Below are 55,457 nucleotides of genomic sequence, written 5' to 3'. Positions count from 1 at the left end.
GTTCCTGCTGGCAATCCTTTTGCCAGCGTGCGTAGACCTTTGCCGGTTTTTACCAACACTGGCTGACAGTCGACGGCCTTTGCCCCTTCCAGGTCACCACTGCTATCGCCTACAAACCAGATGCCTTCGAGGCGGGTGTCGTAGTGTTTTGCAATCTGCTGGAGCATGCCCGGCTTGGGTTTGCGGCAATCGCAACCGTCGTTCGGGCCATGCGGGCAGTAAACAATAAGCCCAACTTCGCCGCCCTGCTCTGCCACCAGTTCATTCAGCCGGCCATGCATGGCTTCGAGCGCATCGAGGCCATAATAGCCACGGGCAATACCTGACTGGTTGGTAGCGACAGCCACGGTCCAGCCAGCTTTGGACAGACGAGCAATGGCCTCAATCGAGCTTTCGATTGGGATCCACTCTTCAAGGCATTTTATATAGTCGTCGGAGTCATGGTTGATGACGCCGTCACGATCGAGAATCAGTAGTTTCATGCGCGTGCTCACACTGCATTGTGTCCGCCATCGCCGGGAACAGCGATGACGGACGCAATTAAGGCTTAGCCCAGGACGGAGATATCCGCGACACCAAGGAACAAGCCGCGCAACTTGGCCAGCAATGCATAGCGGTTAGCACGTACGCTTGGATCTTCGGCGTTGACCAGAACAGTCTCGAAGAAGTTATCCACAGGCCCGCGCAGGCTTGCCAGCTTGGCCAGTGCTTCGCTGTACTGACGGTTTTTCGCCAGTGGCAGCACCGCCTGTTCGGCTTGCTGGATAGCCGCGTTGAGGGTGAACTCGCTCGGGGTGTCGAAGTAATGAGCGGCAATGCTTGGGGCAATCTGGCCGTCGGCTTTGCTCAAAATGTTCGATACACGCTTGTTGGCGGCAGCCAGTGCTTCGGCCTCCGGCAACTTGCGGAACGACTGCACCGCTTGTACGCGTTGGTCGAAGTCCAGCGGAGACACCGGATTGACCGCACGTACCGCTTGATACACCGCCACTTCCACGCCTTCGTCTTCGTAGCGCGCACGCAGGCGGTCGAAGATGAAGTCCTGAACCTGAGCAGCCAGACCGTCTGCCTTGATCTTGCCGCCGAACTGCTTGATGGAGAACGCAATCGCCTCGACCAGATTCAGCTCCAGGTCCTTTTCGATCAGGATACGCAGCACGCCAAGCGCCGCACGACGCAGTGCATACGGATCTTTGCTGCCGGTTGGCAGCATGCCGATACCGAAGATGCCGACCAGTGTGTCGAGCTTGTCTGCCAGCGCAACGGCTGCACCGGTGAGGGTGGCCGGCAGCTCTGCGCCCGCACCGCGAGGCATGTATTGCTCGTTCAGCGCGACGGCCACATCACCCGGCTCGCCGTCGTGCTTGGCGTAGTAGTAACCGGCGATGCCCTGCATTTCCGGGAATTCGCCGACCATCTCGCTGGCCAAATCGCACTTCGAGAGCAGGCCGGCACGTGCCGCCCACGCTGCGTTACTGCCGATACGCTCGGCAATGTAGCCAGCCAGAACCGAGACGCGCTGAGCTTTGTCGTAGACCGAGCCGAGCTGGGCCTGGAATACCACGTTCGCGAGGCGCTGGTTGAAGGTTTCGAGCTTCTGCTTTTTGTCTTGCTTGAAGAAGAACTCGGCGTCGGTGAGGCGCGGACGCACAACTTTCTCGTTACCCGAGATGATTTGCGCAGGGTCTGTGCTTTCGACGTTGGCCACGGTGATAAAGCGCGGCAGCAACTTGCCTTCAGCATCCAGCAGGCAGAAATACTTCTGGTTGTCCTGCATGGTGGTAATCAGGGCTTCTTGCGGCACTTCCAGGAAGCGTTCTTCGAACGAGCACACCAGCGGCACGGGCCACTCGACCAGCGCGCTGACTTCGTCGAGCAAGGCCTGCGGCACGATGGCGGTGCCGTTTTGCTCGCTGGCGAGTTGTTCGATGCGCTTGCTGATTTGCTCGCGACGCTCGTCAAAGTCGGCGATAACCCGTGCATTGCGCAGGTCTTCGGCGTAGCTGGCCGGCGCGTTGATGGTCACGTCCTGATTGTGGTGAAAGCGATGGCCGCGCGAAACGCGTCCGGCTGTCTGCGTGAGGATTTCGCAGTCGAGCACCTCATCACCAAACAGCATTACCAGCCACTGAGTCGGGCGGACGAACTCTGTGCGGCGTGCACCCCAGCGCATGCGCTTGGGGATCGGCAATTCATTGAGCGAAGTCTCAACGATTTCCGGCAGCAAACTGGCGGCGGTTTTACCGGCAATCGACTGGCTATAACGCAGCTTGGGGCCGCTGGTGTCGATTTCAGACAGGTCCACGCAGCACTTCTTGGCGAAGCCCAGCGCAGCGGCAGTCGGGTTGCCATCGGCATCGAATGCAGCCTGCATTGGCGGGCCGTCGAGGTTCATCACGCGGTCTGGCTGATGTGTGTCGAGTTGGCTTACCAGAACGGCCAGGCGGCGTGGTGCGGCGTAGTAGCGAGAGGCGGTGTAGTTCAGGCCGGCAGCCTTGAGGCCTTTTTCAACGCCGGCCAGAAACGCCTGACCCAGGGTTTTCAGGGCTTTGGGTGGCAACTCTTCGGTGCCCAGTTCAACCAGAAAATCTTGTGCACTCATTCTGCAGCCTCCGCGGTGTTGCTCTGTGCTTCATCTTGCAGGAGACCTGCTTCCATCATCTTGGCCAGTACTTCGTCACGCAGCTCATCGGTTGCCAGCGGGAAGCCAAGTTTGGCGCGGGCTTGCAGATAACTCTGGGCGACGGCGCGAGCCAGTGCCCGGACGCGCAGAATGTACTGCTGACGCGCGGTAACCGAAATCGCCCGGCGTGCATCCAGCAGGTTGAACGTGTGCGAGGCCTTGAGCACCATTTCATAGGTTGGCAGCGGCAGCTCAAGTTCGATCAGGCGGTTGGCTTCGGACTCATAGAAGTCGAACAGCTCGAAAAGCTTTTCGACGTTGGCGTGCTCGAAGTTATAGGTCGACTGCTCCACCTCGTTCTGGTGGAACACATCGCCGTAAGTCACTTTGCCGAACGGGCCGTCAGCCCACACCAGGTCATATACCGAGTCGACGCCCTGAATGTACATGGCCAGACGCTCAAGACCGTAAGTGATCTCGCCGGTCACCGGATAGCACTCGATGCCACCCACTTGCTGGAAGTAGGTGAACTGGGTGACTTCCATGCCGTTCAGCCAGATTTCCCAGCCCAGACCCCAGGCGCCGAGTGTTGGCGACTCCCAGTTGTCTTCAACGAAGCGAATGTCGTGCACCAGCGGATCAATACCAATGGCCTGCAATGAGCCCAGATATAGTTCCTGGAAGTTTTCCGGATTAGGCTTCAATACCACCTGAAACTGGTAGTAGTGCTGCAAACGGTTCGGGTTTTCGCCATAACGACCATCGCCAGGGCGACGGCTAGGCTGAACATAGGCGGCGTTCCAGGTCTCAGGACCAATAGCGCGCAAGAATGTAGCGGTGTGGAAAGTGCCAGCACCGACTTCCATATCGTAGGGCTGCAAGACAACACAGCCCTGCTCTGCCCAATATTTTTGCAGGGCGAGAATCAAATCTTGGAAGGTGCGCACGGCAGGCGTAGTCTGGCTCACGAAAAATTCACCTGTTTTGGCTGCGACAGAAAGGGCGGCAGTATAGCGCAATCTACGTAGCCAGGACTTGCCCGGGAAGGCCTTATGACTCGTTGTTTTTGGTGTTCGGATGATCCGCTGTACATGGCTTACCACGATGAAGAATGGGGGGTGCCCTTAACAGACCCCGATAAGCTCTTCGAGTTGCTTCTACTTGAGGGGTTTCAGGCGGGGCTTTCGTGGATAACCGTTTTGAAAAAGCGTGAGCGCTACCGCGAAGTCCTGCACGGCTTTGATGTTAAGCGTCTGGCGCAACTCACCGACGATGAAATCGAGGTGCTCATGCAAGACCCGGGCATTGTGCGAAATCGTCTCAAGCTCAAGGCCGTTCGGCAAAACGCTCAGGCTTGGCTCAGGCTGGAAGACCCGGTGAGTTACCTGTGGTCGTTTGTCGGCGGCAAGCCGGTGATCAATCACTTTGCCGGGCGCGGCGATGTTCCGGCGATCACGCCGCCCGCCGAGGCCATGAGCAAAGCGTTGAAGAAGGCCGGGTTCAACTTTGTCGGGCCAACCATCTGCTACGCCTTCATGCAGGCCAGCGGCATGGTGATGGATCACACCACCGACTGCTTTCGTTATCCACAGTTGGCCAAAGCGTGAGTCGCACCTGAGCGGCTTGCGGCGCGGGGCGTTACAATAGACCTTTTGACCCTGTTGGAGTGATCTGTGGAGAAGTTCAAAGGTGCGCTCGTGGTGGGCTTTCTGCGCCTGTTTGCATTGCTGCCCTGGCGCGCAGTGCAAGCGACCGGCGCTGCAATCGGCTGGCTGATGCTGAAAATACCTAACGGCTCGCGCGAGGTTGCCCGCGTCAACCTGCAAAAGTGCTTCCCCGAACTGGACGCCGCTGCGCAGGAAAAGCTGCTCGGCGAGACACTTGTTGGCATCAGCAAAACCCTGACCGAGAGCGCTTGCGCATGGATCTGGCCGGCGAAGAAATCGCTTGGCCTGATCCGCGAAGTCGAAGGCCTCGAGGTGCTGGAGCAAGCGCTGGCATCCGGCAAAGGCGTGGTCGGCATCACCAGCCATCTGGGCAACTGGGAAGTGCTCAATCACTTCTACTGTGCGCAGTGCAAACCGATCATTTTTTACCGTCCGCCAAAGCTCAAAGCGGTGGACGAGTTGCTGCAAAAGCAGCGCGTGCAGATGGGCAACCGTGTAGCCGCCTCAACCAAGGAAGGCATCCTCAGTGTGATTAAAGAGGTGCGCAAAGGTGGCTCGGTGGGTATTCCTGCCGATCCCGAGCCGAGCTTGTCCAGCGGTGTGTTCGTGCCGTTTCTGGGCACCGTTGCACTTACCAGCAAATTTGTACCGAGCATGCTGACCGGCGGCAAAGCCGTTGGCGTGTTCCTGCATGCACTGCGCCTTGAAGATGGCAGCGGCTATAAAGTGATTCTCGAAGCCGCGCCAGAAGGCATGTACAGCGACGACATCGCCGTTAGCGTGGCGGCCATGAGCGAGGTGATTGGTCGCTATGTTCGGGCTTATCCAAGCCAGTACATGTGGACCATGAAGCGCTTCAAGAAACGCCCCGAAGGTGAGGCGCGCTGGTATTGAGCGGAAAAATTTGAGCTGTTAGTCAAAAGGCGCCGAATCAGGCGCCTTTTTTATAGCTAATACTGTGCATAAATGACGCTTTCGGTTATTAAATAGGTTCACCTTGAGCACGGACCCGCTATGTCTAACCAACGCCAGCACCCTCGCACGGCGATGAACTGCCGTATCAAAATCTGCCATCCGAGTTTTGGCGAGCTGATCGCCCAGACGCGTGACCTTTCAGATGCCGGTGTTTACATCAAGCATCCGGAGATGGCGGGGCTCAACAAAGGTGACCGGGTCACTGGGCAGGTGCAGGATATGCCTGTCGAAGCGCCGATCCTGGAGATGGAAGTCATCCGCATCGATGCAGAAGGCGCCGGGTTACGTTTCATCCTGACGTGACCAATTATCCGTTTATTGTACGAAAGCTATCCTCAAGGTCAGGAATTGGCTAGAATGCCGCGCTCGTTTGGCTAACCAGCCCGAGCGCAATGGGTTCCCTCACCCCATAACATCCAAAAAGGCCTGACATGCAGACTTCGTTGAGTACGATCCGACGCCCCGCGTTGGTCGCGTTAATCGCGTTTCATATTCTTATCATCATCGCCAGTAACTACCTGGTGCAGTTGCCGATTACCATTTTCGGCTGGCACACCACGTGGGGCGCGTTCAGCTTCCCGTTTATCTTTCTGGCAACCGACCTCACTGTTCGCCTGCTTGGCAAAGGCCCGGCGCGCAAGGTGATTGCCCGCGTTATGCTGCCGGCATTGGTGGCCTCATACGTGGTTTCCGTGCTGTTCCAGAACGCTGCGTTCGCAGGCTTTGCAGCGCTGCAGGAGTTCAACGTATTTGTCGGTCGCATCGCGTTGGCCAGTTTCTGCGCCTATGTGTTCGGCCAGTTGCTCGATATTCAGGTGTTCGACCGCATGCGTCGTCTGCGTCAGTGGTGGGTTGCGCCAACCGCCTCGACCATTCTGGGTAACCTGCTCGACACCTTCATATTCTTCTCTATCGCCTTCTGGCAGAGCAGCGATCCGTTTATGGCCGAGCATTGGGTGGAGATCGCCAGTGTCGATTACGCCATCAAGCTCACCGTGAGCCTGGTGCTGTTCGTGCCGCTGTACGGCATTTTGCTCGGCGCGATTGTCAAGTTGCTGGCCGGAAGAGCCGTCCCGGCGACCTGAGTCGATCAGCCAATAAAAAGCCCGGCCTGAGTAACCTCGGCCGGGCTTTTTGCTTTATGGGCGATGTGCGCTGGTAGTTGTGGGCTTCAAGACGGTTTGTTGGCTTTATCCAGCTTGCGCATAAACACGCTCATTTCCTTCTCAGCCTGCTTGTCGCCATGCGCCTGAGCGGCCGCCACGCCCTGCTCCCACGCCTTTCGTGCCGCGTCGGTCTGGCCATCGGCTTGCAGCGCCTTGCCCAGCAGCTTCCAGGCGGCGGAATAGTTGGGATCAAATGCTACGCAGCGTTGCAGGTGTTCAATTGCCCGCGGGTAATCGCCGGCATCCAGATAACCCTTGCCCAGCCCAAAGCGCAGCAACGCATTATCGACGCCTTTATCGAGCATCTTTTCAAGAGATTCGAGCATGCAAACTCCAACAGTCGTGAGCGTTGTCCACAGCATGACGGATTAACCTGCGGTTTATCCATCCTCCGGACCGACACGACCCCAAAATTGGAGGATGGATAGCTGCCGAAGGCGGCAATCCGTCATGACGATTAATCCAACGATTCAAAAATGCACATGCCATCGTCGTAGAAAGTTATCCACAACACGACGGAGCAACCCGCGATTTATCCATCCCCCGAACAGGCGCAACCCACAAACCGGAGGATGGATAGCCCCGAAGGCGGCAATCCGTCATGGCGATTATCCCAACGATACGAAAATACCGATGCCATCGCCGATGAAATTATCCACAACATGCCGAATTAACCCGCGGTTTATCCACCCCCCCCCCCCGAACAGGCGCAACCCACAAACTGGAGGATGGATAGCCCCGAAGGCGGCAATCCGTCATGGCGATCGAGGCGTCACACCTCACACACCACAACCGGCACCGCCTTAGAAGAACGTCAAACCCACCTGGAACAGGCTTTCAACATCACGGATGTACTTCTTGTCGACGAGGAACAGGATGATGTGGTCGCCGCTTTCGATCACGGTAATGTCGTGGGCGATCAACACTTCATCCTCACGGATAATCGCGCCGATGGTAGTGCCGGGCGGCAGGGTAATGTCGCGAATGGCCCGGCCAATAACCTTGCTCGATTTGGCGTCGCCGTGAGCAATCGCTTCGATGGCCTCGGCCGCACCGCGGCGCAGCGAGTGCACACTTTCGATGTCGCCACGGCGCACGTGAGTCAGCAAGGTGCCGATGGTCGCCAGCTGCGGGCTGATGGCGATGTCGATATCGCCGCCTTGCACCAGATCCACATAGGCCGGGTTGTTGATAAGTGTCATCACCTTGCGCGCGCCCATGCGCTTGGCCAGCAAGGACGACATGATGTTGGCTTCGTCGTCGTTGGTCAGCGCCAGGAAGATATCCGCGTCGTTGATGTTTTCTTCAACCAGCAAGTCGCGGTCGGAGGCACTGCCCTGCAGGACAATGGTGTTATCCAGCGTCTCTGACAGATAACGGCAGCGCGCCGGATTCATCTCGATGATTTTGACCTGATAGCGGCTTTCGATGGCCTCAGCCAGACGTTCGCCAATGTGGCCACCGCCGGCGATCACAATCTTCTTGTAGCTGTCTTCAAGACGCCGCATTTCGCTCATGACCGCGCGAATGTGCGCGCGGGCGGCGATGAAGAACACCTCGTCATCAGCCTCGATAACCGTGTCGCCCTTCGGGATGATCGGCCGGTTGCGGCGGAAAATAGCGGCAACGCGGGTGTCGACATTGGGCATGTGCTCGCGCAGCTGACGCAGTTGCTGACCCACCAGCGGGCCACCGTAATACGCTTTGACTGCCACCAACTGAGCCTTGCCTTCGGCGAAGTCGATCACCTGCAGCGCGCCCGGATGTTCAATCAGGCGCTTGATGTAGTTGGTTACCACTTGCTCGGGGCTGATCAGTACATCGACCGGAATCGCCTCGTTATCGAACAGCCCACTACGGCTTAGATAAGCCGCTTCGCGGACACGGGCAATCTTGGTCGGGGTGTGGAAAAGGGTGTAGGCCACCTGACAGGCGATCATGTTGATCTCGTCACTGTTGGTCACAGCCACCAGCATGTCGGCATCATCCGCGCCAGCCTGACGCAGCACGGTCGGGAATGAGCCACGGCCTTGTACGGTACGAATATCCAGACGATCACCGAGGTCGCGCAAGCGGTCGCCATCGGTGTCCACAACGGTAATGTCATTGGCTTCACTGGCCAGATGCTCTGCCAGTGTGCCGCCAACCTGACCGGCGCCGAGAATGATGATTTTCATCCGTTTCCTTTCCTCAGCCGCGAGGAGTCGCGGCGATTTTGATCAGCTTGGCATAGTAGAAGCCGTCGTGGCCGTCCATTTGCGCCAACAATTGTCGACCGTGTGGCTGCTGCAGGCCAAATGGCCCGGCAATGTCCAATTCGCGTGCACCCGGCGTGCGCTCAAGGAAGGCCGCGATGGTTTCGCTGTTCTCGGTCGGCAGGGTCGAGCATGTGGCGTAGAGCATGATGCCGCCAACCGCCAGCGTTGGCCACAGTGCGTCAAGCAACTCGCCCTGAAGGTGCGCCAGCGGGGCAATGTCTTCGGCTTTGCGCGCCAGTTTGATGTCCGGATGGCGACGAATCACGCCGGTGGCCGAACAGGGCGCGTCGAGCAGAATTCGCTGGAACGGTTTGCCGTCCCACCATTTGCTGACATCACGGCCGTCGGCGGCGATCAATTCGGCGTCGAGCTTGAGGCGCGCGAGGTTTTCGCGAACGCGCACCAGTCGCTTGGCTTCTAGGTCTATCGCTACCACGCCAGCCAGCTCGGGCTCGGCTTCGAGGATATGGCAGGTTTTGCCGCCCGGAGCGCAGCAGGCGTCGAGTACGCGTTGCCCCGGCGCCAGATCGAGCAAGTCTGCCGCCAGTTGCGCGGCTTCGTCCTGCACGCTGACGTGGCCTTCGGCAAATCCGGGCAGGGTGGTGACATCGCAGGCTTGAATCAGGCGAATGCCATCGCGGCTGAAAGTGCAGGCGGCTGCTTCGATACCGGCTGCTTGCAGTTGTTGCAGATAGTCATCGCGGCTGCCGTGACGGCGATTAACCCGCAGCATCAGCGGAGGATGCGCATTGTTGGCCGCGCAAATCGCTTCCCAGTGCTCGGGCCAATGGGCTTTGAGGGCCTTTTGCAGCCAGCGCGGATGCGCGGTGCGCACCATCGGGTCGCGCTCCATTTCCGCCAGCAATGGTTCGGCTTCACGTTGGGCACGGCGCAACACGGCGTTGAGCAAACCTTTGGCCCAGGGCTTTTTCAGTTTGTCGGCGCAACCCACGGTTTCGCCCAAGGCGGCGTGCGCGGGAATGCGCGTGTAGAGCAACTGATACAGGCCGACCAGCAACAGGGCCTCGACGTCTTTGTCGGCGGCCTTGAACGGTTTCTGCAAAAGCTTCTCGGCCAGCGCCGAAAGCCTTGGCTCCCAGCGCGCGGTGCCGAATGCCAGCTCTTGAGTCAGGCCGCGATCGCGTGGTTCAACCTTGTCGAGTTGTGGCGGCAGGCTGCTGCCCAGCGAGGCTTTGCCGGATAGAACCGCACTCAGGGCGCGGGCTGCAGCCAGACGCGGATTCATGCGAGCACCGTGCCGATGGCGAATTGGTCACGACGGCTGTTGTACAGGTCGGCGAAGTTCAGCGCCTTGCCGCCGGGCAATTGCAGGCGAGTCAGCAACAGCGCGCCGCTGCCGCAAGCGACCGTCAGGCCTTCTTTACTGGCGGCGAGAATTTCACCTGGCTTGCCACTGCCCTCGCCCAGTTTGGCGGCATGCACTTTAAGCGCTGCGCCATTGAGGCTGCTCTGGCAGATCGGCCAAGGATTGAATGCACGGATCAACAGTTCCAGCTCACCCGCCGGACGCGACCAGTCGAGCTGTGCCTGTTCCTTATTGAGCTTGTGCGCATAGGTGGCCAGCGCATCATTTTGCACTTCGCCTTTCAGCGTGCCTGCCGCTAGGCCCGCAATCGCTTCGATCACGGCAGCCGGGCCAAGGCTGGCAAGCCGGTCATGCAAGCTGCCGCCGGTGTCTTCGGCGCTGATCGGGGTATGTGTCTTGAGCAGCATCGGGCCAGTATCGAGACCCGCTTCCATCTGCATCACGGTGACTCCGGACTCGCGGTCACCGGCCTCAATCGCGCGCTGGATCGGCGCAGCCCCACGCCAGCGTGGCAGCAACGAGGCATGACTGTTGATACAGCCCAAACGCGGCGTATCGAGCACCACTTGCGGCAGGATCAGCCCGTAAGCGACCACCACCATCAAGTCGGCCTGCAAGCTGGCCAGCTCGGCCTGAGCATCCGCATCGCGCAGGGTTTGTGGCTGATAGACCGGAATGTCGTGTTCAAGCGCCAGCTGTTTGACCGGGCTCGGCATAAGCTTCTGCCCGCGGCCAGCCGGGCGATCTGGCTGGGTGTAAACCGCAACAATCTGATGAGATGTGCCAAGCAGGGCTTTCAGATGCTCGGCGGCGAATTCCGGAGTACCGGCAAAGACAATACGCAGTGCTTCAGTCATGTGGGCTCGCTAGATGGACAAGGCTTGCACGCACTGGCCGGGCTTGCGCGCGGAGTTGAGAGGCGCCAAGCCTGTGGATAAGTCAGCGCTTAATCGCGCAGGCGGTGCTGTTTTTCCAGCTTTTTCTTGATCCGGTCACGCTTCAGCGTAGACAGGTAATCAACGAACAGCTTGCCATTGAGGTGATCGCACTCGTGCTGAACGCACACGGCCAGCAGGCCTTCGGCGATTAGCTCGTAAGGTTTGCCGTCACGGTCCAAAGCCTTGACCTTGACCTTCTGCGGGCGGTCGACGTTTTCATAGAAGCCCGGCACAGAAAGGCAGCCTTCCTGATACTGATCAACCTCGTCAGTCAGCGACTCGAACTCCGGGTTAATGAAAACCAGTGGTTCGGAGCGGTCTTCGGAGATGTCCATGACCACAATGCGCTTATGCACATTGACCTGTGTTGCAGCCAGACCAATGCCAGGGGCTTCGTACATGGTTTCAAACATGTCGTCTATCAACTGGCGTAATTCGTCATCAACGACGTCCACAGGCTTAGCAATGGTACGTAGTCGAGGATCTGGAAATTCTAGGATGTTTAAGATAGCCATATATGTTTGTGATGCACTTATGGAATAAAGTCAAAAAGCGCTGCTAAGATGATGAACAGCATGAAAAAGGCTTCACATCGTGGCGCGATTGATGTCACGACGCGGCGCTAGGGCGCTTCACAGAAGACACATAATAAAGGGATTCACCGAATGAGGAAATCACTACTCGCCCTGCTACTGCTCGCCGCGGGTGGCTTGGCCCAGGCTGCAGTTCAGCTTAAAGAGGGGCACCCGGACACTTATACAGTGGTCCGCGGCGATACGCTCTGGGATATTTCCGGGCGTTTCCTGAGCGAGCCCTGGAAATGGCCAGAAATTTGGCATGCAAATCCTCAGGTGAAAAACCCGCACTTGATCTATCCGGGCGACCAATTGTCGCTGGTCTATATCGACGGCCAGCCTCGGCTGATGCTCAACCGCGGTGCTTCACGCGGCACCATCAAGCTGTCGCCTAAAGTTCGCACCACGCCAATGGCAGAAGCCATCCCGACAATTCCGCTCGAAGCCATCAACAGCTTTTTGCTGAGAAACCGCATCGTTGAGTCAGACAAAGACTTCAACGCTGCGCCGTATATTGTTGCTGGTAACGCCGAGCGTGTTGTCAGTGGCGCGGGTGATCGTGTCTACGCACGCGGCAGCTTCGATCCGTCTGCACCGGTTTACGGCATCTTCCGTCAGGGTAAAACCTACAACGACCCGATCACCAAAGAGTTTCTCGGCATTAACGCCGACTCGATCGGCGGCGGCGAGATTGTTGCCGAAGAAGGCGATATCGGCACCATGATGCTCAGCCACGCCAATCAGGAAGTGCGCAACGGCGACCGCCTGTTCCCGACCGAGGAGCGTGCGATCAACTCGACATTCATGCCGAGCGAGCCAGCCGGTCCAATTGATGGTTTGATCCTCGATGTGCCGCGTGGTGTTTCGCAGATCGGCCAGTTCGATGTTGTGACCCTGAACAAGGGCTTGCGCGATGGCTTGGCTGAAGGCAACGTGCTGGCGGTCTACAAGACCGGCGAAACCGTGCGTGATCGTGTGACCGGCGAACAGGTAAAAATCCCTGACGAACGTGCAGGTTTGCTGATGGTGTTCCGCACCTACGACAAACTCAGCTATGGTTTGATTTTGGGTGCCACGCGCCAACTCGCAGTCATGGACAAAGTGCGTAACCCGTAATACCCGAAAACCCCGCCGCCCGGATTCGGGCGCGGGGTTTGCTGCTTTAGCCGCCTGCGCGGCGCGACAGATCAAGGATGATCAATATGTCGCAACGCCTGCCCAGCCTTTCTCCGGCTGAAATCGAAGCCCGCCTCCGCCTGCATTGTTTACCGCAACTCGGCCCGCGCCGCTTGCATACCCTGTTCCGTGCCTTCGCCGATGCCTCGTCCGCCATCAGTGCGCCCGCCAGTGCTTGGCGTTCTCTGGGTTTGCCCGCGACTTGTGCAGCGTCACGTCGCTGCAGCGAGGTGCGCGAGCGAGCCCGAGCCGCACTGCAATGGCTTGAGGCAGAGCAGCATCACCTGTTGATGTGGGATGACGCGGACTACCCTGCACTGCTCGCCGAACTCAACGATGCGCCGCCGTTGCTGTTTGTGGCGGGTGACCGGGCTTTGTTCGAACAACCGCAACTGGCGATTGTCGGTAGTCGTCGCGCCTCCAAGCCGGGGCTCGATACCGCCCATGCTTTCGCCCGGAGTCTGGCGGCGGCAGGGTTCGTTATTACCAGTGGGCTGGCGCTGGGTATTGATGGCGCCGCGCACCGTGGCGCGCTGGCTGCAACCGGCAAAACCATCGCCGTGCTGGGCACTGGCTTGCAATGTGTATATCCGCCAAGGCATCGCCAGTTAGCTGTGGATATTGTCGCGCAAGGCGGGGCGCTGGTCAGTGAGTTGCCTCTGGATTGCGCCCCTCTGGCCGGTAATTTTCCACGACGTAACCGGCTTATCAGTGGTCTGTCGGTCGGCGTATTAGTGGTCGAAGCCAGTCCGTCCAGTGGTTCGCTGATCACCGCCAAACTGGCAGCCGAACAAGGCCGCGAGGTGTATGCGATTCCCGGATCGATCCATCATCCGGGTGCGCGTGGCTGTCATCAGCTGATTCGCGATGGCGCCGCGCTGGTTGAATGCATTGATGATGTTTTGCAAGCGCTGCGCGGCTGGCAGAATCAACCCGCGCCGCCTGCGGAACCTGCGCGCAAAGAATCGCACCCGTTGCTCGCGCTGCTATTCGCCGCCCCACAAACAAGTGAAGCGTTGGCGTTCGCCAGCGGCTGGCCATTACCCAAGGTGTTATCGACAATGACCGAACTTGAAATAGACGGTCGCGTCGCCAGCGAAAACGGCCTGTGGCACGCCCGGGCATTCCAGAATTCGTAGCCTGGGAAAGGTCTCGCGATATTTGAAACGCAGGCATCGACTCAACGATTGGCTCCTGCGCATTGCCGCGCACTGGGTTTCCCCTCGTCCACGTCGTTTGGATACACTTGCCCGGCATGCATTCATGGAGCGCAGTTAATGGTCAGCAGTTGGCAAGTTCGGCAGGCAGCAAGTGTTGTACTTCAGGGCGGCGTGATCGCCTATCCGACCGAAGCTGTATGGGGGCTGGGCTGTGATCCGTTTGATGAGCTGGCCGTTGAGCGCTTGCTCGCGCTGAAAAGCCGGCCGATGCACAAAGGCCTGATTCTGGTTGCCGACAGCATTCACCAGTTCGACTTCCTGCTCGAAGACCTGCCCGAGATTTGGCAAGACCGCGTCGCCAGCACATGGCCGGGCCCAACCACGTGGCTGGTGCCGCATCAGGACCGTTTGCCCAAGTGGATTACGGGCGAGCACAACAGCGTGGCGATCCGCGTCAGCGATCATCCGCTGGTGCGCGAACTGTGCGCCCTCACCGGCCCGATCGTCTCAACCTCGGCAAACCCGGCAGGCCGCCCGTCCGCACGCACGCGTTTGCGCGTCGAACAATACTTCCCTCGCCAGCTGGACAAGGTTCTCAACGGTAAATTGGGCGGACGCAAAAACCCCAGCCTGATCCGCGACCTGATCAGCGGGGATGTTGTTCGACCTTCATGAGGCGGAGCAAAATCGAGCCGCGCGATTGGCCCCACAACAACATTTCCCCATGGAGGATGGATAAACCGCAGGTTAATCCGTCATAGCCATCTGTGGCGTGTACGCGGTACCGCGTTTGATTTTGGCGGTGTCGCGGGCATGTCTTACGTAATGCCGCGCCGCATCAATCGCCATGACGGATTGCCGCCTTCGGGGCTATCCATCCTCCGGATCTGGTACGGCGTGCAATCGAGCCGCACGATTGGCCCACAACATTCACCAATGGAGGATGGATAAACCGCAGGTTAATCCGTCATGGCCATCTGTGGCTTGTACGCGGTTTCGCCTTTGATTTTGGCGGTATGGCGGGCATGTCATGCGTAATGCCGCGCCGCACCAATCGCCATGACGGATTGCCGCCTTCGGGGCTATCCATCCTCCGGTCTGTGGTACAGCGTGAAACCGAGCCGCACGATTGGCCTAACAACATTCACCAACGGAGGATGGATAAACCGCAGGTTAATCCGTCATGGCCATCTGTGGTGTGTACGCGGTTTGGCGTTTGATTTTGGCGGTATGGCGGGCATGTCTTGCGTAATGCCGCGCCGCATAAATCGTCTTGACGGATTGCCGCCTTCGGGGCTATCCATCCTCCGGTCTGTGGTACGGCGTTAAACTGAGCCGCGCGATTGGCGCCACAACAACATTCACAATGGAGGATGGATAAACCGCAGGTTAATCCGTCATTGCCATCGATGGCGTGTACGCGGTTCCGCGTTTGATTTTGGCGGTATGGCGGGCATGTCGTGCGTAATGCCGCGCCGCATGAATCGTCATGACGGATTGCCGCCTTCGGGGCTATCCATCCTCCGGTCTGTGGTACGGCGTGCAGCCGAGCCGCACGATTGCCTCACAACAACATTTCCCAATGGAGGATGGATAAACCGCAGGTTAATCCGTCATAGCCATCTGTGGTGTGTACGCGGTTGCGCCTTTGATTTTGTCGGTGTGGCGGGCCGTGATCGGGTTGAAGCCGGGTTGGCGCAATGACGGGTGTTCCGTCATTGCGCTGCGCAACCTTTTACGGCAGCAGGATTGTTGAGCCGGTGGTCTGGCGGCCGCTCAGTGCGATCTGTGCTTTGGCGGCATCGGCCAAAGCGTAACGCTGGCTGATTTCGACGTTGAGCTTGCCGCTGCTGATCATGGCGAACAGCTCATCGGCCATGCTTTGCAGGCGCTGCGGCGTATCGGCGTAGCCCATCAGGGTTGGCCGGGTCACGAACAACGCGCCTTTCTGCGCCAGAATGCCGAGGTTGACCCCGCTTACTGCGCCAGATGCATTACCAAAGCTGACGACAAGGCCGCGCGGCGCGGTGCAGTCGAGCGAGGTTTCCCACGTGTCTTTACCCACGCCGTCGTAAACCACCGGGCACTTCTTGCCGTCGGTGAGCTCAAGCACACGCTTGGCAACGTCTTCGTGGCTGTAGTCGATAGTTGCCCATGCGCCCTGCTGCATCGCGCGCTCGGCTTTGGCGGCGGAGCTAACGGTGCCGATCAGATTGACCCCGAGCGCTTTGGCCCACTGGCACGCAAACGAGCCAACACCACCCGCTGCTGCGTGGAACAAAATCGTCTCGCCGCCCTGCAATTGGTAAGTCTGGCGGAACAGATACTGCACGGTTAAACCCTTGAGCATTACCGCAGCGGCCTGCTCAAAGCTGATTTCATCGGGCAGTTTCACCAGTCGCTCGGCCGGCAGCACATGCAGTTCGCTATACGCACCCAGCGGGCCGGTGGCGTAGGCGACGCGATCACCCACCTTGAACGATGAAACTTCGCTGCCGACCGCTTCTACCACGCCAGCGCCTTCTGTGCCCAGGCTCGAAGGCAATGCTGGCGGCTGATACAGGCCGCTGCGGAAATAGGTGTCGATGAAGTTCAGGCCGATGGCGTGGTTCTGCACGCGGACTTCTTTAGGGCCGGGAGCCGCGGGCTGATAGTCGGTGAATTCGAGTACTTCCGGGCCGCCGTGACTGCTGAATTGAATGCGCTTGGCCATGCCAGACTCCTTGCTGATGGTGAAAGGGACGCTGCGATTAAACGCCAGTAGACGCCCATAATGCCGCTAATTTGCGCGGCGGGCATTACTCCTATCGTCTGCCTTGCCGCTTAATGGCAGAAAGTTGCGCAGGCGCATTACTGACCCTAGGTTTGATACCAGTCAACTGCGGGCGCACTGGCGGGAATGTTATGCTTGCGCCAGATTTCGCCTGTCAGCTTGTATGCTGTCAGGCACGACCCGTTTTAAGGTGCCGCTATGAGTGATCGTTCCCAAGCCGTGAAGGCTTACCTGCTCGACCTGCAAGACCGAATTTGCGCTGCTCTGGAAGCCGAAGATGGCGCCGCGCAGTTCTTCGAAGACGCCTGGGAGCGCCCGGCAGGTGGCGGCGGTCGTACGCGTGTCATGGAAAACGGCGGCCTGATTGAAAAAGGCGGGGTCAACTTCTCTCACGTATTCGGTACCGGCTTGCCGCCGTCTGCCAGCGCCCATCGCCCAGAGCTGGCCGGTCGCGGATTCGAGGCAATGGGTGTGTCGTTGGTGATTCACCCGACCAACCCGCACATTCCGACTTCGCACGCCAACGTGCGCTTTTTCATTGCCGAAAAAGAAGGCGAAGAAGCTGTGTGGTGGTTCGGCGGTGGTTTCGACCTGACTCCCTACTATGCCAACGAAGAAGACTGCGCCCACTGGCATCGCGTAGCAAAAGCGGCGTGCGATCCCTTCGGCGCCGATGTGTATCCGCGCTACAAAGAGTGGTGCGACCGTTACTTCCACATCAAGCATCGCAACGAGCCGCGTGGCATTGGCGGTTTGTTCTTCGACGACCTCAACGAGTGGGACTTCGACACCAGTTTCGCCTTCCTGCGCGCCATAGGCGATGCCTATCTAGAAGCCTACTTGCCGATTGTGCAGCGCCGCAAAGCGTTGCCGTATACCGAGCAGCAGCGCGAATTTCAGGCTTACCGGCGCGGGCGTTACGTCGAGTTCAACCTGGTTTACGACCGCGGCACCCTGTTTGGCTTGCAGTCTGGCGGGCGCACCGAATCCATCCTCATGTCCCTGCCGCCGCACGTGCGTTGGGGCTATGACTGGAAGGCAGAGCCCGGCAGTGAAGAGGCTCGTCTCACCGAGTACTTCCTGACCGACCGCGACTGGCTGGCAGCAGATTGAGTTTGCAGCCAATGGCTCGTTTGCTGATCCTGCTCAGCGCGTTGGCAGTCCTTGCGGGCTGCTCAACGGCGCCGCCCCGCGATCAAACCAACCTGTGCAATATCTACCGCCAATATCCGGACTGGTATGAAGATTCGCTCGACATGGAAAAAGCCTACGGCACGCCGATGAATGTGGCGATGGCGATCATGAAGCAGGAGAGCAGCTACGTCAGTGACGCGTTGCCGCCACGTGATTACCTGCTGTGGATAATTCCGTGGGGCCGGGTCAGCTCGGCCTACGGTTATGCACAGGCGCAAGATCCGGTGTGGGGCGAATACAAAGACCAGACCGGTAATGGCGGCTCGCGTGACAACTTCGACGACGCGATCATGTTTATCGGCTGGTACACCGACGGCACTCAGCGCCAGCTCGGGGTTTCCAAGTGGGATGCCTACAAGCAATACCTCGCGTATCACGAGGGGCGTGGTGGTTTCAGTCGTGGCTCACACAACGCCAAGCCCTGGCTGTTGCAGGTCGCACGCAAGGTTGAAACGCAGGCCAAAAACTATGGCTGGCAACTCAAGCAATGCCGCGAAGAGCTGGAAGACAACCGCAGTTGGTGGCCGTTCTAGCCGCGTTTGGTCGATCGTAGAGGTCATTTTTCGCAGGCCATGCGGTGGTACTTTGGCTATGATGGCGCCATCGTTTTCAGCTTGATCAAGGATTTCGCTCATGGACCGCTACGGCGTCTTCGGCAACCCCATTGGCCACAGCAAGTCGCCATTGATCCATAAAATGTTCGCCGAACAGACCGGCCAACAGCTCACTTATGAGGCGCTATTGGCGCCGCTGGATGGCTTTGCCGAGTTTGCCAAAACCTTCTTTGCAGAAGGCAAAGGCGCCAACATCACGGTGCCATTCAAGGAGCAGGCGTATCAATTGGCCGACAGCCTCACTGCACGCGCCGAACGTGCGGGTGCGGTGAATACCTTGATGCGCACAGACGACGGCAGCCTGCTCGGTGACAACACCGACGGCGCCGGGCTGGTGCGTGATCTGCAGGAAAACGCCGGTTTCTCCTTGCGCGATAAACGCATCCTGTTGCTGGGTGCAGGCGGCGCGGTGCGCGGTGTGCTCGAGCCGATTTTGCAGCAGCAACCCGCTTCGCTGGTTATCGCCAATCGCACTGTGGCCAAAGCCGAGTTGCTGGCGCAGTTGTTCGCCGACATGGGCCCGGTGGTGGCAAGCGGCTTTGACTGGATCGACGCCCCGGTCGATCTGATCATCAACGGTACGTCGGCAAGCCTTGCCGGCGAGCTGCCGCCAATTGCGCCCGGTCTGATCAAACCGGGCCACACCCTGTGCTACGACATGATGTACAGCAAGGAGCCCACCGCGTTCAATCGCTGGGCTGGTGAGCACGGTGCAGCGCGTACGCTGGATGGCTTGGGCATGTTGGCCGAGCAGGCGGCAGAGGCTTTTTATCTGTGGCGCGGCGTGCGCCCGGATACTGCGCCGGTGTTAGCCGAATTGCGCCGGTTGTTGGGCTGAGTGTTGGCCTTGCAAACTGCCGCCGTTAATTAGTGGCCTTAGAGTGGGTGGCGGCACGGTCGCTGCCCAGAGATCAATCCTCAAACACAATCGGGCACGCTTCGGCGCCTTCAAGCTTCTGGATCTCGTCGATCACCTGTTGCCGTGCGCGGCGCATCACCAACTGGCGTTTCAGGCTGCCAAGGCGGCGGGCCTCCTGATGGAGCATTTCGACGCCAGCGTAATCAATAAAGTTAACGTGATGGGCATCGATGATGACCCGCTCACCCTGGCTGCGCTGGAGAATCTGCTGCACGTAATGGCAGGCGCCAAAGAAGATCGAGCCCTCAATGCGCAGCAGCGCTTCTTCATCTTCCTGCCAGAAGCGCACGCGTGGCTGCGAGGTGCGCTTGAGGTAGAAGAACAGCGATGCCAGAACCCCGGCATAAATTGCCGTTTGCAGTTCCATCAGCAAGGTTGCGCCGAGCGTTAGCAGCATCACCAGAAACTCTGAGCGACTCACCCGGTAGAGCGACTTGACGCCGGCAAAGTCGAGCAAGCCCCAGCAGATAATCAGGATGCCAGCGGCCATGCTGGGCAACGGAATATGCTCGATCAGCTGGGTGCCGAACAGTGCAAACAGCGCGACCAGAATTGCTGAAAACACTCCGGCCAATGGAGTTTTCGCACCGGCTTGCAGGTTCAGCGCCGAGCGGGTGAACGAGCCGGCAGAGGCGTAGGCCGAAAACCAAGGCCCGACCATGTTGGAAAAACCCTGAGCGCGAACCTCTTGGTTGGCATCGAGAAACTGCCGCGACTTGGTTGCCAGCGAACGGGCAATCGACAAACTTGTCACCAGCCCCAACATGCCGCAGGCAATTGCTGCGGGCAGCAGGCGGGTGATGTCATTCAGGTTGAAGTCGAGAATATGCAGCGGCGGGAGGCTGCCCTCAAACGCTGCTACCAGCCCGACATGAGCAAATTGCTTGGGCATAAACAGCACCAGCAGGCTGCCGGCCAAAAGGCCGATAAGAAGCGCTGGCCAGCGCGGCAACAGCAGCTTTATCAACACGCTGATCACCAGCGTAAAGCCTGCCACGGCAAAGGTTGGCCAGTCGATTTCGCTCAGGTGTTGGCCCAGGTTGAGTACCGTCGCCAGCGCCGTTGGCTGGCTGGCTATTTCAATTCCGAGCAGGTTGGGCAGTTGGCCCAAGGCAATCACCAGCGCTGCACCCAGGGTAAAGCCCAGCACCACCGAGTGCGAAACGAAGTTGACCAGTGCGCCGAAGCGCAGCAAACCGAGCAGCCATTGAAAGATTCCGGCCATGAAACTCAGCAGCAAAATCAGTCCGATATAGGTATCGCTACCCGGCGTGGCCATGGGGCTTACGCTGGTAAACAAGACGATGGAAAGCGCCGCTGTAGGCCCGCAAATCAGATGCCAGGATGAGCCCCAAAGCGCCGCGATAATCACCGGCACAATCGCCGCATACAACCCATACTCGGCGGGCAGCCCGGCGATCAGCGCATAGGCTATCGATTGCGGCAGCGCCAGAATCGCACCCGTCAGCCCGACCAATGCATCGTTGCTCAGCTTCTTGCGGTTAACCGAGGGCAGCCAGCGCAAAAACGGCAATAAAGACTGACGGGTAGGTAATCGCATCAGGGTTGGTTGTCTGCCTGGTTGGTCGTGTGAGCCATGATGGCGCGTTAGCTGGCCTGAGTGAAGGGCCGTATTTGCACAGTACAACGTTTGTGGATAACTTTAATGCAGCCACACTGGCGCTTAAACAGTGTGTTTGGTTGCGCAGGTATTCTAAGAGTAGTCGTAACACCAGACGAAAGGTAGGAACACAGTTGTGGCAGGGGGCTCCAAAGCTGCTGGGCTTATTCCGTATACTGCGCGCTCTGGATCGATGGTTCAGACCCACCCCACTTAACCTAGTGAATCTCCACGTGAAAATTCGTCAGACGTTAGTCAGCTTGCTGCTGGTTTGCAGCAGTGTTGTAGTTGCAACGCACGCCAACGCCACCAGCAAGGCGCCGGCGCGACAGGAATTGGCGGCAGGCAGCGCCCTGTTGGTCGACCTGAAAACCAATGAAGTGCTGTATTCGAGCAATCCCAATATGGTGTTGCCGATTGCCTCGGTCACCAAGTTGATGACTGCTCTGGTCACCTTGGATGCCAAGCTGCCGATGGATGAGATGCTCGACATCAACATCGCCGATACCAAGGAAATGCGTGGGGTTTATTCGCGGGTTCGGGTGGGCAGTGAAGTCAGCCGCCGGACCATGCTGTTGCTGGCGCTGATGTCGTCTGAAAACCGTGCGGCGGCCAGTCTGGCGCACCATTATCCGGGCGGTCAGGTGGCCTTTATCGCGGCCATGAATGCCAAGGCGCGTGCGCTCGGCATGAGCCATACACACTATGTTGAGCCTACGGGTTTGTCGCCGCATAACGTCTCGACGGCGACGGATCTGGTCAAGCTGCTCAAGGCCACTGAAAAGTACCCGATGCTCAGCGAATTGAGCACCAGCGACGACAAGACCGTGGCATTTCGCAAACCTAATTACACCCTGGGTTTTCGTAACACCAACGGCCTGGTGCGCAAAGACAACTGGAGCGTGCAACTGACCAAAACCGGCTTTACCAACGAAGCTGGGCATTGTCTGGTTATGCGCACCGTGATGAAAAATCGTCCGGTGGCGTTCGTGGTGCTTGATGCCTTTGGCAAATACACCCACATGGCCGACGCCAACCGCCTGAAGAAGTGGATGGAAACAGGTGCGATTACCCCAGTACCAGCGGCTGCGATCAGCTATCGCCAACAGAAGCAGGCGCAGCGTCAGTTGCAGGCGCAGGTCGAGTAGCGCGCTAACGCGAACCGAAGAGCCGCTGCCAGAGCAATCAGGCAGCGGCTTTTTTGTGTCTGCTGGTTTTGCAATTGGCGGCGTCTCGCTCAGGCGCGTCTTGCAATATTACATAATCTTAAATATAAGGATAAATAATGTAATTAAAGCCAAGAATAAGGCGCACTCAGCCGCTATGAAAAACACCGCCAAAAGCATGATTCTCGATCTACTGGTTGCCGCTGGCGACAAGCCTTTGCTGGCGCGTGAGGCCGTGGCGGCGTGTGCCCTGTTTGGCATCAGCGAAAACAGCGTGCGGGTTGCTCTGGCGCGTCTTTCCGCTGAGTCGCTGATCAAAGGCGCCGGGCGCGGCAGCTACAAGTTGGGGCCAAATGCTTTGCAGTTGTCGGCAGAGCTGGCGGCCTGGCAGCAGGCTGAACAGCGCATGCGGCCGTGGGCGGGTGATTACTTGCTGGTATACGCCGCTGCCTTGGGCCGCACCGACCGCACCGCGTTGCGCCAGCGTGAGCGTGCCTTGCAGATGCTCGGCTTTTGCGAGCTGCAGAAAGGCCTGTATATCCGCCCGAATAACATCGAGGACGACATTGCTGCGGTCCGTCAGCGGCTTTTGGCGCTGGGGCTGGAGCCACAGGCGCTGGTGTTCACCGGCAATGGTTTCACTGACGAGGAACTGGCGCGCATTCGCACACTTTGGGACGGCGCAGCCCTGACCCAGCGTTACCAGCAACTGACCCACCAGCTCAATGAGTGGCTTGCCAGTGCCGTTGATCTTGAGCCTGAGGTTCGTGCACGCGAGGACTTTGTGTTGGGCAGCGCGGCAATTCGTCAGGTGCTCTTCGACCCGCTGCTGCCCGAGCCTTTTGTCGACGCGCAGGTGCGCCACGCGTTTGTCGAATGTGCCCAGCACTTTGTCGCCGAGGGCCGGCGCATCTGGCTGGAGCTGTTTGCCAATGGCTTGTCGCCTGTCCCTGTCGAGCCTGCTTCAAACACTCAACACCCCTTGCACTGATGGATTAACACGCCCGGAAAAACCTGATGAACGAAAAAATAAAAATAACCGAGATATTCAGCCGCGACGAAATCAAGCAACTCACTGCCCGCTCGGATGCCTATGGCGCATGGGCGGTAGGCTCGACCTGGGCTGTACTCGGGCTGACGTTTGTGCTGCTGGCTTATGCCCAGAGTCATCTGCCGTTGTGGGCGTTCGTTGCAGCGTTGGTCGTCGGCCTGGCGGTGATCGCTGGCCGCCAGTTGTGCCTGGCGATTCTTCAGCACGACGCCGCGCATGGCACCTTGTTCAAGAGCAAGTGGGGCAATGATGTTCTCAGCGATTGGTTATGCGCGCGGCCAGTGTGGAATGAGCTGCACAAGTATCGTCCGTATCATCTGGTGCACCACGCCAAGACCTCGACCGAAGATGATCCCGACCTGAGTCTGGTCGCCGGTTTTCCCACCACCCGGCGCTCGCTGCTGCGCAAGCTCGCCCGCGACACCTTTGGCATCACCGGCTTCAAGTTTGTGCTCGGCCGGGTTTTGATGGACGCCGAAGTTATCAAGTGGACGGTGGCCAACGATGTTCAGCCGCTGCCGCAGGACGGGCGCAAATGGTGGAGTTATCCACAAGCCTTTTTGCGCAATGCGGCAGGCATGTTGATAACCAATGGCATTTTGTTCGCCGCGTTGGCAGCCACAGGCAATGCCTGGCTGTATGGCGTTTGGGTGGTGGCGTACATCACCCCGTTCCCGCTGTTCATCCGCATCCGCTCGATGGCCGAGCACGCGTGTCTGGGCAGCAGCCGCAACACCTTGCGCAACACCCGTACGACCCGCGCAGGCTTTGTGGCGCGCGCGTTTGTGGCGCCGATTCGGGTGAATTATCACATCGAGCATCATCTGATGGCGTCGGTGCCCTACTTCCGTCTGCCGCAGATGCATCAGATGCTGCTTGAGCGCGGCCATGTGCCGACGCCACCGAGTTACTTCGATGTGCTGCGGCTGGTCAGCAGCCGGGCGCTCTAGTGGAGTAGAAATGAAAAAGCCGCTGCCTGATCGGGCAGCGGCTTTTGCTTAGCGCAGTTGTTGCTTAGCGGCGGGCGCTGCGAACGCCTTCAGCGAGTTCACTGCACAGTTGCAGTACACCGTTAACAGCGTCTTCGCTGTTGTCAGCTTTCTCGATCTGGTCGATCAGTGCCGAACCCACCACAACACCGTCAGCCAGTCGTGCAATCGTTGCGGCGTGCTCTGGCGTGCGGATACCGAAACCGATGCTGATCGGCAGATCAGTGTGGCGACGCAAGCGCGCTACGGCGGCTTCTACGTGTTCCAGCGTGGCCGAGCCTGCACCGGTAACACCGGCAACCGAGACGTAGTAAACGAAGCCGGAGCTGCCGTTAAGCACTTTCGGCAGACGCTTGTCGTCGGTGGTCGGAGTGGTCAGGCGGATGAAGTCGATGCCCGCCGCTTGCGCCGGATCACACAGGTCGACGTTATGCTCTGGCGGCAGATCGACCACGATCAGGCCATCAACACCGGCTTCCTTGGCTTCGGCGATAAAGTTATCCACACCGAATTTATGAATCGGGTTGAAGTAGCCCATCAACACTAGCGGCGTGCTTTGGTCGTCTTGGCGGAACTCGCGGACCATTTGCAGGGTTTTGCGCAGATCCTGCTTGGCGGCCAGCGCGCGGATGTTGGCCAGCTGGATCGCCGGGCCATCAGCCATTGGGTCGGTGAACGGCATGCCCAGTTCGATCACATCGGCACCGGCTTTCGGCAGGCCCTTGAGGATCGCCAGCGAGGCGTCATAGCCGGGGTCGCCTGCGGTCACGAAGGTCACCAGTGCAGCGCGGTTCTGTTGTTTCAGCTCGGCAAAGCGGGTTTGCAGGCGGCTCATGCAGTTTTCTCCTGCTGGTTTACGGTCTCTGCCATGTGGTGCATGACGGTTTGCATGTCTTTGTCGCCACGGCCGGACAGGTTGACCACCATCAGGTGATCCTTGGGCAGGCTTGGCGCACGCTTGAATACTTCAGCCAGCGCGTGGGCGCTTTCCAATGCCGGGATAATGCCTTCGAGGCGGCAGCAGCTGTGGAAGGCTTCCAGCGCTTCGTCGTCCGTCACCGAGGTGTACTGAACGCGGCCGATATCATGCAACCAGGCGTGCTCAGGGCCGATGCCGGGGTAATCGAGGCCGGCGGAAATCGAGTGGGCGTCGATGATCTGACCGTCGTCATCCTGGAGCAAAAAGGTGCGATTGCCGTGCAATACGCCGGGAACACCGCCGTTCAGGCTGGCCGCGTGCTTGCCAGTTTCAATGCCGTAACCGGCTGCTTCGACGCCGATAATCTCGACAGATTTGTCGTCGAGGAACGGGTGGAACAAGCCCATGGCGTTAGAACCGCCACCGATGCAGGCAACCAGGCTGTCGGGCAGACGGCCTTCCTGATCCTGCAACTGGTCACGGGTTTCCTTGCCGATAACGGCCTGGAAATCACGCACCATAGCTGGATATGGGTGTGGGCCAGCCACGGTGCCGATCAGGTAGAAGGTGCTGTCGACGTTAGTTACCCAGTCACGCAGCGCCTCGTTCATGGCATCTTTGAGGGTGCCGGTGCCGGCGGTTACCGGAATCACGGTAGCGCCCAGCAGCTTCATACGGAATACGTTGGCCTGCTGACGGTCGATGTCAGTGGTGCCCATGTAAATCACGCAATCCAGGCCAAAACGCGCGGCAACGGTGGCGGTTGCAACGCCGTGCATGCCCGCGCCAGTCTCGGCGATGATGCGTTTTTTACCCATGCGCCGGGCCAGCAAGATCTGGCCGATGCAGTTGTTAATCTTGTGTGCGCCGGTGTGGTTGAGTTCTTCGCGCTTGAGGTAAATCTTCGCCCCGCCGCAGTGTTCGGTCAGGCGCTCGGCGAAGTACAGCGGGCTCGGGCGACCCACATAATCGCGCTGGAAGTAGGCCAGTTCTTTGGCGAACTCGGGGTCCTGCTTAGCCTTCTCGTATTCGTCTGCCAGATCGTGGATCAATGGCATCAGGGTTTCGGCGACATACTGGCCGCCAAACGAGCCGAACAGGCCTGTGGCGTCTGGGCCGCTGCGAAATGAAGTCATGGTGTTCTCCTGAAGCTGGAACTGTGGGTCTGCCAAGGCGCACCGGGGCGATTTGGGACAATGAGCACAGGATAATGCTGTGGCGGATCGGACAAAAGCGATAAGATTGACTCGACCTGTTAGGAAAACTCACATATGAGTCGCGAGCTTCCCCCCCTTAATGCCCTCCGCGCGTTTGAAGCTGCCGCCCGGCTGGGCAATCTGAGCTTGGCCGCTGACGAGCTGCATGTCACTCACGGTGCAGTGAGCCGGCAGGTTCGTGCACTTGAAGAGCATTTGGGGCTGGCCTTGTTCGTCAAGGATGGGCGCGGCCTTAAACTCACAGATGCAGGCGTGCGTTTGCGCGATACCAGCAGTGAGGTTTTTGCTCGTTTGCGCAGCGTCTGTGCGGAGCTGCAACAAGGTCAGGCCAACGCCCCTTTCGTGTTGGCTTGTCCCGGCAGTTTGCTGGCCCGCTGGTTTATCCCGCGCCTGGATCGGCTGAATCGCGAGTTGCCGGAGCTGCGCCTGCAATTGTCGGCCAGCGAAGGCGAGCTTGATCCACGGCGCAGTGGCGTCGATGCCACCTTATGGTTCGCCGAGCCGCCGTGGCCAGCCGATATGCAGGTGTTCGAACTGGCGACCGAATGCATCGGTCCGGTGATGAGCCCGCGTTATTCGCACTACCCGCAATTGCATGGTGCGCCAGCGGCAAGCCTGCTGGGTGAGCCGTTGCTGCATACCATTTCGCGGCCGCAGGCATGGCCGAGTTGGGCGCAAAGTAATGCGCTGAATCCTGCCGATCTGCAATTGAGTCAGGGCTTTGAGCATCTGTATTACTTGCTGGAAGCGGCGGCGGCCGGGTTGGGTGTGGCTATCGCACCACAACAACTGGTGGCCGATGATTTGGCTGCGGGGCGTTTGGTGGCGCCTTGGGGTTTTGTCGAAACCCCGGCGCGGCTGGCGCTGTGGGTGCCTTCGCGATTGCTCGACAAGCGTGCGCAGTTGTTGGCGCAGTGGTTGCGCAATGAGTTGCAGCCGTCCTGATAGAACTTTAGGTCGGCTGACCCTGTCGACTGTTATGAAGACAGCAACGAGTTGCGTTTTTAAACAACAGTCAGGGAGAAACTCATGTCAGATCATCACACCTATAAAGTCGTGGAAGTGGTTGGAACATCGAAGGTTGGCACCGATGACGCTATTAACAATGCGATTGCCGAGTGCGCGAAATCAATTCGCCATCTCGATTGGTTTGAGGTGGTGAACACCCGCGGGCACATTGAAGGCGGCAAGGTTGCGCATTTTCAGGTGACCCTAAAAGTCGGCTTTCGCCTGAGCGACAGTTAAGCCAGCTAGCCCGGCCTACGGCCGCATCGCCCCAAAACTTGTGTCGTACGGAGGATGGATAAACCGCAGGTTAATCCGTCATGGCGGCCATCGGCCGCCGCGTTGCGGTCTGTGGTTGGATGATTGACGGCCCGGCGCGGGTAATGTTGCGTGGCGTAAATCGTCCGACGGATTGCCACCTTTGGTGGCTATCCATCCTCCGTCATGGCGGCCATGGGCTGCCGCGTTGCGGTTTGTGGTCGGATGATTGATGGCCCGGCGCGGGTTGTATTGCGGGGCGTGAATCGCTCGACGGATTGCCACCTTCGGTGGCTATCCATCCTCCATTATGTGTACGGCTTGCGACCGTGTCGCCACAAAATTCATGTCGTACATCGGCTGCCGCGTTGCGATTTATGGTCGGACGTTTGATGGCCCGGCGTGGGTTGTGTTGCGGGGCGTAAATCGTCCGGTTAAACCTAAACCTTCCTTATTTGGCAAACATCTGCGAGATGTCTTTGAATGCCTTGAATTCGAGGGCGTTCCCGCATGGGTCAAACAAGAACATTGTGGCCTGCTCGCCCACCTGTCCTTTGAATCGTACATACGGTTCGATCACGAATCGGGTCTTCAATGACTGCAGGCGCTCAGCCAACGCTTCCCAATCGTCCCACGCCAGCACCACGCCGAAGTGCGGCACCGGCACATCGTGGCCGTCTACAGCGTTGCTGTGGGCTTCGGCTTGATGAGGCATTTGTGGCGCCTGGTGAATTACCAATTGGTGGCCGAAGAAATCAAAGTCGACCCAATGATCACTGCTGCGGCCTTCGTCGCAACCAAATACCTGGCCGTAAAAGTGCCGTGCGGCGGCGAGGTCGTGGACGGGAATAGCCAAATGGAAAGGCGCGAGTGCCATTGTTTGAATCCTCGGATGATCAGCGGTTAACTGATTCTATTAGCTATAAAATTGATTAAAAGCGAATATTCTTGCTGCCAAGCACAAATAAAATTGATCAATGAGAGTGCCATGCTGCGCGAGCTGAAAACCTTTGTGATGGTCGTCCGTCATGGCACATTTGCGGCCGCCGGGCGCCATGTCGGGCTTACTCAGTCGGCTGTCAGTGCGCAAATGCGCACGCTGGAGCAAACCCTCGGTGTGCGCTTGTTTGATCGCAGCGGGCGTACCGCGCAGCTCAATGCTGCGGGTCGGCATGCACTGCCATTGGCTGAGCAAATGCTTGCGCTGGCGGCGCAAATGGCCCTCCCCGGCTCGCTGGCCGAATGGCAGGGTGAACTGAAGATCGGAGCTATCGCGACCGTGCAAACCAGTTGGCTGCCCGAGGCGCTGCCGCGCTTCAAGGCGTTGGCGCCCAAGGTTGAGCTGCAACTGGTGCCCGGCGTTTCTTTGCAGTTGCTGAGCCAGATAGACGCCGGTGAGCTGGATCTGGCACTGATGATCAAACCACCCTTCGCGCTGCCCAAGGAGCTTGAGGTCATCAGCCTGGCGCATGAGCGCTTTGTGTTGATCGCTCCGCAGGATGTCGCGGGCGATGATCCATTGCAGTTACTCGCCCGCGAGCCTTTTGTGCGTTACGACCGGCACTCGTTTGGTGGCCGGCTGGTGAGCGATTTCTTGCGCGAGCAGCGAATTGAAGTACAGGAGGCGCTGGAGCTGGATGAGCTGGAAGCTATTGTGCGTATGGTTGAATGCGGGCTTGGCGTTTCGCTTATTCCCTATGCCGGGCTCTGGCTGCAACGCCCCACGCAACTGCGGGTTATCGAGTTGGGCGCTTTGGGTTTTCAGCGCGAACTGGTCGCCGTCATGCGTCGCGCCCAGCGTCAGCCTGCTGTGGAGTGCTTGCTTGGTTGCTTAACGGGCAAAACAAAGCCCGCATGAAGCGGGCTTGTCGGGTAAAGCAATTAGCGCTGAATAATCAGAACGCCGGAACCACTGCGCCCTGATACTTCTCAAGGATGAAAGCCTTGGTTTCAGGGCTGGTCAACGCTTTGGCCAGCTTCTGCATGGCGGCGCTGTCTTTGTTGTCCGGGCGGGCAACCAGCACGTTGACGTATGGCGACTCGCTGCCTTCGATTACCAGTGCGTCCTTGGTCGGGTTTAGCTTGGCTTCGAGTGCGTAGTTGGTGTTGATCAGGGCCAGATCAACTTGAGTCAGAACGCGCGCCAGAGTGGCGGCTTCCAGTTCACGCACTTTGATCTTCTTCGGGTTCTCGACGATGTCTTTCGGGGTCGCAGTGATGTTGCTGCTGTCCTTGAGCTTGATCACGCCGGCTTTTTGCAGCAGCAGCAGCGCGCGGCCACCGTTGGTTGCATCGTTCGGAATCACCACGTTGGCGCCTTGCGGCAGGTCAGCGAGGTCTTTGATGGTGCTGGAGTAAGCGCCGAAGGGTTCTACGTGAACGCCAACAACGCTGACCAGATCAGCGCCACGGCTCTTGTTGAACTCGTCGAGGTACGGCTGGTGCTGGAAGAAGTTGGCGTCGATGCGCTTCTCGGCAACCTGAATGTTCGGTTGTACGTAGTCGGTGAAAACCTTCACTTGCAGGTCGACGCCTTCTTTGGCCAGTGTCGGCTTAACGAATTCGAGGATTTCGGCGTGCGGCACAGCGGTGGCTGCAACGGTCAGGGTTTCGGCTTGTGCGGCAACAGCGGTGAAGGCCGCAGCGGCAGCAAAAGCGGTCAGCAGTTTTTTCATGTTCAACTCCTTGTGGGATGGGTTGGCGGGTGGCGCTGGCCAGCTGTTTAGCCTGGATCAGCGCCACCACTGCGGCTGTTGGCCGCTTGTTAGAATTTCATTTACGCGAGAAGTGGATCACCAGCTTGTCGCCGACGGTTTGCAGCACCTGCACCAGAATCAGCAGCAGCACCACGGTGACGATCATTACGTCCGGCTGATAGCGCTGATAACCGTAGCGCACAGCCAGGTCGCCCAAACCGCCGCCGCCAATCAGGCCGGACATTGCGGTGTACGAAACCAGGGTGATGGCGGTAACGGTGATGGCGGCAAAAATCCCTGGCAGCGCTTCCGGCAGCAAGGCATTGATTACAATCTGGCGCGTGGTTGCGCCCATCGCCTGCGTGGCTTCGATGATGCCGCGATCAACTTCACGCAGCGCAGTTTCAACCAAGCGTGCGAAAAATGGCGTGGCGCCCACTACCAGCGGTGGAATCGCGCCGGCAACGCCCAGCGAGGTGCCGGTGACCATCACGGTGAGCGGGATCATCAAGATCAGCAGGATCACGAATGGCACCGAGCGCAACACGTTAACCAGCAGCGAAAGGAAGCCGTAAAAGGCTTTCTGTTCGAACATCTGCCGTGGGCTGGTGAGGAACAGCAGCACGCCCAGTGGCAAGCCGAGCACGATGGTAAACAGCAGCGAACCGCCGAGCATGCTCAGCGTGTCGAGGGTGGCCTGCCAGATTTCCAGCCAGTCGACGTTAGGGAACAGACTGGTCATTAGCGCAGTACCTCCAGGTGAACATCTGCCGCTTTGAAGCGTTCCAGCGCGGCCGCCAGATCACCGCCGGTAAGGGCCAGTGTCAGTTGGCCGTACGGGGTGTCTTTGATGCGATCAATGCGCCCCGCGAGAATGCTGTAGTCCACGCCGGTTTCGCGGGCAACGGTGCCCAGCAGCGGCGCATACGTGGCCTCGCCCTGGAATGTCAGGCGCAGAATGCAGCCCTGAACATGGGCAAAATCATCGCGCTGCTCGTTCTCGTCAATCTGCTCCGACTCCTGCACAAAGCGCTTGGTGGTCGGGTGCTGCGGGTGCAGGAACACATCGGCAACCGCGCCCTGCTCGACCACAAAGCCGGCGTCCATCACCGCCACGCGGTCACACACACGGCGGATAACATCCATCTCGTGGGTAATCAGCACGATAGTCAGGTTCAGTTCGCGGTTGATCTCGGCCAGCAACTGCAAGACCGACGCTGTGGTCTGCGGATCAAGGGCGCTGGTCGCTTCGTCGCAGAGCAGGATTTTCGGGCGGGTAGCTAGCGCACGGGCGATGCCGACACGCTGCTTCTGGCCGCCGGAGAGCTGCGCCGGATACTTATCGGCGTGTTCGGTAAGGCCAACGCGATCCAACAGTTCGCTGACGCGCTGGGCAATCTGGCTGCCCGACATTTCGCCGGCCAGTTGCAGGGGCATGGCGACGTTATTGGCGACGGTTTTCGACGACAGCAGGTTGAAGTGCTGGAAGATCATGCCGACTTGCTGGCGGAAACGCCGCAAACCGTTGGCGTCGAGTGCGGTGACATCTTCACCGTCGATATCGATACGTCCGCCAGACGGCTCTTCAAGGCGGTTAATCAGGCGCATGAGGGTACTTTTCCCCGCGCCGGAATGGCCGATGATGCCGAACACCTGGCCGCGATCAATGTGCAGATCCGTTGGCTGTAACGCCGGAATCTCTTCGCCATTGACGCGATAGGCCTTATGAACCTGTTGAAAATTGATCACGCTTAAAACCTTTTGGGTTTGTCGAGCTGCCGGATAGGCACAAAAGTCGCTTAGTTTAACCGGCGCTGGTTAGGTCGCAAAAATCTTTGTAGACCTATGGTTATAGCTGGATTGCATTAAAAATATGGCTGACTGGCGCAGATTACTGCCTGCGATGATCAGCATAGACCTCAGATCACGCTGCCTGCAGCAGATTGCCCCGGCGTGTGGCCTTTAGCCGTGTTGGTTTAACGGCCATTGCGCCGGGGCAACGCGAAGCTGAGCAAGAACAACCCGGCGGCGCACACCACAATGGATGGCCCGGCCGGTGTGTCTTTGAACCACGACAGGCTGAGCCCGCCGCACACCGCGACAATCCCCAGCAGGCTGGCGCCAAAGGCCATTTGCTCGGGCGTTCTGGCGTGACGCTGGGCCGCGGCAGCCGGGATGATCAGCAGCGAGGTGATCAGCAATACGCCGACAATTTTCATTGCCACGGCAATCACCACGGCAATCAGCAGCATCAGGCTCAGGCGAATAGCCGCGACGGGCAGGCCTTCAACCTTGGCCAGTTCCTCGTGCACGGTGATGGCCAGCAATGGCCGCCACAAGATTGCCAGCAGGATCAGCACAATCGCACTGCCGCCGAGTATCCAGGCGAGGTCGGTGGGGCCGACGGCGAGCAGGTCGCCAAACAGGTAGGCCATCAAGTCTATGCGCACATCGCGCATGAAGCTCAGCACCACCAGACCCAGCGACAAGGTGCTGTGCGCGAGAATTCCCAGCAACGTGTCGGAGGCCAGCGGCTGCCGGCTTTGCAGGGTGACCAGCAAGGCGGCCAGCAACAGGCAGCCAACGGTAACGGCGAAGGTCGGGCTCACGTCCAGCATCAGGCCCAGCGCCACGCCGAGCAACGCGGCGTGTGAGAGCGTGTCGCCGAAATAGGCCATGCGCCGCCACACCACGAACGAGCCCAGTGGGCCGGCAACTACTGCAAGCGCGAGACCTGCGAGCAAGGCGTTAACAAGAAAATCAGCCATGCTTGCAATCCGGCCCGTGTACATGAGGTGAGTTGGTGACTACTGCGCCATGCAGATCATGGGCGTGGTCGTGATGGTGGTGATAAATCGCCAGGCTGCGGGCATCCTGACCAAACAGTTCGACGAACGCCGGATCACCGCTGACCTGCGCCGGGTGGCCGGAGCAGCAGACGTGGCGATTGAGGCAGACCACCTGATCGGTGGTACTCATGACCAGATGCAGATCGTGGGACACCATGAGCACGCCGCAATTGTGGCGGTCGCGCAGTTTGGTAATCAGCCGGTAAAGCTCGGCCTGACCGGCAACATCAACGCCTTGTACCGGCTCGTCGAGCACCAGTAATTCGGGTTTGCGCAGCAGGGCGCGGGCCAGCAGCACGCGCTGCAACTCGCCGCCCGAAACTGTCTGCAGCGGGCTCTCCAGCACGTGTTCGGCGCCCACTTCACTGAGTGCGGCCAGCGCACTGGCGCGATCGACTCCTGGCACCAAGCGCAGGAACCGCAGCACGTTGAGCGGCAGTGTGGCGTCTACGTGCAGCTTTTGTGGCATGTAGCCCACGCGCAATTTGGGCTTGCGCCACACCTCGCCACTGTCGGCCTTGAGCAAGCCCAATACCGCGCGCACCAAGGTGGTTTTACCGGCGCCGTTGGGGCCGATAAGCGTGACGATTTCGCCGCGCTTAACGCTCAGCTGAACATTTTGCAGCACCGGTTGGTCGGCAAAGTTGACGGTAATGCCGTCCAGGCGAATCAGTGCCTCGCTCATGCCGACTCCTGGCAGCCAGCACACAGGCCAACCACTTCGACGGTCTGGCTCTCGACGGTGAAGCCGACGGTCTGGGCGCACTGGATAATCGCGTCGCTGATGGCGGCCTGCTCAAGTTCGATGGCGGCGTGGCACGTCCGGCAGATCAGGAACTGGCCCTGATGCGCAAGCTCCGGCTGGTTGCAGCCGACAAAGGCGTTGAGCGAGGCAATGCGGTGCACGAGGCCGTTTTCAAGAAGAAAATCCAGCGCCCGGTAAACTGTCGGCGGCGCGGCGCGGCGGCCGTCTTCTTCGCTCAGCACCGCGAGAATGTCGTAAGCGCCCAACGGCTTGTGGCTCTGCCAGACCAGTTCAAGCACGCGCTTGCGCAGCGTGGTCAGGCGCAAGCCCTGACGCGCACAAATGCTTTCTGCTTCTGCCAGCGCGTGGCTGACGCAGTGCGAGTGGTCGTGAGGCCTTGAGGCGAGCGGTGTCTGAGTCATGAGCGGCGACGTTTTGCAAAAGAGACGTTATGATATTACATCTTCTCTTCAATTTGGGTGTTTCCTGTGCTGCGTATTATTGCCGCTGGCGCGTTATCTCTGGCGACTCTACTGGGCAGTGCGCAGGCACGCGCCGATGTGCAGTTGCTGACCAGTATCAAACCTCTCCAGTTAATTGCTGCCGCGGTGCAGGACGGCGTCGGCACGCCTGACGTTTTGCTGCCGCCCGGCGCTACGCCGCATCAGTACGCGTTGCGGCCCTCGGATATTCGCCGGGTCGGCAATGCCGATCTGTTTTATTGGGTCGGCCCTGAGCTTGAAACCTTCCTGCCGCGCGTACTGGCAGATCGCAAATTACCCAGCGTTGCGGTGAAAGACTTGCCGGGTATGCAGTTGCGCTATTTTGGCGAAGGTGAAGAGGCGGCGCATGCGCACGAAGACGAACATGCTCACGCGCATGAGGATGAGCACGAACACGAACACGAACACGAACACGAACACGAGCATCACGACCATGATCATCGTCCCGGCAGTCTGGATGCTCATCTGTGGTTATTACCGGCCAACGCTGAGGTGATTGCTGCGCGCATGGCGGCTGATCTGACGGCGCTGGACCCGGCCAATGGCGATAAATATGCCGCCAATCTGCAGGCCTTCAAGGCTTCGGTCGAAGCGTTGGATGTGACCCTGCGCGGCCAGATCGAGCCGATCAAGCACGCGCCCTACTTCGTGTTCCATGAAGGCTACGACTATTTCGAGGCTGCATACGGGATTAAGCATGCCGGCGTGTTCAGCGCGTTGAGCGAAGTTCAGCCGGGCGCACGACACGTCGCCGCCATGCGCAAGCAACTTGAGCAGGCGGGACCGACCTGCGTTTTCACCGAGCCGCCGTTGCGCCCTCGCCTTGCCGACACCCTGACTGAAGGTTTGCCGGTCAAGGTGATGGAACTGGACCCGATGGGTAACGGTTTGGCAGTTAATGCGCAGGGCTATACGACCTTGCTCGCCAATCTGGGCAAGAATCTCAGCGGTTGCCTTGGCGGCTTATGAGTGCAGCGCCCGATCAGTGCTGCCACGGCTTGCGCAGCACTGATCGAGCAGCTTCAGGCGTGCTGTTTAAAGCGCCATCGGCAGCGGCAAGTGCACTTGCTGGCGTTGCTCCAGACGGTGCAAGAACTCAGCTGGGTCGTGAATCAGCACTTCCTGTCCGGCATGCGACTCGGCGGCAATGAAGCGTGACAGCCAGAAACGCAGGCAGGCAACGCGCAGCATCGCTGGCCACAACTCGGCTTCGCGGGGGGTGAACGAGCGCTGCGCTGCATAAGCCGCCAGCAATGCGCGGGCACGCGGCGCATTGAGTTGGCCGTCGGCGTCGGAGCACCAGTCGTTCAGGGTGATCGCCAAGTCATACAGCATCGGCCCCGAGCAGGCGTTGTAGAAGTCGATAACGCCGGTCAGGTGATTGCCGTCGAACAGCACATTGTCGCGGAACAGATCGGCGTGCAAGTTGGCGCGCGGCAGATCAAGAATGCTCGGTTTCAGCTCGGCGATCTCAGCCAGTGCGGCCTGTACCATCGGCTGTTGGCTGTCGGGCAGGTTCAACGCCAGCCCCGGCCCTTCGAGCAGCATCCAGTCGAGACCGCGGTCACTCTTGCGCTCAATAATCGCGTCACGGGTTGCCAGGTGAATGCGTGCGAGCAGCGCACCCACTTCCTGACAGTGATGCGCATTGGCGTCGCGCACATGCTTGCCGCTCAAGCGCGGCTGCAGCAGCGCAGGCTTTTCGCAGAGGCGCCGCAAGGCATCGCCACTTTCGGTGCGCAATGCATACGGCACCGGCAGGCCTGCGTTATGCAGCACATCGAGCAGCTCGATAAAGAACGGCAAGTCATCACTTGGGCCGCGCTCGATCAGGGTCAGGACAAACTCGCCCTGCTCCATGCTGATAAAGAAGTTGCTGTTCTCACTGCCAGCGGCAATGCCCTGGAAGTCGCGCAGCTGCCCCAGCCGATAAGGTTCAAGGAACGTCTCAAGCTCGGGGCGTTGCACAGGGGTAAAAACCGACATGTCAGGCGTGCCTTACCATTCGAAAATTTTCCATGCCGGGATCAGCATGTCCGGGTCATCTGAACGGACGAAATTGCCGTCGCTGCCGTCAGAACGCACGAGGAAATAGGGTGGGCCGTTCTTCGGGGTGATTTTGATCGCATAGAGAAAACCGTTTACCCGATATTCGGAAACGGTACGGTCACCTTCCTGGCGAATGGTGACATCCGGCTCGCCCGACACCGGTTCTTCGGCGTGAGCTGTGAGTGCGGCAGTGGCGAGTAAACCAGCAAGCAAAAGGCGATTTATTGTGCGCATGGTAACCTTGCTCTTTTGTCGTCAACGATAAGGCTATTCTAACAGGCTATTGGCAAACTACTGAGGGCCAGACGCGCTTAATGCGCAGGTACATGAGGGCAAATTCATGACCTGTAGCAATTTAGCGGGTGATTGTCCGCTTCAGTTGTCTGCCGCGCCCTGCTGGTGAATCTGCCTCCGTCGCAAAGGTTGAATCTGCTCATGAGCCAAACCCCTCTCGTACTGGTCGACGGTTCCTCGTACCTGTACCGCGCCTTCCATGCCCTGCCCCCGATGACCACCTCGAAAGGTGTGCCTACGGGCGCGGTCAAGGGCGTGTTGAACATGCTCAAAAGTTTGCGCAAGCAATACCCGGACAGCCCCTTTGCGGTGATTTTCGACGCCAAGGGCGGCACCTTCCGTGATGAGATGTTCGCCGAATACAAAGCCAATCGCCCGTCCATGCCGGATGATCTGCGCGTGCAGGTCGAGCCGTTGCATGCCAGCGTCAAGGCGCTGGGCTTTCCGCTGTTGTGCGTTGAAGGCGTCGAGGCCGATGACGTTATCGGTACCCTCGCCCGCAAAGCCGCTGCCGAAGGCCGTGATGTGGTGATCTCTACCGGCGACAAGGACATGGCGCAGCTGGTGTGCGAGCACGTAACGCTGGTCAACACCATGACCGGCAGCGTGTATGACATTGCCGGGGTTATCGAGAAGTTTGGCGTCGGCCCGGAATTGATCATCGATTACCTGGCGCTGATGGGCGACAAGGTCGACAACATTCCGGGTGTGCCCGGCGTCGGTGAAAAAACCGCACTGGGTTTGTTGGTGGGTGTTGGCGGCGGCCTCGATGTGATCTACGCCAATCTCGACAAGGTTCCGAGTTTGCCAATTCGCGGCGCCAAGACCCTGCCCGCCAAGCTCGAAGAACACCGCGACATGGCGTATTTGTCTTACAAGCTGGCGACGATCAAGCTCGATGTTGAGCTGAGTGTCGAAATAGACGATCTGCATCCCGGTGAAGAAGACTTGCCGGCACTGGCCGAGCTTTACGCCACGCTGGAGTTCAAGAGCTGGCTGGATGCCGTGCAGCGCAAGAACAAAGCACCGGCAGCCAAGGCAGCACCTGCAGACTCGGTCGTGGACCTGTTCTCCGATGCGCCCGCCACTGCACCGCTGACAGGTGTTGCTTATGAGCAGTCTGCGCCGGCTGAGGCCGTTGCTGCAGACGCCGATGTAGCCGCTGATGCCGCGCCTGCGGGCGACTATCAGATTATTCTTGAGCAGGCCGACTTCGACCGTTGGCTGGAAAAGCTTAATAAAGCCGACCTGTTCGCGTTCGATACCGAAACCACCAGCGTCGATGCTCAGCAGGCGCAGCTGGTGGGCCTGTCGTTTGCGGTTAAAGCCGGTGAAGCGGCTTACATTCCGGTGGCGCACTCGTACATGGGCGTGCCGACTCAACTCGACCGCGACGCAGTGCTCAAGGCCCTCAAGCCGATTCTTGAAGACCCGAAAAAAGCCAAGGTCGGCCAGAACGCCAAATATGACATCAACATTCTGGCCAACGCCTCAACGCCGATCAGCGTGCAAGGCGTGGCATTCGACACCATGCTTGAATCCTATGTGCTCGACTCCACCGCGACCCGTCACGACATGGACAGCCTGGCGCTGAAATACCTCGGCCACAGCAATATCCGTTTCGAAGACATCGCCGGCAAAGGCGCTAAACAGCTGACATTTGATCAGATCTCCCTCGAACAAGCCGGCCCGTATGCCGCGGAAGATGCCGACGTAACCTTGCGCCTGCACAACACGCTGTGGCAAAAGCTTGAGGCTGTGCCGAGCGTGGCCAAGGTGTTGCAGGAAATCGAAATTCCGCTGGTGCCGGTGCTCGCGCGTATCGAGCGTCAGGGCGCCTATGTCGATGCCAAGCTGCTCGGCGAACAGAGTCAGGAGTTGGGCGAGAAGCTGGTGGCGCTTGAGCGTGAGGCATTCGCGATTGCCGGCGAGGAGTTCAATCTGGCCTCACCCAAGCAATTGGGGGTGATTCTGTACGAAAAGCTGGGTTATCCCATTATCAGCAAGACCGCCAAGGGCCAGGCTTCCACGGCCGAAGCGGTACTTGCCGAGCTGGCTGAGCAGGATTACGAACTGCCGAAAGTGCTGATGCAATACCGCAGCCTGAGCAAGCTGAAAAGCACCTACACCGACCGTTTGCCGGAGCAGATCAACCCGCGTACAGGGCGCATCCACACCAGCTACCATCAGGCTGTGGCGGCGACCGGGCGCTTGTCGTCATCTGACCCGAACCTGCAGAACATTCCGATTCGCAGTGCCGAAGGCCGGCGTATTCGTCAGGCTTTCGTCGCGCCCAAGGGCTACAAGCTATTGGCGGCCGACTATTCGCAAATCGAGCTGCGAATCATGGCCCATCTCGCGCAGGACGCGGGCCTGCTCGACGCCTTCCGCCACGACCTCGACGTGCACCGCGCAACGGCGGCCGAGGTATTCGGGGTTGAGCTTGATCAGGTCAGCACGGATCAGCGCCGCAGCGCCAAGGCGATCAACTTCGGCCTGATTTACGGCATGAGTGCGTTTGGCCTGGCGAAACAGATCGGCGTGGACCGTAAACAGTCGCAAGCCTATATCGACCGTTATTTCGCGCGTTATCCGGGTGTGTTGGCCTACATGGAGCGCACGCGTGAGCAGGCGGGTGAGCAAGGTTATGTCGAAACCCTGTTTGGCCGTCGCCTGTACCTGCCGGAAATCAACGCCAAGAACGGCGCTCTGCGCAAAGGCGCCGAGCGCACCGCGATCAATGCGCCGATGCAGGGCACGGCGGCAGATATCATCAAGCGGGCAATGATTGCTGTGGATAACTGGCTCGTCGAGTCCGGGCTTGATGCGCGGGTTATCCTGCAGGTTCACGATGAATTGGTGCTTGAGGTATGCGAAGACCTAGTCGAACAGGTCACCGAGCAGATCAAGCAGAAAATGGCGGCTGCCGCTGAGCTGGATGTGCCTTTATTGGTCGAGGTTGGCGTGGGCAACAACTGGGACGAGGCGCACTGATACGCCCTAGATAGAGCGGTCGGAAGATTTTATTCGACCGCTTGTGCAACATAAGCCATTGAATTATTAAGGTTATTTATTTAATCGCAAAACGTTTTGAAAAAACCCTGAACTTTGTCTGAACACGCACAGTCAGAGATTGTGAACGGCCTATAAAGCCCTTCATTGCTCCTTTGTTGTGTTAAGTGTTGGCAGACATCTGGACCCCGCCCTAGCGGTTCAGACCTTAAACCCCGGGCCTCTCCCTCCCCATACGAGTCTCGGGGTTTTTTTTGCCTGAAGAAAAGTTCAGGCAGGTCAAACAACGATCCCGTCGCCATCGACGGGAACAGGCTGGCGGAGGATGGTTAACCCGCAGGGTAAACCGTCATAACAATTGAACATTCAACGCAAAAGCCGCGCCTGTCGGGAGGCCGCCATGACGGAAGCCGCGATGCGGATTCCATCCTCCACCAACAGTTCGATCACGCACGGAGGATGGTTAACCCGCGGGGTAAACCGTCATAACGATTAAACATTCGACGCAAAAGCTGCGCCTGTCGGAAGGCCGCCATGACGGAAGCCGCGGTGCGGATTCCATCCTCCATCGAACAGCCCGATCACGCACGGAGGATGGTTAACCCGCAGGGTAAACCGTCATAACGATTGAACATTCGACGCAAAATCTCGCCTGTCGAGAGACCGTCATGACGGAAGCCGCGATGCGGATTCCATCCTCCGCCAGCAGTCCGATCACGCACGGAGGATGGTTAACCCGCAGGGTAAACCGTCATAGCGATCGAACATTCAACGCAAAAGCCGCGCCTGTCGAATGACCGCCATGACGGAAGCCGCGATGCGGATTCCATCCTCCACCAACAGTCCGGTCACGCACGGAGGATGGTTAAGCCGCAGGGTAAACCGTCATAGCGATTGAACATTCAACGCAAAGGCCGCGCCAGTCGAGAGGCCGTCATGACGGAAGCCGCGTTGCGGATTCCATCCTCCATCAAGCCGTCCGGTCACGCACGGAGGATGGTTAGCCCGAAGGGTAAACCGTCATGACGATCGAACATTCAATGCAAAGCCGCGCCTGTCGGGAGGCCGCCATGACGGAAGCCGCGATGCGGATTCCATCCTCCACCAGCAGTCCGGTCACGCACGGAGGATGGTTAACCCGCGGGGTAAACCGTCATTGAGGTCTGGCGGATTGCCCTTGTTGGGGATATCCACCTTGCGGCTTATTGCGCCTCGTCAGGCGGGGTCAGCTGCAGCCAGTCGGCCAATACCGCGTGCGCTTCTTCGATGCCCATGCGCTTTGGCGCCGAGAACAACTGGATGCTCACGTGATCACCCCAGCGCTGGCGGATTTCCTGCTGCACTTTGAGCAATGTGTTCTTGGCCGCACCAAAGGTCAGTTTGTCCGCTTTGGTTAGCAAAATATGCATCGGCATGTCGCTGGCCTGGGTCCAATCCAGCATCAACTGGTCGAACTCGGTCAGTGGATGACGAATGTCCATCATCAATACCAATCCACGCAGGCTCTCACGGCTGCCCAAATACGCTTCAAGGTGTTTCTGCCAGTGCAGTTTCAGCGGAATCGGTACCTTGGCATAGCCATAGCCCGGCAAATCGACCAGGCGGCGTTCTTCGTCCAGGCGGAAAAAGTTGAGCAGCTGAGTGCGGCCGGGGGTTTTCGAGGTACGCGCGAGGTTGGCGTGAGTCAGTGTATTGAGTGCGCTGGACTTGCCGGCATTGGAGCGCCCGGCAAAGGCCACTTCATGGCCAGTATCGTCAGGGCATTGATCAACCTTGGCGGCACTGATCAAGAAGCTCGATTGCTGGCACAGGCCGATGATGGGGTTTTTAGCTTGCATAGGACATCCGGTGAGGGCGGGCTTAACTACAGCTCAGCTTATACTGACTGCGGTGCGGCACTTGCGACAATTGCGCGCATCCTGCCCTCTGCTGGTTAGCACGGCAAGCGGCGTCGTTTAAGTTTCAGTGTCGTCAGTATATAATGCCGGCGATTTTGTGTGCGCTTTGTCCTGATTCAGGTAAGTGTCCACGGGAACGACTAACATCTTCTGCGCGTAGAACGCAGGCCGTTCCCCCCAGATGAGGTAGATCATGTGAAGAAGTTGCTGTTAGGTGCTGGTGCGCTGTTGTTATCTTTGAACCTGCAGGCTGCGCAAGATCCTGAGGCGGTTTATGCCAAGGCTTGTTCTGCATGTCATAGTGGTAACTTACCTACCGCGCCAAAACGAGGCGACAAGGCTGCCTGGGAACCGCGTCTGGCCAAGGGTACTGATGTACTGGTGCAGAGCGTTACCAATGGTCTTAATGCCATGCCGCCCGGCGGCTTGTGCATGGACTGCACGGCCGAGGATTACCAAGCTGTCATCAAGTTGATGAGCGAGTAAACCCGGTCCATAACTTATTTTCTCTTAGCCGTAGTTGGATTAGCTGATGAACAAAATACTCGTGAGTCTGCTGTTGACCCTGGGGATCACCGGCCTGGCCCATGCCGCTGGCGACGCCACTGCTGGTCAGAGCAAAGCTGCTGTGTGTGGCGCCTGTCATGGTCCTGATGGCAACAGTGCTGCACCGAACTTCCCTAAACTGGCCGGTCAGGGTGAGCGTTATCTGCAAAAGCAGATCCACGACATCAAGGAAGGTCGCCGTACCGTTCTGGAAATGACCGGTATTCTCGACAACATGTCCGAGCAGGATATTGCCGACATCGCGGCGTATTTCGCCAGCCAGAAAATGAGCGTTGGCGCAGCTGACCCGGCACTGGTCAAGCGCGGTGAAGAACTGTTCCGTGGCGGTAAGCTAGAAGACGGCATGCCTGCATGCACCGGTTGCCACTCGCCGAATGGCGCAGGTATTGCGGCTGCAGGCTTCCCGCACTTGGGCGGCCAGCACGCGACTTACATTGCCAAGCAGCTGACTGACTTCCGCGAAGGCAACCGCACCAACGACGGCGACGCTAAAATCATGCGTATGATTGCTGCCAAGCTGAGCAACAAAGACATCGCTGCCGTTTCGAGCTACGTGCAGGGTCTGCACTGATCGCGTAACCGCTGGTAATGATGTGATCGAGAAAGGGTGGCAGTGGCCACCCTTTTTTGTTGAGTTCGTCGCTACAATAGCTTGAACCTGAGCCCAGGCAGCGGGTCGAAAATATTCTGCCGCTGGGCGATGCTTATTTGCTAAGGAGTACTGCATGCGTAAATTGATTCTGGGTGCTGCACTGGTTGCCGCCAGCGTTTTTGGCATGGCTGTTCAGGCCGAGCCGATTGAGGCAGGCAAGCAATATGTTGAGCTGGCCAATCCGGTGCCAGTTTCCCAACCGGGCAAAATCGAAGTCGTCGAGTTGTTCTGGTATGGCTGCCCGCACTGCTATCAGTTCGAGTCGACTATCAACCCGTGGGTCAAGCAGCTGCCGGATGACGTGAACTTCGTCCGTATTCCAGCCATGTTTGGCGGCTTGTGGAACGTGCATGGCCAGCTGTTCGTAACGCTGGAGAGCATGAAGGTTGAAGATCAGGTGCACGGCGCCGTGTTCGCAGCCATCCACAAAGAAGGCAAGAAGCTGGCGACACCGGAAGAAATGGCTGAATTTCTCGCCACTCTGGGCGTCGACAAAGACACCTTCCTGAAAACTTACAACTCGTTTGGCGTGAAGAGCCAGATCGAGAAAGACAAGAAGCTGGCGATGGCTTACCAGATCAGCGGCGTACCGACATTGATCGTCAATGGCAAGTATCGCTTTGATATCACCAGCGCTGGTGGCCCGACCCAGGCACTGGATGTTGCTGATCAACTGATCGCCAAGGAACGCGCCGCCAAATAAGCCGCGATCCTAGGCGCGGAGCTCGCGCATGCTGCGTCGCTGGACATCAAGCCGTAAGGTTGGCCTGTGTACTCCACAGGTCAACTCTGAGTGTCCAGCGAGTAGCCACTTGCCGGAAAATGGCCGGTTGCGCCTGCTCAGCTTCAACGTTCAGGTGGGTATCAGCACCGAGCGTTATCACCATTACCTGACTCGCAGTTGGCAGCATTTGCTGCCGCATGCCGGGCGCGCAGGCAATCTGCAGCGCATTGGCGAGATGCTGTCCGATTACGATCTGGTGGCCTTGCAGGAAGTTGATGGCGGCAGTGTCCGCAGCGGCAATATCAATCAGGTTGAGCACCTGGCTCGTCTGGGCGCATTTCCCTTCTGGTATCAGCAACTTAACCGTAATCTCGGGCGCTTTGCCCAGCATAGTAACGGTGTGCTCAGCCGTGTCCGTCCGGCCCTGCTGGAAGACCATCCGTTGCCCGGTCCGCCCGGCCGTGGCGCGTTATTGCTGCGTTTGGGCGAGGGCGCGGACGCAATTGCAGTCGTGATGATGCATTTGTCGCTTGGATCACGCGCCCGTAACCGCCAGTTGGCGTATATTCGCGAGCTGATTGGCGGCTACAAACACCAGATCCTGATGGGTGACATGAATACCCACGCCACAGATCTGCTGCAGAACTCACCGCTGCGAGACTTGCAATTGCTGGCCCCACAGGTCGCGGCAACGTTCCCCAGCTGGCGTCCGCAACGCTGTCTCGATCATATATTATTGAGCTCGGAACTGGCGTTGGAGCGGGTTGAGGTGTTGGCCCTGCCGATTTCGGATCACCTGCCAGTGGCCATGGAAATTCGTTTGCCCCAAGCGTTGAGTAGCGGCCAGTTAATGGCGTTCGATACGCCTTCAACCGGAAGTATTGAATGAGCGACAACGCCGATCGCTGGAAAGAAAAATATCTGGCCGGTCTAGAACAACAAGAAGCAATTGACGCCCGTTGGCAAGCAAGACTCGATCTCATGCGCAGAGGTCTGGTGCGCAGCAGCCTGGCTGCTGAAGGCGCCGATGCGGCTGTGGATCAGTGCATGCACTCGCTGCGCGAAGTACTGCGCCAGGACGACATCGATAAAGGCCTTTCAGGCCTGATCCCTCGGCTTGAGAAAGCTGTGCTGGACTCGGAAAAAAATCGCCACCTGAATATCGAGAAAATCGACTCGGCGTTGCTGCGCCTGGCCAGTCAATTGCTCGAACTTGAATTGCCGCGCGATTTGCGAAAGTCACTCAAGGACTTCTCCCGGCGGCTGGAAAAGCGCCAAGGGCATTCGAGTGAATTGCCCGGGCTGCTTGCCGAGCTGAGTCATTTGCAGAACCAGACGCTGGCAGCGCAGGCCAGCAGCGCCAATGAGCCAGCGCGGCAGCCGCTGCTGGCGCGTTTATTTGGTGGCCGTCAGCTTGCGCCGCTGGTCAGCCCGCCAGACAGCGCGCCGGCGGCTCAAGCCGACGCCACTGCAGAGCCTGTCGCCGGCAGCGCAGAAAGTGTTCAGGCCGAGATCGCCGCCGTGCCAGCAAACGGCGCGCTCGACAGTTTGCCCATGCCTGCCGACAGCCTGCTGGTTGCGCCCACTGCGCTGCCGGCTGCTGAGTCGTCAGACGACGAAGCAAGCCCGGAACAAGCCGAAACCGCCGATGCCCAACCGTCGACACCTGAGCCCGAGCCCGAGCAGGTCTACAGCCTGATCGCCAATCATGTTGAGCACACGCTGCTCAAATTGCTGACTGATCTGCCCCTGCCGGAGCAGCATCAGCAGCAGGCCGAAATGATGCGTGAGCGCATTCTGGTCGGGCTCAACATGTATGAACTGGTGCCGATCCTTGAGGATCTGGCCGTGCTCATGCTGGCCATTGCTGATGTTAGTCAGCACGAATTCGAAGGCTATCTCAAGCAGCTCAACGAGCGCCTCGAAAGTTTTCAGGGCAGCCTGCAAGAGGCGCAGGAAGGCCATGATGACGCCTCCAACGCTGCGCGCGACCTGGATACTGAGCTGCGCGAGCAAGTCAGCGGGCTTAATACCAGCGTGCAAGAGGCGACCGACCTGCGCTCCCTCAAGGAAGTGGTCGACTCACGCCTCAATGGCTTGCTGGGCACCTTGAGTGAACATCAGCAGAAACGTGAAGACCGTGACCGTGGCATTGCCGAGCACTTGCGCACACTGGTCGAGCGCGTCGCCAAGATGGAGCAGGAGGCCCTCGGCTTTCAGGAACATATCGAGAAGCAGCGCCAGCGTTCGTTGCTCGATACGCTTACCGGGATTCCCAACCGTGCCGCCTGGAACGAGCGCCTTGAGCTTGAGGTTGCCCGCTGGCAGCGCTACGGCGGCGAATTGCTGCTGGCGGTGATTGATATCGATCTGTTCAAGCGCATCAACGATGATTACGGCCATCTGGCCGGTGATCGGGTGCTGAAAATTATCGCCAAGATACTCAACAAGCGGCTGCGCCAGACCGATTTCATGGCCCGTTATGGCGGCGAAGAGTTTGTCGTGCTGATGCCTGCTACATCGCTCGACAGCGGCATTCGTCTGGTCAATCTGCTGCGCACCTCGGTCGAAGCCTGTCCGTTCCACTTTAAAGGTGAGCGCGTGACCATCACGCTGTCGGCCGGTATCAGTGCGTTCAGTCCTGGCGATCAGGCCGATCAGGTTTTTGAGCGGGCCGATCAGGCGTTGTACCGGGCGAAAAGAGCAGGGCGCAACCGCGTGGTCAAGGCCGATTCGCGCGCCTGATTCGTACGTTTCCACCTGCCAATCAGGAACTTGCAGCGCTTCGCCAACAGACGCGAGGCGCGAACCCCTCTAGACTATGCGCATAGTCTGGAGAGTGGTGCATGGAAATACTGAGTATCGCGGTGCTGATTTTTTTGGTTACCGACCCCTTTGGCAATATCGCCATCTTTATTGCTGCCCTGAAAAACGTCGAACCCAAACGCCGGCTTAAAGTTGCCGCTCGTGAGTTGCTGTTCGCGTTGGCCTTGTTGCTGTTATTTCTTACCTTTGGTGACAAAGTTCTCAGTGGCTTGGGCCTGTCGCGTGAAGCAACAGCAATTGCCGGCGGTATCATCCTGTTCGTGATTGCCATGCGCCTGATTTTTCCGAGCCCGCAAGGTGTGCTTGGCGATGTTCCGGATGGCGAGCCGATGCTGGTGCCGCTGGCGACTCCGGCGGTGGCTGGTCCCTCTGCATTGGCAGTGTTGATGACCCTGCGCAATACTCATCAGGGCGAGTTGTGGGAGCTTTACCTGGCGCTGATTCTGGCGTGGGCAGCGACTGCTTTCATATTGTTGCAGGCATCGCTCCTGCAGCGTTTCTTGGGTCCTCGCGGGTTAACAGCAGTTGAACGGCTGATGGGCATGTTGTTGATCATGCTCAGCGTCGATATGTTGCTCGATAACCTGCAAAGTGTGTTGCACATAACGCCATGAGATTTTTTGTTTTTGCTTTATTTTTCGCAGTGCTGGCCGGTTGCAGCAGCGGGCCGAGTATCGACACCAGCTACACGGCAACCGGGCAGGGCAGTCGCGTGCAATACATCGTGCTGCATTACACCGCAGCGGATCTGCCGCGCTCATTGCAACTGCTGACCCAGACCGATGTAAGCGCCAATTACCTGATTGGCGACAGCCCGGCGACCATCTACCGGCTGGTCGATGAAAATCGCCGCGCCTGGCATGTCGGGGTCAGTGAGTGGCAGGGCCGCACCTGGCTGAATAGCACCACGATTGGTATCGAATTGGTCAATCAGGGTTACCGCGACACGCCGAATGGCCGTCAGTGGGTGCCGTTTAACGAGGAGCAGATCGACACCCTGATCGTGCTGCTCAAAGACATCATGCAGCGTCACAATCTCAAGCCTGGCAGCATTATCGGCCACAGCGATGCAGCGCCGCAGCGCAAGGTTGATCCGGGCCCGCTGTTCCCCTGGAAGCGTTTAGCCGATGCCGGGTTGGTGCCTTGGCCAGACGCCAACCGGGTGCTGCTGACTCAACGCCAAATGGCCGGACAAGTACCCAGCGCCAGCTGGTTTCAGCAGCAGTTGAAGCGCCAGGGTTACACCGTGGAGCAGACTGGCGAGCTGGATAAGGCCACACGCAACGTGATTGCCGCCTTCCAGATGAAATACCGTCAGGCCCGCTATGATGGCGAGCCAGACACCGAAACCGCGGCAATTTTGCTGGTGCTTAACAGCATGCGCTGAGCGTTTCAGTTTGCCGCTGGCGTTGTGCCGATCAGTCTGGAATCGGCCAGCGCCGCCGTGCGGTGTCCGGTTTCTGCCTGATATTCAGGGTCGCTGATCATGCTCAGAAATGCCTGCTTGGACGGATAACGCACCAGCAACACTTGATCCCATTGCTCATCCGCCGGGGCAATCAGCGCCACATGCGCATTGGCCAGCACTTCGACCGACCCACCCACACCTTGCACCTTTTTCAGCGCAACGCGGCTATAGCGTGCGTAGGCCTGTTGGCCGCTGCAGGGGCTGTGCGGACTATCTGCCGGGTAGGCCGCCTGCGAATTGAAGCGCAGCAGATTGAGCATCAGGATCGGCGTGTTGGCGGGCATCCGTTCGGCAAATTCGGCAAGCTGTTCGCGGCTGGGATTGAGGCTCGGCATGGCAGATTTCCATTGAGTGATCATCTGCCCGAGAGTGCCTGACTCTCAGTGGAGGTCAAGGCTCATTGATTTGCCTGATAATTCGACTGGGGTACGACGCAGCGGCGTTTGTCTCAGATGGCGAGCAAGCTTTGCAGCGTGTTGCGCAGCTGGTCGAGCTGGAATGGTTTGGTGATGGTCGCGATCAGACCATTACCGCCGCCGTTTTGCAGGCTTTGGTGTGGCTGTGCGTCGTAACCACTGGCGAGCAGTATCGGAATGTCCGGGCGTAATGCCTGCGCCTGTTCGGCCAGTTCCAGACCGCTGATGTCCGGCAGGCCGATGTCGGTCATGAGCAGGCTGAGGGCTTGCTCGCTGCGCAGGATTGTCAGAGCAGAGTCGGCATCTTCTGCGCCGAAAACGTTGTAGCCAAAGGCTTCAAGTACTTCCAGGGTGAGCGTTCTGACCACGGCATCGTCCTCAACCAGCAAGATGGTTTGAGCACTTGTCCTTTGTGTGTTGTCAGACGGGTTATGCATGGGCAGGCCTTCAAAAAAATAGCTGTTAATGGTGACAGAGTTGAGCACTTGCGTCTCGCAATCTGCCCATTACAGCCACCAAATGCGGCTCAATAAGGTTATAGATTGTTCTGCGGCTGGCGTGTGACATGAGTATCGTTGACTCGACGAAACAGATGTTTATTTTGCATTTTCTCATCTGTCGCAGCGCTTAAGTATGATTATTTGAACTTTTTCCTGCAAAATCCAAACTTTTAGCTCGGGGCAGACCATGACCATCGCAGCCACCAAGAGTGAGCAAAGCTTTCGCCAGCTTGTTCGCCGCAACATCACTTTGCCGCTTGCTATCGGGCTGGTCAGTGCCGTTTTTTTCATTGGCCTGATCTTCTATCTGATGAGTGTGCAGAAGTGGGTGGAGCGAACTGATGAGATCATCAGCAGCGCCAATCACTCGATCAAGCTGACGGTTGATCTGGAAACCTCGCTGCGCGGTTTTCTGATTACCGGTGATGACAGTTTTCTGGAACCGTATGAAGAGGCCAAGCCCCTGATCAAGGTCGAGCTGACCGAACTTGCCAAACTGGTTGAAGAAAACCCGGATCAGAGTGCTCGCTTGCGCCGGATTCAGGCGCTGCACGAGGAATGGGACGACTACGCCAAAATGATGATCGCGTTGCGTCGTGACAACGTCGATTTTCAGAGTGCGGTGCGCGCCGGACGCGGCAAGCGGATCACCGATAATGCGCGGGAAGAGTACGACAACTTTATTCAGATCGAGCAGCAGCAGCGCCAGGCGCGTAATCAGAAAACCAACGATTCGGTGACCCTGTATGTCGCCCTTTATGTGCTCGGTAGCCTGACGCTGAGTTGTCTGCTGGCCTATTTTGGCCGCCGCGACTTGATGACACTGGCGGCCGAGTACCGTGAAATTTTCGACAGTCAGCAGCAGAGCACAGAGCTTATCGAGCAAAAGGCCTGGCTGCGTAGTGGTCAGAGCCTGTTGGCCGAACAGGTGCTTGGACAACCCAGTCTGCCGGCGCTCGGGCGCAGTGTACTGAACTGCCTGGCGGGCTATTTGCAGGTTTCCGTGGGCGCGTTTTATGTGCGTTCGGAGCAGGGCGATATCAGCCGGGTGGCCAGCTACGGTTTCTCGAAGGAGATGGAAGAGGCCGAGCAGAATTTTGGCAGCACGGAATCGTTGGTCGGGCAGGCGGCGAGCGAGCGCAAACTGCTGCAACTCGACAACTTGCCCAACAGTTACCTGAAAGTAAACTCCGGTCTGGGCAGCACCAACCCGGTGAGCATTGTGCTATTGCCTATCAGTAATGGCTACTCGGTAAACGGCGTAGTCGAATTGGCATTTTTGCAGCCGATTACTGCGCAAGTCAGCGAGTTTCTCGAGCTGATCAGCGATGCGCTGGGAACTTCGATTGATGCAGTGCGCAATCGTCAGCGCTTGCAGGAGATGCTCTCTGAAACCCAGCAGCTCAACGAAGAGTTGCAGGTGCAGCAAGAAGAATTGCGCACCGCCAATGAAGAGCTTGAAGAACAGTCGCGGGTGCTCAAGGAGTCGCAGGCCTACCTCGAAACCCAGCAGGCCGAGCTTGAGCAAACCAACGAGCAGTTAGCGGATCAGGCGCAGGTATTGGCTGACCAGCGTGATGCGCTGGATGAACGCAATGCCTCGTTGAGCCGCGTGCAGGTATTGCTGGAGGAGCGCGCGCAGGAGTTGCAACGCGCCAGCCTGTACAAGTCTGAATTTCTCGCCAACATGTCGCATGAGTTGCGCACGCCGCTCAACAGCTCGCTGATTCTGGCCAAGCTGCTGGCGGATAACCCGCAGGGCAATCTGAGTGCCGAGCAGATCAAGTTTGCCGAGTCGATTTACGCCGCCGGTAATGACCTGCTGACACTGATCAATGACATTCTCGACATCTCCAAAGTAGAGGCAGGCAAGCTTGAAGTCCGCCCGCACGAATTCAGAGTCGAGCGCCTGGTCGAAGGGCTGCGCAACGTCTTCGAACCGCTGGCCAACGACAAGCAACTGAACTTCTCCATCGAACTGCTTGCCGGTGTGCCGGACGCCCTGTTCAGTGACCAGCAGCGGGTCGAGCAGATCCTCAAGAATCTGCTGTCGAACGCGATCAAATTTACCGAGAAAGGCCAGGTTACACTCACCGTTGGCCGACAGCCGGGCGCAGGCGTTGCCTTTGCCGTGCAGGATTCGGGTATTGGCATCAGCGATGAACAACACGAGACGGTGTTCGAGGCTTTCCGTCAGGCGGATGGGGCGATTAACCGTCGCTACGGCGGCACCGGCCTGGGGCTGTCGATTTCACGTGATCTGGCGGCATTGCTCGGCGGCTCTATCAGCTTGCAGAGCACGCCGGGCGAGGGCAGTACCTTCACTCTGGTATTGCCGGAAACCTTCGAAGAGTCGCCGTCTGCAGAGCCCGCCAGTGAGCCGTTTCGCGCAATCGAGTCGCCCAAGTTGCAGACAGTCGTCGCGCATGAGCCTGTCCCGGCGCTGTCGGCAGCGTTGCCAACCTTTGCCGACGACCGCGAGCGCTTGCCAGCAGCCGGTCGCTGCGTGCTGGTGATCGAGGATGAACCGAAATTTGCGCAAATCCTCTTTGATCTGGCCCATGAGCTGGAATACAGCTGCCTGGTTGCGCATGGCGCCGATGAAGGCGTCGAGCTGGCCGGGCGGTTGCTGCCACAAGGCATTCTGCTCGACATGCGCCTGCCGGATGCTTCCGGCCTGACTGTCTTGCAGCGCCTGAAGAACAATCCGCTGACCCGGCACATTCCGGTGCACGTGATCTCGGTTGAAGACCGCATGGAAGCCGCGTTGCAGTTGGGGGCCATCGGTTATGCGGTGAAGCCGACCACGCGCGAACATCTGAAAGCGGTATTTGCCAAGCTCGAAGCCAAGCTCTCGCAGCAAGTTAAACGCGTCCTGCTGGTTGAAGACGACGCCTTGCAGCGTGACAGCATTGCCCGCCTGATTGGTGATGACGACATCGAAATCACCGCCGTCGAGTTCGGTGAAGAGGCGCTGGAGTTGCTGCGCACGACCATCTTCGATTGCATGATCATCGACCTCAAACTGCCGGATATGCAGGGCAATCAGTTGCTCAAGCGCATGGCCGGTGAAGATATTTGCGCGTTCCCGCCGGTGATCGTCTATACCGGTCGTAACCTCACGCGTGATGAAGAAGCCGACCTGATGAAGTACTCCAAGTCGATCATCATCAAGGGCGCGCGTTCACCGGAGCGCCTGCTCGACGAGGTCACGCTGTTCCTGCACAAAGTTGAGTCGCAGCTGTCTACTGAACGCCAGACCATGCTTAAGTCTGCCCGCAGTCGCGACAAGGTATTTGAAGGCCGGCGCATTCTGCTGGTCGATGACGATGTACGAAACATTTTCGCCCTTACCAGCGCGCTGGAACAGAAGGGCGCGGTGGTCGAGGTTGGGTGTAATGGCCGTGAGGCGATCGAAAAGCTGAATCAGATCGACGATATTGACCTAGTGTTGATGGACATCATGATGCCTGAAATGGATGGCTACGAAGCCACTCAGATCATTCGCAAAGACCCGCGCTGGCGCAAGCTGCCGATCATTGCGGTGACCGCCAAGGCAATGAAGGACGACCAGGACCGCTGCCTCAAGGCCGGCGCCAATGATTATCTGGCCAAGCCAATTGATCTCGACCGGCTGTTTTCATTGATACGGGTATGGATGCCCAAACTGGAACGGATCTGATGGCACCCGAGAGAACTCGCGATATTGAGTTGCGCCTGCTGATCGAGGCGATCTACCTCAAATACAACTATGACTTTCGCGACTACTCCGGGGCTTCGCTCAAGCGCCGTGTGCGCCATGCACTGGTGCAGCTCGAATGCCAGAGCATCTCCGCCCTGCAAGAGAAAATCCTCTACGATGCGGGCGCGTTCATGCAGTTGCTGCAATACCTGACCATTCCGGTGAGCGAGATGTTTCGCGACCCCGATTACTTTCTGGCGTTGCGCCAACAGGTCATGCCGGTGCTGCACACCTATCCATCGCTGAAGATCTGGATTGCCGGTTGCAGCACCGGCGAAGAAGTTTATTCGATGGCCATCCTGCTCAAGGAAGAAGGCCTGCTGGAACGTTCGATCATCTATGCCACGGATATCAATCCGGTGTCACTGGAGCGCGCCGAACGCGGGATTTTTGCTCAGGACAACATGCGCGCCTACACCGAGAACTATCAGGCAGCGGGTGGCCGTCAGGCATTGTCCGACTATTACACCGCAGCCTACGACGGGGTTATTTTCGACAAAAGCCTGCGCGCCAACGTGACCTTTGCCGACCACAGCCTGGCCACGGATACGGTGTTCGCTGAAACCCATCTGGTGTCGTGCCGCAACGTGCTTATCTATTTCAACAAGCCGTTGCAGGATCGTGCATTCGGCCTGTTTCACGAGTCGCTTTGCCACCGAGGTTTTCTCGGTCTGGGCGGTAAGGAAAGCATCGACTTTTCCAGCTACGCACGCAGTTTTGAGACGCTCTGCCGACCCGAGCGGATTTTCCGCAAGTTATGAGCCAGCAGGCATGGCGGGCCGCACTGGCGGCGCATCCGGCAGCAATCGAAGCGCTGGTGGTGGGCGCCTCAGCGGGCGGCGTAAATGCTTTGCTGGCGATTTTTGCCGGCCTGCAGCCGGGCTTTGGCGTGCCGGTCGTGGTGGTTTTGCACCTGCCGGACAATCACCGCAGCAGCCTGGCCGAGGTGCTTGGACGGCGGCTCGGGCTGCCGGCCAAAGAGGCGGACAGCGGCGAGCAGTTGCAGCCCGGCATGATCTATTTTGCAGCGCCTGGCTATCACCTGTCGGTGGAGGCGGATCGCAGTTTGTCGTTCAGCCGGGAAGAGCCGGTGTATTACTCGCGGCCTGCGATTGATTTTCTATTTGAATCAGCAGCGGATGTTTATGGCCCCGCGCTGGCGGGTTTTCTCCTGACCGGAGCGAATCAGGATGGCGCTGCCGGGCTGGCCGCCATCAAGCAACAAGGCGGTTTTACCGTCGTGCAAGACCCGAACGAGGCACATGTACCGACCATGCCTATGGCCGCACTGGCTTTGCAGCAACCGGATGTTATCGCCGGGCTGGTCGAAATCCGAGCATTGCTCGCCGAACTGGAAGCTACTCGAACATGCTGAGCAAGATCGAAACAAAATTGTTGATCGTCGATGACACCCCCGAAAATCTGGTTGCACTGGATGCGCTGATTCGCGGTAAGGATCGCATCATCTATCACGCCAGCAGCGGTGAAGAGGCGCTCGGGCTATTGCTTCAGCATGAGTTCGCGCTGGCGATTCTCGATGTGCAGATGCCGGGCATGAACGGCTTTGAATTGGCCGAACTGATGCGCGGCACCGAGAAAACCAAGAATATTCCGATTGTCTTCGTCAGTGCCGCCGGCCGCGAGCTGAACTACGCCTTCAAGGGCTACGAAACCGGCGCCGTGGACTTTCTGCAGAAGCCGCTGGATGTGCAAGCGGTGATGAGCAAGGTTGCGGTATTTGTCGATCTCTATCGCCAGCGTCAGGCCATAAAAATCCAGGTGCAGGCACTTGAGCAGAGCCGCCGGGAACAGGAAGCGCTACTGAGCGAACTGCGCTGCGCGCAGGAAGAACTCAAGTTGGCGGTGCGCATGCGCGATGACTTCATGTCGATTGTCTCGCACGAGCTGCGCACCCCGCTTAACGGTCTGATACTGGAAACCCAGTTGCGCAAACTGCACCTGCAAAACGGCAATCTGCAGGCCTTTACCCCAGAGCGACTGGAAATCATGACAACGCGCGATGAGCGCCAGATCAACAGCCTCATCCGTCTTATCGAAGATATTCTCGATGTTTCGCGGATTCGCACCGGCAAACTGTCGATTCGCCCCGCCGAGGTGGATCTCGGTGTGCTGGTCGAGCACGTGCTCGAAAGTTACAGCGCCCAACTCGCAGAGGCGGGTTGCACGCTGGAGCGCGATATCAGCGAAGGCGTTGTGGGTTACTGGGACGCTTTCCGGATCGAACAGGTGGTGATTAACCTACTGACCAACGCCATGCGTTATGGCGCCAAGCAGCCGGTGGCGGTGCGAGTGTTTGCCGATAATGATCAGGCGCATGTGCAGGTGCGTGATAACGGTGTGGGCATTTCTGCTGAGGATCAGGCGCGGATTTTCGAGCAGTTTGAGCGGGTCAATGCCAACCATTCGGCGCAAGGGTTGGGGCTTGGCTTGTTCATCACCGAACAAATCGTCACCGCGCATAACGGCACGATCAAGCTGCACAGTGAATTGGGCGCGGGTTCAACCTTTGAGGTGATCTTGCCGCTCAAGCAGGCTGAGAGCCCTGAGGCGGTAGCGGCAGCGCAATAAGTCGGTCGTGCATTTTGCAATGCATGCAAAATGCTATCGTGCAGGATGCAACTACCTGCACGATTTTAATTTTATAAGTCTCTGATTTATAAGGATTTATTTTTACAGATTGATTGGCACGCTGCCTGCAAAACACCCTGCATTATCAAAATCTAAGAAGGGTGTCGCGCCGATGAATACTGTACTGAACTTGCTAAGTGCTGCAGCAGTTGTGGTCACCGGAACGGTTGCATCCACAGCGCCGACCATCGAAAGCACCGCGCCACAAAGCGCTCAGGTGATTATTCATACCCAGCCTGCTTTGCCGACTCAGTTGCCGGCTAATTCGGCGGCGCG

General features: G+C 58.4%; 54 protein-coding genes (2 of these 54 cut by a window edge). 30 read left to right on the top strand and 24 right to left on the bottom strand.

The window, feature by feature from the left end:
* From gmhB to glyQ, 3 genes are all read right to left on the bottom strand, one after another.
* Positions 1 to 482, bottom strand: the 5' portion of a protein-coding gene (gene gmhB, locus FEZ62_RS07730; protein WP_172927324.1) for a D-glycero-beta-D-manno-heptose 1,7-bisphosphate 7-phosphatase. It extends 52 nt beyond the left edge of the window; only the first 482 of its 534 coding nucleotides appear in the window; it begins with the start codon at positions 480 to 482; its stop codon lies beyond the left edge, outside the window.
* Positions 483 to 547: 65 nt separating this feature from the next.
* Positions 548 to 2,602 (bottom strand): glycine--tRNA ligase subunit beta, encoded by a 2,055-nt coding sequence (gene glyS, locus FEZ62_RS07725; RefSeq protein ID WP_172927323.1) that lies wholly within the window; start codon positions 2,600 to 2,602, stop codon positions 548 to 550.
* Complete coding sequence (gene glyQ, locus FEZ62_RS07720) at positions 2,599 to 3,591, bottom strand: glycine--tRNA ligase subunit alpha (RefSeq protein ID WP_069900122.1); 993 nt, start codon at positions 3,589 to 3,591, stop codon at positions 2,599 to 2,601. The genes glyS and glyQ overlap by 4 nt, the downstream gene beginning before the upstream one ends.
* Before the next feature lie 84 nt (positions 3,592 to 3,675).
* Here glyQ and FEZ62_RS07715 point away from each other — a divergent pair, with 84 nt between their 5' ends.
* The 4 genes from FEZ62_RS07715 to FEZ62_RS07700 all read left to right on the top strand — a co-directional run bounded on the left by FEZ62_RS07715 (position 3,676) and on the right by FEZ62_RS07700 (position 6,350).
* Complete coding sequence (locus FEZ62_RS07715) at positions 3,676 to 4,230, top strand: DNA-3-methyladenine glycosylase I (RefSeq protein ID WP_172927322.1); 555 nt, start codon at positions 3,676 to 3,678, stop codon at positions 4,228 to 4,230.
* 66 nt (positions 4,231 to 4,296) lie between these two features.
* Positions 4,297 to 5,184, top strand: coding sequence for a lysophospholipid acyltransferase (locus tag FEZ62_RS07710; RefSeq protein ID WP_069900067.1), 888 nt, complete (start codon positions 4,297 to 4,299; stop codon positions 5,182 to 5,184).
* 120 nt (positions 5,185 to 5,304) lie between these two features.
* Complete coding sequence (locus FEZ62_RS07705; RefSeq protein ID WP_090512541.1) at positions 5,305 to 5,568, top strand: PilZ domain-containing protein; 264 nt, start codon at positions 5,305 to 5,307, stop codon at positions 5,566 to 5,568.
* A gap of 128 nt (positions 5,569 to 5,696) precedes the next feature.
* Positions 5,697 to 6,350: a 7-cyano-7-deazaguanine/7-aminomethyl-7-deazaguanine transporter gene (locus FEZ62_RS07700; protein WP_172927321.1), complete on the top strand. Its 654-nt coding sequence runs from the start codon at positions 5,697 to 5,699 to the stop codon at positions 6,348 to 6,350.
* An 86-nt stretch (positions 6,351 to 6,436) separates the two neighbouring features.
* Here FEZ62_RS07700 and FEZ62_RS07695 read toward each other — a convergent pair whose 3' ends face one another.
* The 5 genes from FEZ62_RS07695 to def all read right to left on the bottom strand — a co-directional run bounded on the left by FEZ62_RS07695 (position 6,437) and on the right by def (position 11,469).
* Entirely contained in the window at positions 6,437 to 6,757 is a 321-nt protein-coding gene (locus tag FEZ62_RS07695) for a tetratricopeptide repeat protein (RefSeq protein ID WP_172927320.1), read from the bottom strand.
* 477 nt (positions 6,758 to 7,234) lie between these two features.
* Positions 7,235 to 8,608 (bottom strand): Trk system potassium transporter TrkA, encoded by a 1,374-nt coding sequence (trkA, locus tag FEZ62_RS07690; RefSeq protein WP_069900071.1) that lies wholly within the window; start codon positions 8,606 to 8,608, stop codon positions 7,235 to 7,237.
* Positions 8,609 to 8,621: 13 nt separating this feature from the next.
* A complete protein-coding gene (gene rsmB, locus FEZ62_RS07685) occupies positions 8,622 to 9,935 on the bottom strand; it encodes a 16S rRNA (cytosine(967)-C(5))-methyltransferase RsmB (protein ID WP_172927319.1) in 1,314 nt (437 codons plus the stop codon).
* Complete coding sequence (gene fmt / locus FEZ62_RS07680; RefSeq protein ID WP_172927318.1) at positions 9,932 to 10,873, bottom strand: methionyl-tRNA formyltransferase; 942 nt, start codon at positions 10,871 to 10,873, stop codon at positions 9,932 to 9,934. The genes rsmB and fmt overlap by 4 nt, the downstream gene beginning before the upstream one ends.
* Before the next feature lie 89 nt (positions 10,874 to 10,962).
* Positions 10,963 to 11,469: a peptide deformylase gene (gene def / locus FEZ62_RS07675; protein ID WP_069900074.1), complete on the bottom strand. Its 507-nt coding sequence runs from the start codon at positions 11,467 to 11,469 to the stop codon at positions 10,963 to 10,965.
* A 150-nt stretch (positions 11,470 to 11,619) separates the two neighbouring features.
* Between def and FEZ62_RS07670 the strand changes: the two genes are divergently transcribed.
* From FEZ62_RS07670 to FEZ62_RS07660, 3 genes are all read left to right on the top strand, one after another.
* Complete coding sequence (locus tag FEZ62_RS07670) at positions 11,620 to 12,645, top strand: LysM peptidoglycan-binding domain-containing protein (RefSeq protein ID WP_069900075.1); 1,026 nt, start codon at positions 11,620 to 11,622, stop codon at positions 12,643 to 12,645.
* 86 nt (positions 12,646 to 12,731) lie between these two features.
* Complete coding sequence (gene dprA, locus FEZ62_RS07665; RefSeq protein WP_242454915.1) at positions 12,732 to 13,844, top strand: DNA-processing protein DprA; 1,113 nt, start codon at positions 12,732 to 12,734, stop codon at positions 13,842 to 13,844.
* A gap of 138 nt (positions 13,845 to 13,982) precedes the next feature.
* A complete protein-coding gene (locus FEZ62_RS07660) occupies positions 13,983 to 14,540 on the top strand; it encodes a Sua5/YciO/YrdC/YwlC family protein (RefSeq protein WP_069900076.1) in 558 nt (185 codons plus the stop codon).
* A gap of 1,060 nt (positions 14,541 to 15,600) precedes the next feature.
* Here the strand turns inward: FEZ62_RS07660 and FEZ62_RS07655 are convergent.
* Entirely contained in the window at positions 15,601 to 16,578 is a 978-nt protein-coding gene (locus tag FEZ62_RS07655) for an NADPH:quinone reductase (protein WP_069900077.1), read from the bottom strand.
* Between the two features lie 258 nt (positions 16,579 to 16,836).
* On the opposite strand from FEZ62_RS07655, the gene hemF reads away from it, so the two are divergent.
* The 3 genes from hemF (at position 16,837) to aroE (ending at position 19,284) form a co-directional block, all read left to right on the top strand.
* Positions 16,837 to 17,751: an oxygen-dependent coproporphyrinogen oxidase gene (gene hemF, locus FEZ62_RS07650; RefSeq protein ID WP_150547988.1), complete on the top strand. Its 915-nt coding sequence runs from the start codon at positions 16,837 to 16,839 to the stop codon at positions 17,749 to 17,751.
* An 11-nt stretch (positions 17,752 to 17,762) separates the two neighbouring features.
* Positions 17,763 to 18,365 (top strand): hypothetical protein, encoded by a 603-nt coding sequence (locus FEZ62_RS07645; protein WP_069900079.1) that lies wholly within the window; start codon positions 17,763 to 17,765, stop codon positions 18,363 to 18,365.
* Between the two features lie 100 nt (positions 18,366 to 18,465).
* Positions 18,466 to 19,284 carry a shikimate dehydrogenase gene (gene aroE / locus FEZ62_RS07640; protein WP_172927317.1) on the top strand — a complete coding sequence of 273 codons (819 nt, stop codon included), beginning with the start codon at positions 18,466 to 18,468 and terminating at the stop codon, positions 19,282 to 19,284.
* 73 nt (positions 19,285 to 19,357) lie between these two features.
* Here aroE and FEZ62_RS07635 read toward each other — a convergent pair whose 3' ends face one another.
* Entirely contained in the window at positions 19,358 to 20,926 is a 1,569-nt protein-coding gene (locus FEZ62_RS07635; protein WP_150547990.1) for a SulP family inorganic anion transporter, read from the bottom strand.
* 293 nt (positions 20,927 to 21,219) lie between these two features.
* Between FEZ62_RS07635 and pbpG the strand changes: the two genes are divergently transcribed.
* From pbpG to FEZ62_RS07620, 3 genes are all read left to right on the top strand, one after another.
* Positions 21,220 to 22,134 (top strand): D-alanyl-D-alanine endopeptidase, encoded by a 915-nt coding sequence (pbpG, locus tag FEZ62_RS07630; RefSeq protein WP_069900082.1) that lies wholly within the window; start codon positions 21,220 to 21,222, stop codon positions 22,132 to 22,134.
* Between the two features lie 175 nt (positions 22,135 to 22,309).
* The gene (locus FEZ62_RS07625) at positions 22,310 to 23,143 is read left to right on the top strand and encodes a PaaX family transcriptional regulator C-terminal domain-containing protein (RefSeq protein ID WP_172927316.1); all 834 of its coding nucleotides are present in this window, start codon (positions 22,310 to 22,312) and stop codon (positions 23,141 to 23,143) included.
* Positions 23,144 to 23,169: 26 nt separating this feature from the next.
* On the top strand, positions 23,170 to 24,153 hold the full coding sequence (locus tag FEZ62_RS07620; RefSeq protein ID WP_172927315.1) for a fatty acid desaturase family protein: 984 nt from the start codon (positions 23,170 to 23,172) through the stop codon (positions 24,151 to 24,153).
* Between the two features lie 64 nt (positions 24,154 to 24,217).
* Here the strand turns inward: FEZ62_RS07620 and trpA are convergent, their stop codons facing one another.
* Positions 24,218 to 25,027, bottom strand: a complete 810-nt coding sequence (gene trpA, locus FEZ62_RS07615) for a tryptophan synthase subunit alpha (protein WP_150547993.1) — start codon at positions 25,025 to 25,027, stop codon at positions 24,218 to 24,220.
* Positions 25,024 to 26,247, bottom strand: a complete 1,224-nt coding sequence (trpB, locus tag FEZ62_RS07610; protein WP_069900086.1) for a tryptophan synthase subunit beta — start codon at positions 26,245 to 26,247, stop codon at positions 25,024 to 25,026. Before trpB ends, trpA begins: the two co-directional genes overlap by 4 nt.
* 135 nt (positions 26,248 to 26,382) lie before the next feature.
* Here trpB and FEZ62_RS07605 point away from each other — a divergent pair, with 135 nt between their 5' ends.
* Positions 26,383 to 27,273 (top strand): LysR family transcriptional regulator, encoded by an 891-nt coding sequence (locus tag FEZ62_RS07605; RefSeq protein WP_172927314.1) that lies wholly within the window; start codon positions 26,383 to 26,385, stop codon positions 27,271 to 27,273.
* A gap of 84 nt (positions 27,274 to 27,357) precedes the next feature.
* Positions 27,358 to 27,573: a dodecin gene (locus FEZ62_RS07600; protein ID WP_090512578.1), complete on the top strand. Its 216-nt coding sequence runs from the start codon at positions 27,358 to 27,360 to the stop codon at positions 27,571 to 27,573.
* Positions 27,574 to 28,042: 469 nt separating this feature from the next.
* On the opposite strand, the gene FEZ62_RS07595 is transcribed toward FEZ62_RS07600, so the two are convergent.
* Positions 28,043 to 28,468: a VOC family protein gene (locus FEZ62_RS07595; RefSeq protein WP_172927313.1), complete on the bottom strand. Its 426-nt coding sequence runs from the start codon at positions 28,466 to 28,468 to the stop codon at positions 28,043 to 28,045.
* Positions 28,469 to 28,579: 111 nt separating this feature from the next.
* On the opposite strand from FEZ62_RS07595, the gene FEZ62_RS07590 reads away from it, so the two are divergent.
* Positions 28,580 to 29,449 carry a LysR family transcriptional regulator gene (locus FEZ62_RS07590; RefSeq protein ID WP_172927312.1) on the top strand — a complete coding sequence of 290 codons (870 nt, stop codon included), beginning with the start codon at positions 28,580 to 28,582 and terminating at the stop codon, positions 29,447 to 29,449.
* 37 nt (positions 29,450 to 29,486) lie between these two features.
* On the opposite strand, the gene FEZ62_RS07585 is transcribed toward FEZ62_RS07590, so the two are convergent.
* The 6 genes from FEZ62_RS07585 to zur form a co-directional block, all read right to left on the bottom strand.
* The gene (locus tag FEZ62_RS07585; protein WP_090512587.1) at positions 29,487 to 30,266 is read right to left on the bottom strand and encodes a MetQ/NlpA family ABC transporter substrate-binding protein; all 780 of its coding nucleotides are present in this window, start codon (positions 30,264 to 30,266) and stop codon (positions 29,487 to 29,489) included.
* A 97-nt stretch (positions 30,267 to 30,363) separates the two neighbouring features.
* Positions 30,364 to 31,029, bottom strand: a complete 666-nt coding sequence (locus FEZ62_RS07580; RefSeq protein ID WP_069900920.1) for a methionine ABC transporter permease — start codon at positions 31,027 to 31,029, stop codon at positions 30,364 to 30,366.
* A complete protein-coding gene (locus FEZ62_RS07575) occupies positions 31,029 to 32,036 on the bottom strand; it encodes an ATP-binding cassette domain-containing protein (protein ID WP_172927311.1) in 1,008 nt (335 codons plus the stop codon). The genes FEZ62_RS07580 and FEZ62_RS07575 overlap by 1 nt, the downstream gene beginning before the upstream one ends.
* A 227-nt stretch (positions 32,037 to 32,263) precedes the next feature.
* Positions 32,264 to 33,055 carry a zinc ABC transporter permease subunit ZnuB gene (gene znuB / locus FEZ62_RS07570; protein WP_069900916.1) on the bottom strand — a complete coding sequence of 264 codons (792 nt, stop codon included), beginning with the start codon at positions 33,053 to 33,055 and terminating at the stop codon, positions 32,264 to 32,266.
* The gene (gene znuC, locus FEZ62_RS07565) at positions 33,048 to 33,821 is read right to left on the bottom strand and encodes a zinc ABC transporter ATP-binding protein ZnuC (protein WP_090512590.1); all 774 of its coding nucleotides are present in this window, start codon (positions 33,819 to 33,821) and stop codon (positions 33,048 to 33,050) included. Before znuC ends, znuB begins: the two co-directional genes overlap by 8 nt.
* The gene (zur, locus tag FEZ62_RS07560) at positions 33,818 to 34,303 is read right to left on the bottom strand and encodes a zinc uptake transcriptional repressor Zur (RefSeq protein WP_069900912.1); all 486 of its coding nucleotides are present in this window, start codon (positions 34,301 to 34,303) and stop codon (positions 33,818 to 33,820) included. Before zur ends, znuC begins: the two co-directional genes overlap by 4 nt.
* 75 nt (positions 34,304 to 34,378) lie before the next feature.
* Here zur and znuA point away from each other — a divergent pair, with 75 nt between their 5' ends.
* The gene (znuA, locus tag FEZ62_RS07555) at positions 34,379 to 35,353 is read left to right on the top strand and encodes a zinc ABC transporter substrate-binding protein ZnuA (RefSeq protein ID WP_345940438.1); all 975 of its coding nucleotides are present in this window, start codon (positions 34,379 to 34,381) and stop codon (positions 35,351 to 35,353) included.
* 66 nt (positions 35,354 to 35,419) lie between these two features.
* Here znuA and FEZ62_RS07550 read toward each other — a convergent pair whose 3' ends face one another.
* Together FEZ62_RS07550 and FEZ62_RS07545 are read right to left on the bottom strand one after the other, a co-directional pair.
* A complete protein-coding gene (locus FEZ62_RS07550) occupies positions 35,420 to 36,370 on the bottom strand; it encodes a homoserine kinase (RefSeq protein WP_069900910.1) in 951 nt (316 codons plus the stop codon).
* Between the two features lie 12 nt (positions 36,371 to 36,382).
* Complete coding sequence (locus FEZ62_RS07545) at positions 36,383 to 36,667, bottom strand: DUF2782 domain-containing protein (protein ID WP_150548000.1); 285 nt, start codon at positions 36,665 to 36,667, stop codon at positions 36,383 to 36,385.
* Positions 36,668 to 36,868: 201 nt separating this feature from the next.
* Between FEZ62_RS07545 and polA the strand changes: the two genes are divergently transcribed.
* Entirely contained in the window at positions 36,869 to 39,721 is a 2,853-nt protein-coding gene (gene polA, locus FEZ62_RS07540) for a DNA polymerase I (protein ID WP_172927310.1), read from the top strand.
* 1,220 nt (positions 39,722 to 40,941) lie between these two features.
* Here the strand turns inward: polA and yihA are convergent.
* Complete coding sequence (yihA, locus tag FEZ62_RS07535; RefSeq protein WP_069900904.1) at positions 40,942 to 41,577, bottom strand: ribosome biogenesis GTP-binding protein YihA/YsxC; 636 nt, start codon at positions 41,575 to 41,577, stop codon at positions 40,942 to 40,944.
* 255 nt (positions 41,578 to 41,832) lie between these two features.
* Here yihA and FEZ62_RS07530 point away from each other — a divergent pair, with 255 nt between their 5' ends.
* The 7 genes from FEZ62_RS07530 (at position 41,833) to FEZ62_RS07500 (ending at position 47,793) form a co-directional block, all read left to right on the top strand.
* Positions 41,833 to 42,123, top strand: coding sequence for a c-type cytochrome (locus FEZ62_RS07530; protein WP_069900902.1), 291 nt, complete (start codon positions 41,833 to 41,835; stop codon positions 42,121 to 42,123).
* A 46-nt stretch (positions 42,124 to 42,169) separates the two neighbouring features.
* Positions 42,170 to 42,775 (top strand): c-type cytochrome, encoded by a 606-nt coding sequence (locus tag FEZ62_RS07525; protein ID WP_090512597.1) that lies wholly within the window; start codon positions 42,170 to 42,172, stop codon positions 42,773 to 42,775.
* Between the two features lie 154 nt (positions 42,776 to 42,929).
* A complete protein-coding gene (locus tag FEZ62_RS07520) occupies positions 42,930 to 43,559 on the top strand; it encodes a thiol:disulfide interchange protein DsbA/DsbL (RefSeq protein ID WP_090512600.1) in 630 nt (209 codons plus the stop codon).
* A 28-nt stretch (positions 43,560 to 43,587) separates the two neighbouring features.
* Positions 43,588 to 44,469, top strand: coding sequence for an endonuclease/exonuclease/phosphatase family protein (locus FEZ62_RS07515; protein WP_069900896.1), 882 nt, complete (start codon positions 43,588 to 43,590; stop codon positions 44,467 to 44,469).
* Entirely contained in the window at positions 44,466 to 46,325 is a 1,860-nt protein-coding gene (locus FEZ62_RS07510) for a GGDEF domain-containing protein (RefSeq protein ID WP_172927309.1), read from the top strand. The genes FEZ62_RS07515 and FEZ62_RS07510 overlap by 4 nt, the downstream gene beginning before the upstream one ends.
* 101 nt (positions 46,326 to 46,426) lie before the next feature.
* Complete coding sequence (locus FEZ62_RS07505) at positions 46,427 to 47,020, top strand: MarC family protein (RefSeq protein ID WP_069900892.1); 594 nt, start codon at positions 46,427 to 46,429, stop codon at positions 47,018 to 47,020.
* A complete protein-coding gene (locus FEZ62_RS07500) occupies positions 47,017 to 47,793 on the top strand; it encodes an N-acetylmuramoyl-L-alanine amidase (protein ID WP_090512609.1) in 777 nt (258 codons plus the stop codon). The genes FEZ62_RS07505 and FEZ62_RS07500 overlap by 4 nt, the downstream gene beginning before the upstream one ends.
* A 5-nt stretch (positions 47,794 to 47,798) precedes the next feature.
* Here the strand turns inward: FEZ62_RS07500 and FEZ62_RS07495 are convergent, their stop codons facing one another.
* Complete coding sequence (locus tag FEZ62_RS07495) at positions 47,799 to 48,209, bottom strand: DUF1330 domain-containing protein (protein ID WP_069900888.1); 411 nt, start codon at positions 48,207 to 48,209, stop codon at positions 47,799 to 47,801.
* Positions 48,210 to 48,322: 113 nt separating this feature from the next.
* Positions 48,323 to 48,727: a response regulator gene (locus FEZ62_RS07490; protein WP_172927308.1), complete on the bottom strand. Its 405-nt coding sequence runs from the start codon at positions 48,725 to 48,727 to the stop codon at positions 48,323 to 48,325.
* A 250-nt stretch (positions 48,728 to 48,977) separates the two neighbouring features.
* Between FEZ62_RS07490 and FEZ62_RS07485 the strand changes: the two genes are divergently transcribed.
* The 5 genes from FEZ62_RS07485 to FEZ62_RS07465 form a co-directional block, all read left to right on the top strand.
* Positions 48,978 to 52,472 carry a response regulator gene (locus FEZ62_RS07485; RefSeq protein WP_172927307.1) on the top strand — a complete coding sequence of 1,165 codons (3,495 nt, stop codon included), beginning with the start codon at positions 48,978 to 48,980 and terminating at the stop codon, positions 52,470 to 52,472.
* The gene (locus FEZ62_RS07480; RefSeq protein ID WP_090512617.1) at positions 52,472 to 53,293 is read left to right on the top strand and encodes a protein-glutamate O-methyltransferase CheR; all 822 of its coding nucleotides are present in this window, start codon (positions 52,472 to 52,474) and stop codon (positions 53,291 to 53,293) included. Before FEZ62_RS07485 ends, FEZ62_RS07480 begins: the two co-directional genes overlap by 1 nt.
* Entirely contained in the window at positions 53,290 to 53,907 is a 618-nt protein-coding gene (locus FEZ62_RS07475; RefSeq protein ID WP_172927306.1) for a chemotaxis protein CheB, read from the top strand. Before FEZ62_RS07480 ends, FEZ62_RS07475 begins: the two co-directional genes overlap by 4 nt.
* Positions 53,901 to 55,121 carry a hybrid sensor histidine kinase/response regulator gene (locus FEZ62_RS07470; RefSeq protein WP_172927305.1) on the top strand — a complete coding sequence of 407 codons (1,221 nt, stop codon included), beginning with the start codon at positions 53,901 to 53,903 and terminating at the stop codon, positions 55,119 to 55,121. The genes FEZ62_RS07475 and FEZ62_RS07470 overlap by 7 nt, the downstream gene beginning before the upstream one ends.
* Positions 55,122 to 55,293: 172 nt before the next feature.
* Positions 55,294 to 55,457, top strand: the 5' portion of a protein-coding gene (locus FEZ62_RS07465) for a hypothetical protein (RefSeq protein ID WP_172927304.1). Its footprint extends 124 nt past the window's final position; 164 of the gene's 288 nt are visible here — the first part of the coding sequence; its start codon is at positions 55,294 to 55,296; its stop codon lies beyond the right edge, outside the window.

The organism is Pseudomonas sp. MS19, assembly GCF_013277615.1.
Lineage (GTDB): Bacteria > Pseudomonadota > Gammaproteobacteria > Pseudomonadales > Pseudomonadaceae > Aquipseudomonas > Aquipseudomonas marincola.
This window is presented reverse-complemented; position numbering and strand designations above follow the sequence as displayed.

What these genes read in the sequence shown, in the direction of transcription:
- FEZ62_RS07480 (WP_090512617.1), top strand. Translation starts at nt 52,472, where the DNA reads ATGGCACCCGAGAGAACTCGCGATATTGAGTTGCGCCTGCTGATCGAG.
- FEZ62_RS07625 (WP_172927316.1), top strand. Translation starts at nt 22,310, where the DNA reads ATGAAAAACACCGCCAAAAGCATGATTCTCGATCTACTGGTTGCCGCT.
- FEZ62_RS07605 (WP_172927314.1), top strand. Translation starts at nt 26,383, where the DNA reads ATGAGTCGCGAGCTTCCCCCCCTTAATGCCCTCCGCGCGTTTGAAGCT.
- FEZ62_RS07705 (WP_090512541.1), top strand. Translation starts at nt 5,305, where the DNA reads ATGTCTAACCAACGCCAGCACCCTCGCACGGCGATGAACTGCCGTATC.
- FEZ62_RS07580 (WP_069900920.1), bottom strand. Translation starts at nt 31,029, where the DNA reads ATGACCAGTCTGTTCCCTAACGTCGACTGGCTGGAAATCTGGCAGGCC.
- trkA (WP_069900071.1), bottom strand. Translation starts at nt 8,608, where the DNA reads ATGAAAATCATCATTCTCGGCGCCGGTCAGGTTGGCGGCACACTGGCA.
- FEZ62_RS07590 (WP_172927312.1), top strand. Translation starts at nt 28,580, where the DNA reads ATGCTGCGCGAGCTGAAAACCTTTGTGATGGTCGTCCGTCATGGCACA.
- FEZ62_RS07600 (WP_090512578.1), top strand. Translation starts at nt 27,358, where the DNA reads ATGTCAGATCATCACACCTATAAAGTCGTGGAAGTGGTTGGAACATCG.
- FEZ62_RS07585 (WP_090512587.1), bottom strand. Translation starts at nt 30,266, where the DNA reads ATGAAAAAACTGCTGACCGCTTTTGCTGCCGCTGCGGCCTTCACCGCT.
- FEZ62_RS07670 (WP_069900075.1), top strand. Translation starts at nt 11,620, where the DNA reads ATGAGGAAATCACTACTCGCCCTGCTACTGCTCGCCGCGGGTGGCTTG.
- aroE (WP_172927317.1), top strand. Translation starts at nt 18,466, where the DNA reads ATGGACCGCTACGGCGTCTTCGGCAACCCCATTGGCCACAGCAAGTCG.
- trpA (WP_150547993.1), bottom strand. Translation starts at nt 25,027, where the DNA reads ATGAGCCGCCTGCAAACCCGCTTTGCCGAGCTGAAACAACAGAACCGC.
- FEZ62_RS07655 (WP_069900077.1), bottom strand. Translation starts at nt 16,578, where the DNA reads ATGGCCAAGCGCATTCAATTCAGCAGTCACGGCGGCCCGGAAGTACTC.
- FEZ62_RS07495 (WP_069900888.1), bottom strand. Translation starts at nt 48,209, where the DNA reads ATGCCGAGCCTCAATCCCAGCCGCGAACAGCTTGCCGAATTTGCCGAA.
- zur (WP_069900912.1), bottom strand. Translation starts at nt 34,303, where the DNA reads ATGACTCAGACACCGCTCGCCTCAAGGCCTCACGACCACTCGCACTGC.
- FEZ62_RS07715 (WP_172927322.1), top strand. Translation starts at nt 3,676, where the DNA reads ATGACTCGTTGTTTTTGGTGTTCGGATGATCCGCTGTACATGGCTTAC.
- glyS (WP_172927323.1), bottom strand. Translation starts at nt 2,602, where the DNA reads ATGAGTGCACAAGATTTTCTGGTTGAACTGGGCACCGAAGAGTTGCCA.
- dprA (WP_242454915.1), top strand. Translation starts at nt 12,732, where the DNA reads ATGTCGCAACGCCTGCCCAGCCTTTCTCCGGCTGAAATCGAAGCCCGC.
- FEZ62_RS07635 (WP_150547990.1), bottom strand. Translation starts at nt 20,926, where the DNA reads ATGCGATTACCTACCCGTCAGTCTTTATTGCCGTTTTTGCGCTGGCTG.
- rsmB (WP_172927319.1), bottom strand. Translation starts at nt 9,935, where the DNA reads ATGAATCCGCGTCTGGCTGCAGCCCGCGCCCTGAGTGCGGTTCTATCC.
- FEZ62_RS07545 (WP_150548000.1), bottom strand. Translation starts at nt 36,667, where the DNA reads ATGCGCACAATAAATCGCCTTTTGCTTGCTGGTTTACTCGCCACTGCC.
- FEZ62_RS07645 (WP_069900079.1), top strand. Translation starts at nt 17,763, where the DNA reads ATGGCTCGTTTGCTGATCCTGCTCAGCGCGTTGGCAGTCCTTGCGGGC.
- FEZ62_RS07490 (WP_172927308.1), bottom strand. Translation starts at nt 48,727, where the DNA reads ATGCATAACCCGTCTGACAACACACAAAGGACAAGTGCTCAAACCATC.
- FEZ62_RS07510 (WP_172927309.1), top strand. Translation starts at nt 44,466, where the DNA reads ATGAGCGACAACGCCGATCGCTGGAAAGAAAAATATCTGGCCGGTCTA.
- polA (WP_172927310.1), top strand. Translation starts at nt 36,869, where the DNA reads ATGAGCCAAACCCCTCTCGTACTGGTCGACGGTTCCTCGTACCTGTAC.
- FEZ62_RS07695 (WP_172927320.1), bottom strand. Translation starts at nt 6,757, where the DNA reads ATGCTCGAATCTCTTGAAAAGATGCTCGATAAAGGCGTCGATAATGCG.
- FEZ62_RS07550 (WP_069900910.1), bottom strand. Translation starts at nt 36,370, where the DNA reads ATGTCGGTTTTTACCCCTGTGCAACGCCCCGAGCTTGAGACGTTCCTT.
- FEZ62_RS07520 (WP_090512600.1), top strand. Translation starts at nt 42,930, where the DNA reads ATGCGTAAATTGATTCTGGGTGCTGCACTGGTTGCCGCCAGCGTTTTT.
- trpB (WP_069900086.1), bottom strand. Translation starts at nt 26,247, where the DNA reads ATGACTTCATTTCGCAGCGGCCCAGACGCCACAGGCCTGTTCGGCTCG.
- znuC (WP_090512590.1), bottom strand. Translation starts at nt 33,821, where the DNA reads ATGAGCGAGGCACTGATTCGCCTGGACGGCATTACCGTCAACTTTGCC.
- FEZ62_RS07595 (WP_172927313.1), bottom strand. Translation starts at nt 28,468, where the DNA reads ATGGCACTCGCGCCTTTCCATTTGGCTATTCCCGTCCACGACCTCGCC.
- znuB (WP_069900916.1), bottom strand. Translation starts at nt 33,055, where the DNA reads ATGGCTGATTTTCTTGTTAACGCCTTGCTCGCAGGTCTCGCGCTTGCA.
- FEZ62_RS07700 (WP_172927321.1), top strand. Translation starts at nt 5,697, where the DNA reads ATGCAGACTTCGTTGAGTACGATCCGACGCCCCGCGTTGGTCGCGTTA.
- hemF (WP_150547988.1), top strand. Translation starts at nt 16,837, where the DNA reads ATGAGTGATCGTTCCCAAGCCGTGAAGGCTTACCTGCTCGACCTGCAA.
- yihA (WP_069900904.1), bottom strand. Translation starts at nt 41,577, where the DNA reads ATGCAAGCTAAAAACCCCATCATCGGCCTGTGCCAGCAATCGAGCTTC.
- FEZ62_RS07515 (WP_069900896.1), top strand. Translation starts at nt 43,588, where the DNA reads ATGCTGCGTCGCTGGACATCAAGCCGTAAGGTTGGCCTGTGTACTCCA.
- FEZ62_RS07505 (WP_069900892.1), top strand. Translation starts at nt 46,427, where the DNA reads ATGGAAATACTGAGTATCGCGGTGCTGATTTTTTTGGTTACCGACCCC.
- def (WP_069900074.1), bottom strand. Translation starts at nt 11,469, where the DNA reads ATGGCTATCTTAAACATCCTAGAATTTCCAGATCCTCGACTACGTACC.
- FEZ62_RS07485 (WP_172927307.1), top strand. Translation starts at nt 48,978, where the DNA reads ATGACCATCGCAGCCACCAAGAGTGAGCAAAGCTTTCGCCAGCTTGTT.
- FEZ62_RS07660 (WP_069900076.1), top strand. Translation starts at nt 13,983, where the DNA reads ATGGTCAGCAGTTGGCAAGTTCGGCAGGCAGCAAGTGTTGTACTTCAG.
- FEZ62_RS07525 (WP_090512597.1), top strand. Translation starts at nt 42,170, where the DNA reads ATGAACAAAATACTCGTGAGTCTGCTGTTGACCCTGGGGATCACCGGC.
- FEZ62_RS07620 (WP_172927315.1), top strand. Translation starts at nt 23,170, where the DNA reads ATGAACGAAAAAATAAAAATAACCGAGATATTCAGCCGCGACGAAATC.
- FEZ62_RS07470 (WP_172927305.1), top strand. Translation starts at nt 53,901, where the DNA reads ATGCTGAGCAAGATCGAAACAAAATTGTTGATCGTCGATGACACCCCC.
- FEZ62_RS07500 (WP_090512609.1), top strand. Translation starts at nt 47,017, where the DNA reads ATGAGATTTTTTGTTTTTGCTTTATTTTTCGCAGTGCTGGCCGGTTGC.
- fmt (WP_172927318.1), bottom strand. Translation starts at nt 10,873, where the DNA reads ATGACTGAAGCACTGCGTATTGTCTTTGCCGGTACTCCGGAATTCGCC.
- FEZ62_RS07475 (WP_172927306.1), top strand. Translation starts at nt 53,290, where the DNA reads ATGAGCCAGCAGGCATGGCGGGCCGCACTGGCGGCGCATCCGGCAGCA.